The following is a 50,299-nucleotide window of genomic DNA, read 5'->3' as shown; positions in this document are numbered from 1 at the left end:
GCTCGCGATGCGCCGCGCGGGCGGCGCTCGATCTCATGAACAACACCAACCCAAGCCAGTGCTATGATGCCCTGCCCCGCCCCGATGGATCGCCGCCGCCCCACATGAACTACCGCCAACCCACCTCGCGCAAGAGCATGCACGCCACCCTGGTCCAGGGCCTGGGCCTGCAGATCGTTTCCGGCCAACTTGCGCCAGGGCAGAAGCTGCCCGCCGAGGCCAGCCTGTGCGAAGCCTACGCGATCAGCCGGCCGGTGTTCCGTGAAGCCATGCGCGCCCTCACCGCCAAAGGCCTGGTCGAGGCCCGCCCCCGGGTAGGCACCCTGGTGCGCCCGCGCCACGACTGGCACATGCTCGACCCCGATGTGCTGCACTGGTTGATGCAGGCCACCCCGCAGCAGGAGTTCTTCAATACCTTGTCCAGCGTACGCTGGGTCATCGAACCTGCCGCCGCCGCGCTGGCTGCCACCAACGCCACCCCCGACGACGTCGCCTCGATCAGCGAGGCCTACCAGCGCATGGAAGCCGCACGCAACCACGAAGAACGCCTGCAGCCTGACCTCGACTTCCATTCGCGCATCGCCGACGCGACCCACAACGACCTGTTGGCCTACCTGTGCAACATGCTGTCCATGGCGTTGCGCGAATCGGTGCGTTACTCCAACCAGCGCGCCAACTTCGACGAGCTGGCCCTGCCACGGCACAAGGCAATCCTCACCGCCATCCAGAACGGCGACGCCCTCGGCGCACGGCATGCCTCACTGGTGCAACTGGAAGATGCACGGGTGGCCTTGAGCAAGGTGCTTGGGCAAGACCCGATCGGCTGACGCAGCGCCAGCCGCTACCCGCACTGCAACACGAAGTACCGGACACGGTCCGCCCCGTGTTTTTCCGCTACCGGCAAGCACCCGGGCAGGCCAACCCGCCTTGATGTTTTCATCCTGCAACTGGTCGCTTTTGATCAATCCTCTCCTGCACTGGCCCCCTAGATTAGGTCCTACAAAACCAGCCGTGCCGTGCAGCGGCAGACAGAGGAGATCGTCCCCATGCAAACCATCCATGACCAGAAGGCACACAGTCCGATCGACGGTTGGGATCGCCAGGACCCTGAAGAAGCTTTTACCCTGCCCTCGCGTTACTTCTACGACGAGACGTTGTTCAAGGCCGAGCGCGACAACATTTTCATGCACGCCTGGCATGTGGCCGGGCATGTCAGTGAATTCGCGGAGCCCGGTCAGTATGTGGTGACAGACCTGTTCGACCAGAGTGTGGTGGTAGCGAAAAACCGGCAGGGACAGATTCATGCGTTCCATAACGTCTGCCAGCACCGCGGCAATCGCCTGCTCGAAGACCGTCGCGGCACCACCAGCGGCGTGGTGCGCTGTGCCTATCACTCCTGGTGCTACGAGATGGACGGCAGCCTGCGCAGCGCGCCCCGCTGCGAGAAGATGAAGAACTTCGAGCTGCAGCAGTTCAACATTCCGCAGATCCGCACCGAGGAAATGGGCGGCTTCATCTATTTCAACCTCGACCCGAACGCGCCTTCGCTGCGGGACCTGTTCCCCGGGGCCGACGAAGAGATACGCCGGGTATTCCCGGACCTGGCCAACATGCGCCTGATCGAAGAACAGGATGTGATCGTGCCGGCCAACTGGAAGGTGATCATGGACAACTCCATCGAGGGTTATCACTTCAAGCTGTCGGGCCCGTGCCATATCGACCTGGCCAGGCTGATCGACTTCAAGGGCTACCAACTGACCAAGCGCGACAACTGGTGGACTTACATCGCCCCCGCCAACCTCACCGTGACCGAAGCCTACGGTGTACCGCTGCGCAAGGACCTCAACCCGGACGAACGCTTCTTCAATATCGGCATGTGGCCGAACAATACCTTCTATACCTTCCCGTTCTCGGAGTTCCTGGGCTCGTTCATCATGATTCCGCTGGACGCCGAACGCTCGCTGCTGCGCTTCGGCTACTACTCCAGCAATGCCCAGACTGCCAAGGTCAGCGAGCAATGCATGAAGTGGATGAACGAAGACCTGGGGCCGGAGGACATCGCCCTGAACATTTCGGTGCAGAAAGGCTTGCGCTCGCTAGGCTATGACCAGGGTCGCTACATGATCGATGCCCAGCGCAGCAACGAAAGCGAGCATCTGGTGCATCACTTCCATCGGTTGGTGTTCAACGGGATTCACGGCGCCTCGTCGATCTGACCGGTGGGCGCGAGCCGGCCCGGCATGAGCGTTGCCAACCGACTCGCGCCCCCTCTTCCATGTCATCTTTTCAGGGAGCACCCCAGACCATGGCCAACCATGAGTTTGATTACCTGATTGTGGGCGCAGGGTCGGCGGGCTGCGTGCTCGCCAACCGCCTGGGCGAAGACCCGGCGGTGAACATTCTGGTGCTCGAAGCCGGGCCGATGGACAAGAGCTGGGCGATCGACATGCCGTCCGCCGTGGGCTTGGTGGTCGGTGGTACGCGCTATAACTGGAGCTACAGCTCGGAACCCGAGCCTTACCTTGACGGGCGCCGGATCGGTACGCCGCGCGGCCGCACGCTGGGCGGCTCGTCATCGATCAATGGCATGGTCTACATCCGTGGCCACGCCCGTGACTACGACGGCTGGGCCGAACAGGGCTGCGACGGCTGGAGCTACCAGGACGTGCTGCCGTACTTCAAGCGCGCCCAGACCCATGCCGACGGCGCGGATGACTACCGTGGCGCGACCGGGCATCTGCACGTTACCCCCGGCGATACGACGACGCCTCTGTGCGCGGCATTTCTGGCAGCAGGCGCGCAGGCCGGCTATGGCCTGTCCGAGGATTTGAACGGTTATCGCCAGGAAGCCTTCGGCCCGGTGGATCGCACCACCCGTGACGGACGACGCTGGAGCACTTCTCGCGGTTATCTGCGTGAAGCGCTGGCCCGGGGTAACGTTCAGGTACTCACGGACGCGCTGGCACTGCGCATCCTGTTCGATGGCAAACGCGCCGTCGGCATCGAGTACGAGCATGACGGCCAGACCCGGCAGGCCCTGGTCCGGCGTGAAGTGGCGCTGACCGCCGGGGCCATCAACTCACCGCAGTTGCTGCTGCTGTCCGGCATCGGTCCGGCGGCGGAGCTGCAAGCGCTGGGGATCGCGGTCAAGCTAGACCTGCCCGGCGTCGGCCGACGCCTCAACGACCATCCGGACACGGTGGTGCAATACCTGTGCAAGCGACCCGTATCGCTCTACCCCTGGACCTCGGCGCCAGGCAAATGGTGGATCGGCGCACGCTGGTTCGTCAGCCATGACGGGCTGGCGGCGAGCAACCATTTCGAGGCCGGGGCATTCATCCGTTCCCGGGCCGGGGTCGAGTTTCCCGACCTGCAACTGACGTTCATGCCTCTGGCGGTCAAGCCCGGCAGTGTCGACCTGGTGCAAGGCCACGCGTTCCAGGTGCACATCGACCTGATGCGCCCGACCAGCCTGGGCAGTGTCACGCTCAACAGTGCCGACCCGCGGCAGGCACCGCGGATCCTGTTCAATTACCTTGAAACCGAGCAGGATCGAGCGGACATGCGTGCAGGCGCCAGGCTGGTACGCGAAATCATCGACCAGCCCGCCATGGCCGCGTTCAGGGGCGAGGAACTGGTGCCCGGAGCCCAGGCGCAAAGCGACGAAGCACTGGACGCCTGGGCCCGGCAAGTCACGGAGACCGGCTACCATGCCAGTGGCACCTGCAAGATGGGGCCCGCGAGCGACGCCGAGGCGGTGGTCGACCCGCAACTGCGGGTGCATGGCCTGGACGGCTTGCGGGTGGTGGATGCCTCGATCATGCCTATGATTGTCAGCGGCAACACCAACGCACCGACGGTGATGATCGCCGAAAAGGCCAGCGATATGATGCGTGGCAGGCCACCGCTGCCGCGCAGCCGGGCAGCGGTATGGACCCATCCGCAATGGCAGACACGGCAACGATAGAGACCCGCCATGAACAATCAGTCGTTCGACACTGCACAATCCCGTTTCACCTGGAGGCGCGACAATGTCGCGCCGTTGCGCCTGGCGGTGTTGCTGTTGCCGTCGTTCTCCAACTTCGGCCTGGCGGCGGTACTGGAGCCGTTGGCGATCGCCAACTGGCTGACCCAGCGCCAGGTGTTCCAGTGGTCGCTGCTGTCGCTGGACGGCGCGCCGGTGCAGGCCAGCAACGGCCTGACCACGGTGGTCGATGACGGCTTGAAGGCCGATCAGGGTTTCGATGCGTGCCTGGTGATTGCCAGTTTCGATGTGCACAAGCACAGCCGCAACCACGCGCTCAAGAGCTGGCTGCGCAAACAGGCGCTGTTCGGTGCCGTGCTGATGGGCGTGGAAACCGGCACCGAGCTGCTGGCCGCCGCCGGCGTGCTCGACGGTTTCGAGGCCGCCGTGCACTGGGACAATCTGCAGGGCTTCCAGGAAAGCTACCCGCGCGTCTACGCCAAGGCGCAGCTCTACACCCTGGAACGTCAGCGCCTGACCTGTGCCGGCGCGACGACCACACTGGACATGCTGCTGGGCTGGATCGACCAGAGCATCGACAGCGAGCTGGCCCGGGAGATCGGCATGCACCTGTTGATGGGCCAGGTGCGGGCACCGGCGGACAATCAGCTCGACGGCGACCTGACCAACACCGGACTGTACGGCGACAAGATCCGCCGGGCGGTGCAGTTGATGGAGCAGGCACTGGAGGACCCGCTGGACTGCGATGCAATTGCCAGCCAGGTCGGGTTTTCACGTCGCCAGCTGGAGCGACAGTTCAAGCATCAGACCGGCCTGACGCCGCTCAAGTACTACCTCACCCTGCGCCTGGCCCGGGCCCACAGCCTGCTTCAGCAAACCCGGTTGAGCGTGGCGCAGGTGGCAGCCTGTTCAGGCTTCGGTTCGCTCGAGCATTTTTCCCGCACCTACCGCGCACGCTTCGGCTGTGCGCCCAGCGAAGACCGAAGCCAGGTCTGGACCGCCCCGGTGATGCGCCAGACGCCGCGCAAGGAGCAACGGTCGGTCGCGTCAGAGTGATCCGAGGCACTGCGAGTAGCAGCGGGCTTGGCCCGCTGCTACAGGCGTTCAATGGCGATAGTCGGGTTCTTCCTCATCGAGCATGCCCATCAGCGCATTGAAATGCTTGTCGGCAAAGCCCGGATAATCGAGCCACTGCCGGCAGGTCTTGCGCGCGATGGCATCACTGGCGATACGCAACTCGCGCCCCGTCGAGAGCGCGGTGATATAGGTTTCGCACGCCCGCTCGAAGTAATACAGATCATCGAACGCCTGGGCGATGCTCGGCGCCGCTACCAGCACGCCGTGGTTGCCCATCAGCAGAATCGGCTTGGCCCCGAGCAGGCGGCTGACCCGCTCGGCCTCATCACCCAGCCCCATGCCATCGAAACCCTCATCGATCACCACACGTTCGAAAAAGCGCATGCTGTTCTGTTCGATGGGCGGCAGCTGCGAGTCTGCCAGGCATGCCAGCGCCGTCGCATATTTCGAGTGGGTATGCAGGATGCAGCGAGCATGGGGCTGGTTGCGATGCAGCGCACTGTGCAGGGCCCAGGCAGTGATGTCGGGCGCGTCAGGGCGGTCGAGGCTGGCCGGGTCGTCGGCATCGACCAGCAGCAGGTCGCTGGCCCTGATCCGTGAAAAATGCCGACCATAGGGGTTGATGAGAAATTCCCGACCGTCCCCGGACACCGCCACGCTGAAGTGGTTGGCGATCGATTCGTGCAGGTTCAACCGCGCGGCCCAGCGAAACGCGCAGGCCAGACGGACTCTGAGTTGTTCAACGGAATGATGCATACCGTACTCCACACAGGTTGATGGGCTGCCTGGCAGTGTAGAGAGCAGCGCTGCGGCTGCTTGACGGGAAACGGCACTGGCTGCCGTTATCGAGCAGCATCCTCAGCGAGAGAAAACGGCGCGCTTATGCCGCGATTGATCAAGAACCGCCTCGCGCCCACCGCCATAGTGACGTCACGACCCACTCGGCTGGAGACGCCCATGCTGCAGATTCACTTGTTCATCGCGGGGAGTTGGCAAACACCACGGGTGCCGCAGTTTCGCGATGTGATCAATCCCGCAACCGAAGACGTGCTGGCGCAGGTGGCCATCGCTGATGCCAGTGATGCACAACGGGCGATCAGCGCCGCACGGCAGTGTTTCGACGACGGCCCCTGGCCGACGATGGCGGTGACCGAGCGTGCGCAACTGCTGCAGAAGATTGCCCGGATGATCGAACAGGACGCTGAACATCTGGCGCGCCTGGAAACCAGCAACGCCGGCAAGACCCTGGGCGAAAGTCGCGCGGATATCAGCACCGTGGTCGCCACCTTCCGCTATTACGCCGCGCTGCTGGAGAGCGAGTGCGCCAGCGTCAACAGCCACGCCCCGGCCCATGTGATCAGCTTCAACCAGCGCGAGCCCGTGGGCGTGTGCGCCTTGATCGCACCCTGGAACTACCCGCTGCTGCAGGCGGTGTGGAAAATTGCCCCGGCCCTGGCCGCCGGCAACACCGTGGTGTTCAAACCCAGCAGCCTGACGCCGATGACCGCCTATCGCCTGACCGAACTGCTGGCGCAAGCCGGTCTGCCCGACGGCGTGTTCAACCTGCTGTGCGGCGACGGAGAAGTCGGTGAAGTGCTCGCGGCCAGCCATGCAGTGGACTTGGTATCGCTGACCGGCGGCGCCACTGCCGGGGGCAAGGTGATGCGCGCCGCCAGCGGCAATTTCAAGCGCGTTGCCCTGGAGCTCGGCGGCAAGAATCCGAACATCGTGTTTGCCGACGCCGACTTCGAGGTCGCGCTGGACCAGGCACTCAATGCCGTGTTTTTCAATGCCGGGCAAATCTGCTCGGCGGGCTCGCGACTGTTGCTCGAAGACAGCATTCACGACCGCTTCGTCGAAGCCTTGCAGCAGCGGATCGTGAACATACGCCTGGGCAATGGCCTCGATCAGTCGACGCAGATGGGCCCGCTGATCAGTGCAGGTCATCGCGACCAGGTCCTGAGCATGATTGCCGGGGCCATCGAACAAGGCGCGACCTTGCTCGCGGGCGGCGTTGTGCCCGCGCAGCTCGATCGCGGCTTCTGGCTGGCTCCCACGCTGCTCTGCAACGTCACCGCAGACATGCGGGTTGCCAGGGAGGAAGTCTTCGGGCCGGTGATCACCGTCGAACGCTTCAGCGGCGAAGCCCAGGCCCTGCAACTGGCCAACGACACGCCCTTCGGCCTGGCGGCCGGTGTGTGGACCCGGGATGTTGGCAAAGCGCATCGCTTGGCCCGTCGCCTGCGGGTCGGCACCGTGTGGATCAACGACTACAACGCCGCGTTCCCCCAGGCGCCCTGGGGTGGCTACAAGTCCAGCGGCATAGGCCGCGAACTGTCGCGAGCCGGACTCGATGAGTTCACCGAGCTCAAGCACATCTACTTCAATACCGAACCAGCGGCGCTGAACTGGTTTGGTGTCGACCCGCGATGAACCTTTCCTGCTGCACCTAAAACAACAAGATCCACCAAAAGCAACCACTGCCTACGCTTGCCTTGAGGAGTTGAACCATGAAAGCCTTGCTCTTGCTTGCATCCCTCAGTATCCCGTTGCTCACCCATGCCGCAGAACCTGCATCCTGCGCCACCGTGCGCTTCTCCGATGTCGGCTGGACCGACATCACCGTGACCACCGCCGTGGCCAGCGAAGTGCTGGAGTCGCTAGGCTACAAGACCAAGACCACCCTGCTGTCGATCCCGGTGACCTACCGCGCCCTGTCGTCCGGCAAGGAACTGGACGTGTTCCTCGGCAACTGGATGCCCACCACCGAAAACGACATCAAGCCCTACCGCGACGCAGGCACCGTGGAGACCGTGCGCGCCAACCTGCATGGCGCCAAATACACCCTGGCGGTGCCCGACTACGTGTACGACGCCGGGCTGCATGATTTTGCCGATATCGCAAGGTTCAAGGACAAGCTCAACGGCCAGCTCTACGGAATCGAACCCGGCAACGACGGCAACCGGCTGATCCAGACGATGATCGACAAGAACGCCTTTGGCCTGAAGGATTTCAAGATCGTCGAATCCAGCGAAGCGGCGATGCTCTCGCAACTCAAACGCGCCACGCGCAAGAATGGATGGATGGTGTTCCTGGCCTGGGAGCCGCATCCGATGAACACCCGCAACAAGATGAAGTACCTCAGTGGCGGTGACGATTATTTCGGCCCGAACTACGGCCAGGCCACGGTCTACACCAACGTGCGCAAAGGCTACCTCAGCGAATGCAGCAACGTCGGCAAGCTACTGCAGAACATCGAGTTCAGCCTGGCCATGGAGAACCAGCTGATGGACGCGGTGCTGAACCAGAACCAGAAACCGCGGGCAGCGGCCAAGGCATGGCTGAAGGCCAACCCGGCGGTGCTCGAGGCGTGGCTCGAAGGGGTCAGCAGCCGCGATGGCAAGGATGGCTTGGCAATGGCCAATGCGTGGTTGGCGAAGCAGTAGCGGGCGGCCACACGGCCTGGCTGCTCTGCGCAAACGGCGCTGAGCAGCCAGGCCCGGTCAATCGCTGTCGTCCTGGTTCACCTCTTTCCAGCTGTCGTCCGGGTCGAAGCGTTTCATGGCCTTGGCCAGCTTGTCGCCCTGCGGGCCCAGGTCCTTCTCGAACACCTGGCCGTCATGGCTGATCATGAAGCTCATCACCCCGGTATCGTTGTACTTGGCCGGCCAGGCGACCAGGGCGAAACCCCGGCTCATCTGGTTGCCGATCAGGTAGCTGTAGGCACCGCCCGGGGCCGAGGGGCCTTGGCCATCGAGGATTCGGAAGTGGTAGCCGTACCAGTCGTCACCCACCACATCCTGACCGAACAGCGGGCCCAACGGGCTGATCTGGCCATCGTCTTCGTCTTCCCAGAACAGGCCGTCGTGCTTGCCGGGAGTGCTGAAGATCTGCTGCGCATACTCCAGCGCACCATTGCCGTTACGGTCCTGGGAGGCGTAGTCCATCTGTGCGTCGTGGTAGGCCAGCACCGATTGCAGGGCACCCAGCTCGTTGCGGCCAATGCGCCTGGCGCGGATCTCGGCACTGCCGGCCTTCATGTCGAAGTGCCAGCCGTCTGCAGCCTTGGCCAGCGGAATGGGCAAGGTCCAGTGTTCGTCGCCCACGGCCAGGACAGCCTTGGCATCGCCTTGATTCTCGATCTGGTGCTGCTTGTGGTACTGCTGCAGGAAAGCATCCACGTCGCTGCGTTGCACGCCTTCGCGAGGGATGTAGGTGCGCCAGTCTGCACCGAACAACTGCGCCAGGCGGGCTTCGTCGGCCTTCTCCGTGCCCAGGGCGGCAACCAGGGATTCAACGGCTTTTTCGGGTGTCGGGAATGCCTGCTGGGTAGCGGCCCAGCATGGCCATGCCGCAGCCATGGCAATCAATAACGGGGCAAGAATGCGCTTGCGGTTCATCGACGGCCTCCTCCACCACCACGGCGCGCGGGCGCACTGGGCCGGGAAATGGTATGCCCTGCCGCGCGGGATGCACTCGGGCGCTGGGCCAGCGTCTGGCTGGTGCGACCACGGTTGGCCTGGGCAGTGGTCCGGGCGGGCGAGCGCACGCCATCGAAGGCATTGTTGCGCGCCCTGCCGGCGGTGCTCCGGGGCCGCTCTTGGAGCTTCTGCCGCGCCTGGCCGTCACCCTGCCGGCGCTGGCTGGCCTGGGAATTCTGATTCCTCGCCTGCAGGTTCTCACGGCTTGCCCGGGCGTCCTGTTGGCGGTCTGCCACACGCGGCCTTTCGGCCTGGGCCTCGCGCACCCGGTCGCGTGCTTCGCGGTTGCTGGTGGCCGGCCGTTCGATGCCGGCCCGGTCCATCGAGGCACGGGCGCGGTCGCGCGCATCGTTGTTGGCCGTGCCCGGACGCTCGATGCCGGCGCGGTCCATCGAGGCGCGGGCGCGGTCGCGCGCTTCGTTGTTGGTGGTGGCCGGACGCTCGATACCGGCCCGGTCCATCGAGGTGCGGGCACGGTCGCGCGCCTGGGCCCGCTGGGGATCGTCGCCGCGGAAGGCTGCACGCTGGCTGGCGCCGTCGAGCTGGCGACCATACTGCTGGCGGCTGCGGCTGTCGCGATAAGGCACGCCATCGCGGTGAACGGCGTTGTGCTGCCACTTGCCCTGATTGTTGCCGATGCGGTTGTTGGCATTGATGTTGTTGTAGCGGTTCACATCGACGTCGATGTCGTGGTCATCCCAGTCGCAGTCGCCCCAGAGCGAATTGACGATCGCAACGCCCGTGCCGAAGGCCAGCCCCGCCATCAGCGCCGTGCCGGCGGTATACCACGGCGACGGCGGGTAGTAGGCCGGCGGCGACGACGGGTAGGACCAGGTGCCGTAGGTGGTGGTGGGGTTGTAGCTGGGCACATACACCACCTGCGGGTTGGCAGGCTCGATGACGATGGTGGACGAACTGCTGGCCGGGGCACTGGTCGAGCCCGTGGTGCCGGATGTGGCGGGCGCGGATGCCGGGGCGGCGACCTGGACCGAAACGTTCTGGTACTGGTTGCTCTGCAGGTTGCCGGCATCCTTCGCCTGGTGCCGCAGGCGCTGCACCGACGCCATCACATCGTCGGGTTGCGCCAGGAGCGCATCACCCATGCGTTGCACCCACACAGGGTCCTTGCCGAGCAGCTCCACCACCTGCGGGAAGGCCACCAATGACTGCACGCTCGGGTCCCAGGTCTGCTGGGCCACCTGCTTGACTGCGTCATCGCCCTGGGCCTTGGGGTTGGCCTTGGACCAGGCCACCGCTTCGGTGACTTCGCCAGGGTAGGTGGAAGCCATCAGCACCTGAGCCAGCAGCGAATCGGGGTACAGGGCAATGGGTGCCATCATCTGGTCCAGTTGTTCCTGATTGAACACCGCCTGCTTGGGCGCCGGTGCCTCGGCAGCCGGCGCCGGGGCTGGGGCCGGCGCTACAGCGGCTACCGGCGCTGCAGCGGGTGCTGCGGTTGTTGCAGGTGCTACAGGTGTCGCAGGGTCTCGCGCCATGAAGTAGCCAGCAACGCCACCCAGGCCAAGCACAGCCGCCACGACGTAGAGCAATGGCTTGCGCATCACAGTTCCCTCAGGGCCACACCGCGTGGAATACAAGGTTAGCAAAGGCTGGGCTTTCCACACGGTCACCTTCACGGTTGTCGAAAGTCTCGCAGCGTACACTATCATGGCCCGGGCCGGACTGAGCCAGATCAGTCCCCCAGCCCTGAGGTTGCCAATGCTCGATCACCTTGACCATCTGGTGCTCACCACCTGCGACGTGGATGCCTGCACCGACTTCTATACCCGGGTACTGGGCATGCAACTGGAAACCTTCGGTGCCGGGCGGCTGGCGCTGCGCTACGGCAACCAGAAGATCAACATCCATCTGCGCGGCCACGAATTCGAACCCAAGGCCCATCTGCCCGTGCCCGGCGCGCTCGACCTGTGCTTCATCGCCAGCATCGGCATCGAGCAGGTGATCGCCCATCTGCAGCACGCACAATGGCCGATCCTGGAGGGCCCGATCCAGAGAACCGGTGCGACCGGGGCGATTCTCTCCGTCTATGTACGCGACCCGGATTTCAACCTGATCGAAATCTCCCAACGGCTGTAAGTCACGCCCCGCGGTTTGCCCTACCGGCCAACCCAGGTATGCTTTGCCGCTCAAGTGCAAGCCTTCCAGGACGGTGACCATGACCAGGCCCCTGCTGTTGCTGGGTGCAGCCCTGCTCTTCAGCCCGGCGCTGCTGGCCCAGCAGATCCAACGTCAACTGGGCGACTTCGATTTCAAGCTCGGCACCAGCGCGTCGCGCACCATGGCCCAGGGGCTGATCTCGCCGAGCGCGGTCGGCGCCTTCCACGGTGGCCTCGACCTCAGCCACCCAAGCGGCTGGTACTTCGGCCAGCCGACCTCGGCCAACTGCCCCTGTTCGACGTCGACCTCACCGTCAAGATGGCCCACCACCGCCTGGGCACGCCCTTCACCATCGGCGACGGCAGCCAGGTGAACGGGTTTTCGGACTGGTCGCTGGAGCTGTCGCGGCCGTGGCTGGGGCTCGACCTCAACCTGATCTACAGCAACTCCGACCTCGATGGCGGTGGCTGCGAAGCCTATGCGGGCATGAATACCTATTGCGAGAGCATGGTGACGCTCAAGGCCCAACGCAGTTTCTTCTGACGGCTCGAAACCGCTTCAGGCCGGTGCGCCTGGCATCAAGGTCGCGATCAACGCCCTCACCGTTCCGGGCAGCGCCTCCAGCTCACGCACCAGGATGCTCCGCTCGCGCACGGCCCACGGCTCATCCAGGCTGATGGTGACCAGGCCCATGGTCTGGCTGTGCCGCAGCGCCGCCGATTCGGGAATGATGCCGATCCCCACCCCCGCCTCCACCAGCCGGCAGATGGCCTCGAAACTCGATAACTGGATGCGCAGCGACAAGGTCAAGCCCATGCGTTCGACGTGATCGCGCAGGAAACTCAGCAAGGTGCTGCCGTCGTGCAGGCCGATGTGCTGGAAGGCCAGGGTCTGCTTCAGCGATACACGCTGGCAAGTCGCCAGCTCATGACCGGCCGGCACGATCAGCACCAGGCGGTCGGTACTGAAATGCATCACCTGCAGGCCGCTGGCCTCCACGGGACCTGCGATGATGCCCATGTCGCTGCTGCCATCGAGCACGCCGCGCACGATATCGCGCGACAGGCGCTCCTGCAGATCGACCGTGACCCCGGGGCGCTTGGCCAGGAACCCGGCCAGCACTTCGGGCAGGAACTCGGTCACCGCCGTGGTATTGGCGAAGATGCGGATATGCCCGGCCGAATCGGTGCCGAACTGGGCGAACTCGGCTTTCAGGTAGTCCACCTGGCGCATGATCAGGCGGGCATGGGTCAGCAGCTTGTGCCCGGCTGGGGTCAGCTCGACACCGCGGCTGTCGCGGTACAGCAGGCGCGTGTCGAGTTGTGCTTCCAGGGCCTTGATCCGCGCACTGGCGGCAGCCGGCGACAGGAACGCCCGGCGAGCGCCTTGGGTCAGGCTGGGGGATTCGCCGATATGAATGAAAAGCCGCAGGTCAGCCAGGTCGAAATGCATGAAGGCTCCGGTTGTGGCCACTGGCCTCATCGCCGGCAAGCCGGCTCCCACAGGGAAATCAGCGCCATCACTGTGGGAGCCGGCTTGCCGGCGATGAGGCCGGTACAGGCAAGAACATGGCGTTAAGCATACATGAACGCTGCTTCACACAAATGCAAATTCACAGAATGCCAAACAGCTCGCATGATCAATGCATAACAACAAATGCAGAGGCCAATGGTTATGACTGCCACGCAATCACCCACGGATTACCGTGCCTGGATCGGCCGCACGGAAGAGGCCGTCGATGAGCTCAGCCGCAACCTGATCACGCGCATTGCCGCCACCTTCGGTGAAACTGCCCCCGCCGTCGGGCAACCGCTGCCCCCGCTGTGGATGTGGTGCTTCTTCCAGGACCCGGTGGCCGAGTCGCAACTGGGCAGCGACGGCCACCCCGCCCGTGGCGGCTTCCTGCCCCCTGCCGACAACCGCAACCGCATGTGGGCCGGGGGCCGGGTCGAATTCATCGCACCACTGACCGTCGGTGCCGAAGCCCATCGCCTGTCAACCATCGTGCACATCGAGGAAAAACACGGCCGCACCGGCGCCTTGCTGTTCGTCACCGTGCGCCACGAATACTCGCAACACGGCCAGCTGTGCGTGCGCGAAGAGCAGGACATCGTCTACCGCGAACCCAATCCGCCCAAGCTGAGCAGCGCCGCAGCCGATGCCTCGGCAGACTGGCGCGAAGCCATCGCACCCACCCCGACCCTGCTGTTCCGATACAGCGCCGTGACCTTCAACGGCCACCGCATCCACTACGACTACCCCTATGTCACCGAAACCGAAGGCTACGCCGGCCTGGTGGTGCATGGCCCGATGATCGCGACCTTCAACCTGCGCGCATTCATCCGCGCCAACCCTGGCAAGCGCGTGCGCCACTTCGCCTATCGCGGCGTGCGACCGCTGACCTTGCCGACCCCCTTCGAAGTGGCCGGGCACATCAGCGCTGCGGGCCAGGCCCGGCTGTGGGCCGGCAATGCCGATGGCGTGGCACAAAGCGCCGAAGTGCTTTTCGACTGATACCTGACAGAGACCCTGTACATGCATACGTACGACAGCGATGACCTCACTGCCATCCGCAAAGGCGTGCGCGCCTTGTGCGCCGAATTCGATGCCAGCTACTGGCGCAGGATCGATGAAGAGAAGGGCTTTCCGGAAGCCTTCGTCAAAGCCATGACCGACGCCGGCTGGCTGTCGGCGATGATCCCCGAGGAATATGGCGGCTCCGGCCTTGGCCTGGCCGAGGCCTCGGTGATCCTTGAAGAAGTCAATGCCTGCGGTGGCAACTCCGGCACCGTGCATGGCCAGATGTACAACATGTTCACCCTGCTGCGCCACGGCAGCGAGGAACAAAAGCGCCATTACTTGCCAAAGCTTGCCAGTGGCGAGCTGCGCCTGCAGTCGATGGGGGTCACCGAGCCCACCACCGGCACCGACACCACCAAGATCAAGACCACCGCCGTGCGCCAGGGCGACAAATACGTGATCAACGGCCAGAAGGTGTGGATCTCGCGCATCCAGCATTCCGACCTGATGATCCTGCTGGCCCGCACCACGCCCTTGGCCGAGGTCAAGAAAAAGTCCGAAGGCATGTCGATCTTCCTGGTCGACCTGCGCGAGGCCATCGGCAACGGCCTCACCGTGCAGCCGATCGCCAACATGGTCAACCACGAGACCAACGAATTGTTCTTCGACAACCTGGAGATCCCCGCCAGCAGCCTGATAGGCGAAGAAGGCAAAGGCTTCAGGTACATCCTCGACGGCCTCAACGCCGAACGCACGCTGATCGCCGCCGAATGCATCGGTGATGGCCGCTGGTTCATCCAAAAGGCCAGCGCCTATGCCCGTGATCGCGTGGTGTTCGGCCGGCCGATCGGGCAGAACCAGGGCGTGCAGTTCCCGATTGCCGAGGCCCATATCGAGATCGAGGCGGCCGACCTCATGCGCTGGCGCGCCTGCGCCGAGTACGACAGCGGGCTGAACGCCGGGGCCAGTGCCAACATGGCCAAGTACCTGGCGGCCAAGGCCTCCTGGGAAGCCGCCAATGCCTGCCTGCAGACCCACGGCGGCTTCGGCTTCGCCTGCGAATACGACGTCGAGCGCAAGTTCCGCGAAACCCGCCTGTACCAGGTGGCGCCGATTTCCACCAACCTGATCCTGTCCTACGTGGCCGAGCACCTGCTCGAACTGCCGCGCAGCTTCTGAGGGCCTGACCATGCAACATACCCAAGCCCTGGCGGGCTTCCTCGCCGACCTGCGCTACGCACAGATCCCGGACCACGTGCTGGACCGAACCGAAGACCTGTTCCTCGACTGGCTGGGCTCGGCCCTGGCCAGCCAGGGCGCCCACCCGATCCCGCTGTTCGAGCGCTATGCCGAGCGCATGGGGCCGGCCCAAGGCAGCGCGCGGGTGCTGACCAGCGGGCGCACTTCATCGCCCTACTTCGCCGCACTGGTCAATGGCGCCGCCTCGCACCTGGTCGAACAGGACGACCTGCACAACAGCTCGGTGCTGCACCCGGCCACCGTGGTGTTCTCCGCCGTGCTGGCGGCGGCCCAGGACCTTGGCAAATCCGGGCAAGACTTGCTGCTGGCCGCGGTGGCCGGCTATGAGGCGGGCATCCGTATCGGTGAGTTCCTCGGCCGCTCGCACTACCGCATCTTCCACACCACCGCCACCGTCGGCACCCTGGCGGCAGCGGTGGGCGTAGGCAAGCTGCTGGACTTCAACCAGGAACAGTTCATCAACCTGCTGGGCAGCGCCGGCACCCAGGCGGCCGGCTTGTGGGAATTCCTGCGCGACGCCGCCGACTCCAAGCAGTTGCACACCGCCAAGGCTGCTGCCGACGGCTTGCTCGCCGCCTACCTGACCGCCGATGGCCTGAGCGGTGCGCGCAATATCCTCGAGGGCGAACAAGGCCTGGCCGCCGGCATGTCCAGCGATGCCGACCCGGCGCGCCTGAGCGATCGCCTGGGCACGCGCTGGGCGCTGGCGGAAACCTCGTTCAAGTTCCACGCCTCGTGCCGCCATACCCACCCCGCCGCCGATGCACTGTTGCAGTTGATGACGCGTGAAGGGCTGGAGCACGCACAGATCGCCAAGGTGGTGACCCGCGTGCACCAGGGTGCGATCGATGTGCTGGGCCGGGTCACGACGCCCACCACCGTGCACCAGGCCAAGTTCTCCATGGGCACGGTGCTCGGCCTGATCGCCGTGCATGGCAGTGCCCAGTTGCTGGAGTTTCGCGACCTGGCGCTGACCAATCCGCAGGTGGCGGCCTTTCGCGACAAGGTGCAGATGCAACTGGACCCGCAAGTCGACGCCGCTTACCCGGCACGCTGGCTGGGCCGGGTCGAGGTCACCTGCAACGACGGTCGCACCTTCGACGCGGCCATCGACGAACCCAAGGGCGACCCTGGCAACACCCTGTCGCGCCCGGAGCTGGAAGCCAAGTTCCAGCGCCTGCTGGCGTATTCCGGCGCGCGCAGCCCGGCCCAGGGCCAGGATCTGATCGAGCGCGTGTGGCAACTGCGCGATGCCCGCTCCCTGGCCGACCTGCACTGAGGTGACTCCATGACTCAAGCATCACCCCGCCCGCTGGACGGCATCACCGTCGTCAGCCTGGAACATGCCATCGCCGCGCCCTTCTGCACCCGCCAGCTGGCCGACCTCGGCGCCCGCGTGATCAAGGTCGAGCGCCCCGGCAGCGGCGACTTCGCCCGTGGCTACGACCAGCGCGTCGACGGCCTGGCCTCGCATTTCGTGTGGACCAACCGCTCCAAGGAAAGCCTCACCCTGGACCTCAAGCAGGACGCCGCCGGTGACATCCTCGACGCCCTGCTGGCCAAGGCCGATGTGCTGGTGCAGAACCTCGCCCCAGGCGCGGCGGCGCGCATGGGCCTGTCGTTCGAAGCCCTTCATGCGCGCTACCCGCGGCTGATCGTGTGCGACATTTCCGGTTATGGCGAAGGCGGCCCGTATGAAAAGAAAAAGGCCTACGACCTGCTGATCCAGAGCGAAGGTGGCTTCCTCTCGGTGACCGGTGGCCCCGGCGACGATGAAATGGCCAAGGCCGGCTGCTCGATCGCCGACATTGCCGCCGGCATGTACGCCTACACCGGCGTGCTCTCGGCCTTGATGCTGCGCGACAAGACCGGGGTTGGCAGCCGCATCGACGTGTCGATGCTGGAAAGCCTGGTGGAGTGGATGGGCTACCCGATGTACTACGCCTACGACGGCGCGCCACCGCCGCCTCGCGCCGGCGCTTCGCACTCGACCATCTACCCCTATGGACCATTCCCCACCGGCGGTGGCGGCACGATCATGCTCGGCCTGCAGAACGAGCGTGAGTGGGCGCTGTTCTGCGAAAAGGTGCTGCTCGACCCGGAGCTGGCCAGCGATGACCGCTTCAGTGCCAACTTCAAGCGCTCGGAAAACCGCGAGGTGCTACGCCAGATCATCATCGATGGCTTCGCCGAGCTGTCACTGGACGAAGTGGTCGCGCGCCTGGAGCAGGCACAGATTGCCAACGCCCGGGTCAACGACATGCACGGCGTCTGGCAGCACCCGCAGTTGCAGGCCCGCGACGCTTGGCGCGAGGTGGACAGCCCGGCCGGGAAGCTGCCGTCACTGCTGCCACCGGGCCGCAACGCAGCCTTCACCCCACGCATGGATGCCGTGCCTGCGCTGGGCCAGCATACCCAAGGCATCCTCGCCGAACTGGGGTTCAGCACCACCGAACGGGCCAACCTGGCTGCCGGGGGCGTGGTATGAACAGCATGCGCTCCGCCCTGTTCGTGCCGGGCAGTCGCCCCGAGCGCTTCACCAAGGCGCTGGCGGCCGGGGCCGACGCTGTCATCGTCGACTTCGAGGATGCAGTCGAGGAGCCGCTGAAGCAGCAAGCCCGCGAGCACCTGGCGGCGTTTCTGCAAGGCACGCCACAGGCCGCCGTGTGGGTGCGGGTCAACGCGCCGCAGCATGCACAGCACAGCGCCGACCTTGCCTTCTGCGCGCAGCACCCGGGCGTCGTCGGGCTGCTGCTGCCCAAGGTCGAGAATGCCACGCAGGTCGCCGTTGCCCGCCATGCCGGCAAACCGATATGGCCGATCATCGAAAGCGCCAAGGGCTTGCTGGCATTGCAACAGATCGCCCATGCCGAGGGTGTCGAGCGCTTGTCGTTCGGCAGCCTGGACCTGGCGCTGGACCTCGAGCTGAACACCGAAAGCGCAGCGGCCCGGCAGTTCCTCGACCAGGCGCGCATGGCCGTGCAACTGCATTCGCGCGGCGCCGACCTGCTGCCTCCGCTGGATGGCGTGTTCCCGGCCATCGACGATGCCCAGGGGTTGCAGCGAGCGATGCGCCATGCCTATGACATGGGCTATGGCGGGGCGCTGTGCATTCATCCCCGGCAGGTGGCAGTGATCCATGGTGCGCTGGCACCGAGTGCCGATGAGCTGGCGTGGGCGCGCAAGGTACTGGCGGCGAGTGAAGCCGCCAATGGCGCCGGGGCGTTCCAGTTGGATGGGCAGATGGTGGATGCGCCGGTGGTGCTGCGGGCGCAGCGGTTGCTGGCTCGACAGGTGGGTTGAAACTGCTGGCCCTATCGCTGGCAAGCCAGCTCCCTCAGGAAACTTCAAAGTTTTCGATACCTGTGGCGTACCTGTGGGACCCGGCTTGCCGGCGATAGGGCCAGTGAAGGCAATGCAGATGCCTGGCGTTCGCCCCAGCCGAACGCTGCCTTACACAAATGCTGATTCTCCACACGCGGTTCATTGGTCCATCGTTACGCCCAATCCTCCTAGAACAATAAATCAGAGGTGACATCGATGTTGAAGCTGACCCACGCGCTGTTCTGCGCCGCTGCAGTATCCATGGCAAGCCTGGCCCAGGCCGCCGATCCGATCATCATCAAGTTCGCCCACGTGGTGGCCGACAGCACCCCCAAGGGCCAGGGCGCGCTGATGTTCCAGAAGCTGGTCGCCGCCGATCCTCAACTCAAGGACAAGGTAAAAGTCGAGGTCTATCCCAACTCGTCGCTGTTCGGCGACGGCAAGGAGATGGAAGCCCTGCTACTGGGTGACGTACAGATGCTGGCGCCGTCGCTGGCCAAGTTCGAGCACTACAACAAGCAGGTGCAGATCTTCGACCTGCCGTTCCTGTTCGACGACCTGGCCGCTGTCGACCGCTTCCAGCAAGGCCCGCAAGGCAAGGCGCTGCTGACTTCGATGGAAGACAAGGGCATCCGTGGCCTGGCCTACTGGCACAACGGCCTCAAGCAGCTGTCGGCAAACAAGAAGGTGCTGCTGCCCAAGGATGCCCGTGGCCTGAAGTTCCGTGTACAGGCCTCCAGCGTGCTTGAGGAGCAGTTCAAGGCCATCCGCGCCAACCCGCGCAAGATGAGCTTCGCCGAGGTCTACCAGGGCCTGCAGACCGGCACCGTCAACGGCACCGAAAACACCTGGTCGAACTACGAAAGCCAGAAGGTCAACGAGGTGCAGCCGTTCTTCACCGAGACCAACCATGGCCTGATCGACTACATGGTGATCACCAACGCCAAGTTCTGGAACAGCCTGCCTGAAGACGTGCGCGGCGAGCTGCAGACGATCATGGACGACGTCACCGTCGAGGTGAACAAGCAGGCCGAAGCCCTCAACCAGACTTCCCGGCAGAAGATCCTCGATGCCAAGACCAGCGAGATCGACCCGCTGACCGCCGAGCAGCGCCAGCAATGGCGCGAATCGATGCGTCCGGTGTGGGACAAGTTCTCCGACCAGATCGGCGCCGACCTGATCAAGGCTGCCGACGACGCCAACAAGGCGTCCTGACCCATCCTGCGCCCTGCCCCGGCCACCCGTTCCTCGGGTGGCCCGCCCTCGCTCTGTCTGGAGAATCCTTATGCAATCGCTCAGGCGTGTCTGGGAGCACTTCGAGGAAGGCATGATCGCCTTCCTCCTGGCGGCCATGACCTTGGTGACCTTCCTCTACGTGGCACTGAACAACCTCTACACCCTCTTCTACACGCTCAGTGACCACTGGGCCTTCGCCAGCGAGCTGCTGCTGGGCATCGGCGATCACCTGATGGGCTACGCCCAGGAAATGACCTGGAGCATCGCCCTGACCAAGGCGCTGTTCGGCTGGCTGATCTTCTTCGGCATTGCCTATGGCGTGCGCACCGCCGGCCACCTGGGCGTCGACGTGCTGGTCCGGCGCACCCGCAAGCCGGTGCAGCGCGTGCTGGCGATGATCGCCTGTGCCTGCTGCCTGGCCTATGCCGGGCTGTTCCTGGTGGCGAGCGTCAAGTGGGTGAGCGCGATACTGGTCGCCGGCATCGGTGCCGAAGACCTCGACCGCTACGGCATCAAGGTCGGCCACATCGCGCTGATCGTGCCATTGGGTCTCGCCCTGGTGATCGTCCGCTACCTGGAGATCTTCTACCGCCTGTTCACCCATCGCCAGTATGGCCTGGGCCTGGCCGACGAGGCCGCCGAAGCCAGCAAGCTGGCCAACCCGGGTGAGGAGCACCACTGATGACGGTAATCTGCCTGTTCCTGCTGCTGTTCGTGTTCATGTTCCTCGGCGTGCCGATCGCCATTTCGCTGGGCTTGTCGGGGGCGCTGTCGATCCTGATGTTCAGCCAGGATTCCCTGAGCTCGCTGGCGATCAAGTTGTTCGAAACCTCGGACAGCTACACCTTCCTGGCCATTCCGTTCTTCCTGCTGTCGGGCGCGTTCATGACCACCGGCGGCGTCGCCCAGCGCCTGATCGACTTCGCCAATGCCTGCGTCGGCCATATCCGTGGCGGCCTGGCGATTGCCGCAGTGCTGGCGTGCATGCTGTTCGCGGCACTGTCGGGCTCGTCACCGGCCACGGTGGCGGCGGTCGGCTCGATCGCGGTGGCCGGCATGGTGCGCTCGGGCTACCCGCGTGAGTTCGGCGCCGGGATCATCTGCAATGCCGGTACCCTGGGCATCCTGATTCCACCGTCGATCGTCATGGTGGTCTACTCGGCTGCCACCGAGACCTCGGTGGGCAAGCTGTTCATGGCCGGTGTGGTACCGGGCATCCTGCTCGGCGTGGCGCTGATGGTGACGATCTACATCGTCGCCCGGATCAAGAAGCTGCCTGCCCAGCCGCGGGTCAGCTTCGCCCAGTGGCTGAGCACCGCGCGGCGCGCGTTTTGGGGGCTGTTGCTGCTGGTGATCATCCTCGGCGGGATCTACAGCGGCATGTTCACCCCCACCGAAGCGGCGGCCGTGGCGGCGGTGTACTCGGCGTTCATCGCGCTGTTCGTGTACAAGGACATGCGCCTGCGCGACTGCCCGAAAGTGCTGCTGGAGTCTGGCCGGCTGACCATCATGCTGTTGTTCATCATCGCCAACGCCATGCTTTTTGCCCATGTGCTGACCACTGAGCAGATCCCCCAGCAGATCACCCAGTGGGTGCTGTCCGAAGGGCTGACGCCGATCGGCTTCCTGATCATGGTCAACGTGGTGCTGCTGGTGGCCGGCAGCTTCATGGAGCCGTCGGCGATCATCCTGATCCTGGCGCCGATCTTCTTCCCGATCGCGATGAAGCTTGGTATCGACCCGATCCACCTGGGCATCGTGATGGTGGTGAACATGGAGATCGGGCTGGTGCACCCGCCGGTGGGGCTGAACCTGTTCGTGACCTCGGCGGTGACCGGGCTGACCCTGGGGCAGACGATTCGCGCGGCGTTGCCGTGGCTGTCGATCCTGCTGCTGTTCCTGATGCTGGTCACCTATGTGCCGTTCATTTCGCTGGCGTTGCCGACCTGGTTGGGGATGCCTTGAGGCCTGCCGGCGATAGGGCCAGTGCAGGCGCTACAATTCTCCACCCGCCAGCAACTCGGTCATCACCTCGGCCAACGCCTTGACCATCACATCCGCCGTCGGCCGATGGACGATGACGATTTCGTAGCTGTCCACCTCCGGCAGCCCCTGCTGCCCCCCCAGCACCCGATGCTCGCCAGTCGCTGCCCGTGGCGGCAGCAGGCTGATGCCCATGCCATCGGCCACCGCCGCCTGGATGCCGCTCAAGCTGGAGCTGGTGAAGCTGATGCGCCAGCGCCGGCCCATGCCTTCGATGGCGCTGATCATGTCCTCGCGGTACAACCCTCGTGGCGGAAAGGTCACCAACGGAATCGGGTCAAGCTCGAAGGACGGCAGGCGGGCACTGTCGATCCACTGCAGACGTTCCGGCCAGCACGCCACGCCCTCACGGGTGTTGCGCCGCTGCTTGAGCAGCACCAGGTCCAGCTCGCCATTGTCGTAGGCCTGGCTGAGGTCACGGCACAACCCGCTGGTGACCTCCAGCTTGACCTGCGGATGCAGGCGGCTGAACGCCGACAACGCATTGGTGGTGCGCCCGCCGACGAAGTCCTCGGGCACCCCCAGACGCACGGTGACACCGACCATGGCCCCGGCCAGGGCTTCGAGCATCTGGTCATTCAGCGCCAGCATGTGCCGGGCATAGCCCAGAAGGGTCTGGCCGGCGTCGGTGGGCAGCACGTCGCGGTTGCCGCGCACCAGCAAGCGGTGGCCGACCATTTCCTCCAGACGGCGCACCTTCTGGCTGATGGTCGACTGGGTCGAGTGCAGGCGCGCGGCGGCGGTGGTGAAACTGCCGCAATCGGCCACCACGACGATGGCACGCAGCAGGTCGAGGTCGAACAGGGCTCTATTCGATTTAACGCTGATGGACATCTTGGTATTCAACTTCTGAATGGCAAGAGTGACTTCTACCACGCCTGATCGCCGAGCGCCACGCCCTCGCGCCGTGGGTCCGCGCCACCCGACCAGCCGCTGGCCGTGCGCTGGATGATCTGCATGCCACTGGTCATGGTCAGCGGCGTGACCTCATGGCCCCAGGCCGCCAGCTGGCGAATCAACGCCTGGCTGGCCAGCCCGGCCTCGACTTCGGTACCGGCATTGCGGCTGCCGAAATTGGGCAGATTGGCGGCCTGTTGCGGGTCGAGCTGCCAGTCCAGCAGGCCTACCAGGGCCTTGTTCACGTAGCCGATGATCTGCGAGCCGCCGGGTGAACCGAGGCTGGCCACCAGCTCGCCGGAATCGCGGGCGAACACCAGGGTCGGGGCCATGGCCGACAGGGGGCGCTTGCCGGGTTCGACCCGGTTCGCGACCGGCTTGCCATCTTCCTGCGCAATGAAGGAGAAATCGGTGAGCTGGTTGTTCAGCAGAAAACCCTCGACCATCAGGTGCGAGCCGAACGCCGCCTCCACCGACGTGGTCATGGCAAGGGCCTGGCCGCTGTCATCGACAGCGGAAAGGTGCGAAGTGGAAATGCGCAGTGGCGACCGGTCCGGGGCCCCCGCAAGGGTGGCGCCCTGGGGCGTGCCGGAGCGGGCGCGTTTCATGCTGTGCTCGCCGACCAGCGTTGCACGCCCGGCCAGGTAGTCGGGGGCGATCAACGCCTTGATCGGCACCGGCACGTAGTCGCTGTCGGCCAGGTACTGGGCCCGGTCGGCGAAGGCCAGGCGTTCGGCTTCGGCGATCAGGTGGACTGCCAGCGCAGTGGGCTCCAGCCCCGCCGGGGATGCGACCTTGCGCGGCGGCTGGGTGGCCAGGTCGCGCTGCGGCGAAGACCGCTGCAGCGCGTCAAGAATGCCCATGGTCTGCAGCACGGCCACGCCACCCGAGGAAGGCGGCGGCATGCCGCAGATCTGCCAAGCCTTGTAAGGACCGCACAGCGGCGTGCGCGCCTTGGCCTGGTACTGGCGCAAGTCCTCCAGCGACAGCGTGCCGGCGTTGGCATGGCTGCGCACCTGAGCCACCATGGCTTCGGCGATCTCGCCGGTGTAGAAGGCATCGACGCCCTGATCTGCCAGGCGTTCGAAGGTGTGCGCAAGCTCAGGATTGCGCAGCAAGGTGCCTACCGCCAGTGGTTTGCCCTGCTCATCGAGGAAATACCGGGCCATGGCGGGGGAGCTTGCGATGAAGGGGTCTTCGGCTATCAGGGCATGAAGGCGTTCGGAAACCGCAAAGCCTTGGCGCGCCAGGGCGATGGCCGGTTTGAACAGTTCGTCCCAAGGCAACTTGCCATGTTGCGCGTGGGCCATCTGCAAAGCCCGCAACACGCCAGGCACGCCCACCGAGCGGCCGCCGATCTGAGCGGCGCGAAACGGCATAGGGGTACCGTCGGGTTGCAGGAACAGCGATTCGGTAACGCCAGCCGGCGCCGTCTCGCGGCCGTCAAAGGCCTGCACCTGCTTGCCATCCCAGTACAGGATGAAGCCCCCGCCGCCAATGCCACTGGATTGCGGCTCGACCAGGGTCAGCACCATCTGCATGGCGATCGCCGCATCGATGGCACTGCCACCGGCCCGCAGCATCGCCCGCCCGGCCTCGCTTGCCAGCGGATTGGCCGCAGCTACCATGTGCCGACTGGCGTGTACCGGTTGAAGGCCGCTGCGATAGCCTGACTGCGCCTCCGGCGGCGCGGGCAGCACCTGGTCGGCAAAGGCCCAGTTGCTTGCGGCGGCCAGGCACAAGGCGGCGATCGCGGGCGTCGGACATTTCATCGGTAGGCTTCCTGCTTCAGCTATTCAGCGGGGCACTGTGGGTCATGCATATTCTTGACTTCAACCCCTGCCGTCGATTTTCTAGGATTGCGGCAGACATTCAGGAGCCTTTGCCATGCGTTTGCCCCTTGCCACCCTCGTCCTATCGCTGTTCAGCTGCCTTGCCCTCGCCGAGACGCCCGCCATGCACGACGCCGCCGCACACAATGACACCAGCACCCTGCAACACCTCCTCGAGCAGGGCGCCGAAGTGGACAAGCGTGATGACCAGGGACGCACCGCCCTGATGGTCGCCACCCACGCCAATCAGGTCGCAGCGGCGAAAGCGCTGATCGAAGCCGGTGCCGATGTGAACGCCAAGGACAACATCGACGACAGTCCCTACCTGTATGCCGGTGCCCGGGGTTTGAACGATATCCTGCGCTTGACCCTCGCCCATGGCGCCGACCTCAAGAGCACCAACCGCTATGGCGGCACGGCGCTGATCCCCGCCGCTGAACGCGGGCATGTGGAAACCGTGCAACTGCTGATCGATGCCGGGGTCGACGTCAACCACCTGAACCGCCTGCACTGGACCGCGTTGCTCGAAGCGGTGATCCTCGGCGATGGCGGGCCGCGGCATGTCGAGATCGTCCGGCGCCTGCTGGCGGCGGGTGCGGATCGGAACATTGCCGACAAGGACGGGGTGACCGCGCTGGAGCATGCACGCCAGCGCGGGTATCGGGAGATGGAAGTGCTATTGGCCCAATAACAGATTGCAACCTTGCCACTGTGCCTGTGGGAGCGCTTTTCGTCAGGTTACTGCTTCGAACGGCAACCCCACATAGTTCTCGGCAATGTTCACCAGCCCCGCGTGGGATGACAGGAAATACTCCCGGTCGGCCTCCTGCATCTTCTGGTCCCAGGCATCCTGGTGCTCGCCGAAATCATGCAGCAATTGGGTCATGAACCAGCTGAAGCGCTCGCCCTTCCATACCCGGCGCAGGGCCAGCGGCGAGTATTGCTGCAGCAAGTCGGTACGCCCCTCGCGGTAGACATTGAGCAAAATCCGATACAGGTAATTCACATCCGAGGCCGCCAGGTTGAGGCCCTTGGCACCGGTCGGCGGCACGATATGCGCGGCATCTCCGACCAGGAACAAGTGGCCGTACTGCATCGGCTCGACGACTTGGCTGCGCAACGGCGCGATGCTTTTTTCCAGGGCCGGGCCAGTCACCAGGCGCGCCGCCACATCGTCCGGCAAGCGGGCCTTGAGCTCGTTCCAGAAGCGCTGGTCGGACCAGTCCTCGACACGCTCTTGCAACGGCACTTGCAGGTAGTAGCGGCTGCGCGTCAGCGAGCGTTGGCTGCACAGCACGAAGCCACGTTCATGGTGGGCGTAGATCAGTTCATGGCTGACCGGCGGCGTATCGGCCAACAGGCCCAGCCAGCCGAACGGATAGACCCGCTCATAGTGCTTGAGCACACCGTCCGGGATGCTTTGCCGGGAAACGCCGTGGAAGCCGTCGCAACCGGCAATGTAGTCGCAGTCCAGGCGTTGCTGCTGGCCATCGTGGTCGAAGGTCACGTAGGGCCGCTGGCCCTTGAGTTCATGGAGCCGGACATTGCTGGCCGAATAGAGGATGGGCGCGCCGCTGACCGAGCGGGCCTCCATCAGGTCGCGGGTGACTTCGGTCTGGCCATAGACCATCACCGTCTTGCCGCCGGTCAGCCCCTTGAGGTCCAGGCGTTGTCGCCGACCACCGACCAGCAGCTCGACGCCGTCATGCACCAGGCCTTCGCGGTCCATGCGCTCGGCCACGCCCGCCTCGCGCAGCAGGTCGACCGTGCCCTGCTCCAGCACACCAGCGCGAATGCGGCCCAGCACGTAGTCGGGGGTCTGCCGTTCGAGAATGACCGTGTCGATGCCTGCCTTGTACAGCAGCTGACCGAGTAACAGGCCGGACGGACCGGCGCCGATGATTGCTACCTGAGTCTTCATTGTTGTTGTCTCGTGCAATTTGGGTATGCACTTGCATTTTTACGGGCAACAGCTGCCAAATAGCTGTGCAATTGCATGTAAAAACTGCACTTTTACTAAAAACGTTCGATTAACGGACAGGCCAGCAGCCTATGCAATCCTCCCTCCCCGGCGTCCCCTTGTTCCAGCTCTATGGCGAAAACCAGGCGTGGCCCGGCACCGACCTGTTGCACTGCGAGTCGATTCCGGCGCGCAGCCGGCTGCACCACTGGGAGATCAAGCCGCACCAGCATGCCGAACTGTTCCAGTTGCTGTATGTGCAGCGCGGCCAGGTGGACGTGGAGATCGAGGGCGTGCACAGCGCCATCGGCGAGGCAGCAATCCAGGTGGTGCCCCCGCTGACGGTGCACGGCTTTCGCTTCAGCGCCGACATCCAGGGGCATGTGCTGACCTTCGGCACGGCGCTGGTGGCTGACCTCGAGCAACGCCTGCGTGCACCGCTGGGGGTGCTGGCCAAGGCGGCGTGCTACCCGCTGGGCAAGGACCGCACGCACCTTCGCAGCCTGATCGATACCTTGCAGCAGGAGTACCAGGGCAACGCACCGGGGCGCTCGGCCCTGCTCGAAGCATTGGTGACGGCGCTGATGGTGTGGATCAGCCGGCGCCAGCAACTGGGCCTGGCGCCGCGCAACCGCGATGAACGCGACCGGCAACTGCTTGGGCAGTACCTGCGCCTGGTCGAGGCGCATTATCGTGAGCATCTGTCGGTGGAAGACCTTGCCGCGCGCTTGAACATCCCGAGCCTGCACCTGAACCAGCTGTGCCGGGCGTTGTGCGGGCAGACTGCACTGCAGGTGCTGCACCAGCGCCTGTTGCTCGAGGCGCGGCGCAACCTGGTCTACACCCGCATGAGTATCGGACAGCTTTCAGATAGCCTGGGCTTCAGCGACCCCACCTATTTCGCGCGTTTCTTCAAGCGCTTGAGCGGGCAGACGCCCAATGGGTACCGGCGCGCGGTGCAGCCTGGTTGATTGGCGGGTGCCTGCAGTGCCCTATCGCCGCTCTGCTTGACGTAAACGTCAACCTGCCTTCAGGATACCGGCATACCCCACGCCGAGCCCAAGCATGAGCAGCCAGACCTACAGTATTTCCGACCTGTCCCGCGAATTGGACATCACCACCCGTGCCATCCGCTTCTACGAGGAACAGGGCCTGCTCAGCCCCGAGCGCCGTGGCCTGGAGCGTATCTATTCGGCGCGCGACAAGGTCAGCCTGAAGCTGATCCTGCGCGGCAAGCGCATCGGCTTTTCGCTGGCCGAATGCCGTGAGCTGATCGAGCTGTACGACCCCGCCAGCGGCAACCTCAAGCAGCTCAACAGCATGCTGGCGAAAATCGCCGAGCGCCGCGCCCAGCTGGAACAGCAGATGCTCGACATCCACCAGATGCAACTGGAACTGGACACCGCCCAGGAGCGCTGCGAACAGGCCCTGGCCGCCACCTTGAACAATAACGACAACCGTTGACCCGCCACAGGAATCCCGCCATGTCCTTGCCCGAAAAAGTCCGCCTGGTCGAAGTCGGCCCCCGCGACGGCCTGCAGAACGAAGCCCAACCCATCAGCGTCGCCGACAAGGTACGCCTGGTCGACGACCTCAGCGCGGCCGGGCTGGGTTACATCGAAGTGGGCAGTTTCGTGTCGCCCAAGTGGGTGCCGCAAATGGCCGGGTCCGCCGAGGTGTTCGCCGCCATCGAGCAACGCCCCGGCGTTACCTACGCGGCACTGGCCCCCAACCTGCGCGGTTTCGAGGATGCCCTGGCGGCCGGGGTGAAGGAAGTGGCGGTGTTCGCGGCGGCCTCCGAGGCGTTCTCCCAGCGCAACATCAATTGCTCGATCAGCGAAAGCCTCACGCGTTTCGAACCGATCATGGAGGCCGCCCGCAGCCACGGCGTGCGGGTGCGCGGTTACGTGTCCTGTGTGCTCGGCTGCCCGTATGAGGGCAAGGTGAGCGCAGAACAGGTCGCCCCTGTCGCCAAGGCCTTGCATGACATGGGCTGCTACGAGGTATCGCTGGGCGACACCATCGGCACCGGCACGGCGGGCGATACCCGCCGCCTGTTCGAAGTGGTCTCGGCCGTGGTGCCACGCACGCAATTGGCCGGACACTTCCATGACACCTACGGCCAGGCGCTGGCCAATGTGTACGCCGGCCTGCTCGAAGGCATCAGCGTGTTCGACAGCTCGGTGGCGGGCCTGGGGGGCTGCCCTTATGCCAAGGGTGCCACGGGCAACATCGCCAGCGAGGATGTGGTGTACCTGTTGCAGGGGCTCGGCATCGAAACCGGGATCGACCTCGACAAGCTGATCGCCGCCGGGCAGCGTATCAGCCAGGTACTGGGCCGGGCCAATGGCTCGCGCGTGGCGCGGGCGCGCAGCGCACAGTGATTCACACGGCTGTCACACAGGTGTGGGCGGGAGTGTTACCGCCCCCACCCGAGCCAGCAGAAAATCGGGTAACAGGGAAACAAATCGACAGAATTTCAGGTCTCCCGGTTTTCGCAATTTCTGCTAAACCATTGATTTATAAGAACTTTAAAAAGTTGGCACGGCATCTGCTATATCTTTGGTACAACAACAACAAAAATGCGATACCCAATAAAAACAACAGATAACGGCTCTGACATAACAAGAACAACACGGCAGAGGCGTAGCAAGCAGATCTTTTTGAAGTCGACACGCTTTTCAGGGGTTCGCCCCGCGATCTGACACAGAACAATAAAACTACCTCAAGGTAGCGGCAGTCAGGATCGGATCTTCGATGAAAGCAGGTCAGCGCTCAAAAAAATACGTTTGCTCTTGACCCCGCATGGGGGTCGCCCGCGACATCAAGGCAGGCTTACAAAAACAACAAATGGCCGGTCTTCAATAATAAAAAGAGCAGGCAACAACGCTTTGAGGGGAGCTTCGGCTCCCCTCAGTGCTTCTCGCCCCCCTCCTCTTCCTCCTTCCGTTTCCCCTGGTCTTCCCCCTCGACCTTATCCACCACTATCGGCATCGTGGCCAGTACCAACAGCGCCAGCAGCGTGCTGATCAGCGCCGTGGCTTCCCGCCCCATGCCTGCAGCCGTGCCGATGGCCGCCGTCATCCACAAACCGGCAGCCGTGGTCAGGCCTTTGACATGGCTGGTGTTCTGGCCATTGCCCTTGAGAATGGTACCGGCACCGAGAAAACCGATACCGGCGACGATACCCTGGATCACCCGGCTCAAGGCTTGCTCATCGGCACCGGCCATGCTCGGCGCCAGCACGAACAGCGCAGCGCCCATCGATACCAGCATGTGGGTGCGCACCCCGGCGGATTTGCCCTTGTGCTCGCGCTCGAAGCCCAGCACGGCACCAAGCACCGCCGCCATCAGCAGGCGCAGGAGGATGCGGGTGACTTCGGTTGCGTCGGTGATATCGGCGAATTCTGCTTGCAGGGTTTGCCAGACAACGTCCATCGAAAATGTCCTCATGGGGGCCTGCGCGTCGCCTGTAGGAGCCGGCTTGCCGGCGATAGGGCCCAGGAAAATTTTTGCCTGCCCTGGCCTCATCGCCGGCAGCCGGCTCCCACAGAGAGTGTACGGGCCTCTGAAGGTTGACCTGGATTTGGCAAACAAAGTGCCCCGCCCAGCGCATCGATGCAGCAACCTGCCACCTCTGGCGGTCACACCTGTAACTGCAACCGGAGGACCACCCCATGCCCGTCGAAATCGAAGAAAGCACCCGCCGCTGCACCCTCATCGGCGAAGACCTGCGCATCGAAGGCGAAGGCCCGGACATCGAGATCGTTACCGACGAGCAGTTGCACATGTCGGTGGCACTTCTGGCCGGCCAGCGCGTGCCCATTACAGAGGCCGAGGCCGATGCGTTGACCGTCGCAGGTGCGGTGGATAGCCGCAGGCACCTGAAGGCCAGCGTTCCAGGCTCGGTGATATGAGGCCCGGGCGGGTTTCCATAGCCATCTGATACGGTTTTTATCGCGCCACCTGAGTCTGTGCTGAAAACAGACAGGGGGTCATAGTGCTCACGCCTGATCGAGGCCTGATGAGCACCCTAGCCATGCACGAAAAAATCGAAGTCATCCAGATCGATGCCAAACGCAGTACCGCCAGCGGCATCCATACGCGCAGCTTCACAGGGATGTACCGCAACCTGCGCATCGGGTTCGCCGGCCTGCTGTTCGTGCTGTTCTTCGGTACCGCCTGGCTCGACTGGGACGGCCGACAGGCGGTACTGTGGGACTTGGCCAACAGCAAGTTCCACATCCTCGGCACCACCTTCTGGCCGCAGGACTTCATTCTGCTTTCAGCCCTGCTGATCATTGCCGCCTTCGGCCTGTTCGCCATCACTGTGTACGCAGGCAGGGTCTGGTGCGGCTATAGCTGCCCACAAAGCGTCTGGACCTGGCTGTTCATGTGGTGCGAGAAGATCAGCGAGGGCGATCGCAACCAGCGCATCAAGCTCGCCGCCGCGCCCTGGTCCCTCGGCAAACTCGGCCGCCGAACCCTCAAGCACGGCCTGTGGATTGCCATCGGCGTGCTGACCGGGCTGACCTTCGTCGGCTACTTCACCCCGATCCGTCCCTTGGCCCAGGAACTGTACACACTGCAACTGGATGGCGTTGCGCTGTTCTGGGTGCTGTTCTTCACCGCCGCTACCTACCTCAATGCTGGCTGGCTGCGCGAAGCGGTGTGCTTGCACATGTGCCCTTACGCACGCTTCCAGAGCGTGATGTTCGACAAGGACACCCTGGCCGTGGCCTACGACCCGCGCCGAGGCGAAGCACGCGGCCCGCGCAAGAAAGGCAGCGATGCCCGCGCCCAGGGCCTGGGCGATTGCATCGACTGCACCCTGTGCGTGCAGGTCTGCCCTACCGGCATCGACATCCGCGACGGCCTGCAGATGGCCTGCATCGGTTGCGCGGCCTGCATCGATGCCTGCGACAACGTCATGACGAAAATGAACTACCCCCGCGGCCTGATCGGTTACAAGTCCGAGCACAGTCTGCAAGGCGGCACCACTCACTGGCTGCGCCCGCGCCTGCTGGGTTACGCCACAGCCCTGCTGGTGATGATCGCGGCGCTGGTGGTGGCCTTGCAGATGCGGCCGATGGTATCGCTGGACGTGATCAAGGACCGTGGCCTGTTCCGCGAAAATGCCCAGGGCCAGATCGAGAACATCTACCTGCTGAAGATCATCAACAAGACCGAGCACGCCCAGCGTTATCACCTGCGTCTGCTGGATGCCGAAGGCTTCTCCCTGCAGGGGCGCAGCGAACTGGTCATTGCGGCCGGCGAGATGAGCGAGCTTCCGGTTTCGGTGGCCATGCGGGCCGGGCGCCCCTCCAGCAGCTCGCGAGAACTGACGTTCGAGATCCAGGACAGCGACCAGCCGGCAGTACGCAGCGTGGCGCGCAGCCGCTTCGTGGCGCCGCTCAACCGCTGATCCCTTACACTCAACCCTTGACCTTGCCTGCCGAGCCCTCATGAAACGTTACGAACGCTTCGCCGACGACATTGCCGAACTGATCCGCTCCGGGGTACTCGGCCCCGGCCAGCGCGTGCCGTCGGTGCGTTACGCCAGCCAGACCCACGGCGTGAGCCCGTCCACGGTGTTCCAGGCCTACTACCTGCTCGAGCGCCGCGGGCTGATCCGCGCCCGGCCGCGTTCGGGTTACTTCGTCAACGCCCACGCGCCACGCCCGTTCAATGAACCCCTGGCGTTGGAGCCGCAGGGGGAGTCGACCCATGTCGACGTCAGCGACCTGGTGTTCTCCATCCTCGAGTCGATCAAGGACCCGGGCACGGTGCCGTTCGGCTCAGCCTTCCCCAGCCCGGAACTGTTCCCGCTGCAGCGCCTGTCGCGCTCGCTGGCCAGTGCCAGCCGGGCCATGGACCCGCGCATGGTGGTCACCGACCTGTCGCCGGGCAACCCGCAGCTGCGCCGGCAGATCGCCCTGCGCTACATGGTCGGCGGGTTGATGTTGCCCATGGAGGAGCTGCTGATCACCAACGGCGCGCTGGAAGCCTTGAACCTGTGCCTGCAGGCCGTCACCGAGCCGGGCGACCTGGTGGCCATCGAGGCACCGGCGTTCTATGCCTGCCTGCAGGTACTGGAGCGGCTCAAGCTGAAAGCCGTGGAAATCCCGGTGCAGCCGCGCGAAGGCATGGATCTGGCGGTGTTGGCCCAGACCCTGGACAAACACCCGGTCAAGGCCGTGTGGTGCATGACCAATTTCCAGAACCCGGTTGGCGCCAGCATGCCCGAGGCAAAGAAGCAGGCACTGGTCGAACTGCTGCGCCGCCACCAGGTACCGCTGATCGAAGACGACGTCTACGCCGAACTGTACTACGCGCAACAGGCGCCCAAGCCTGCCAAGGCCTTCGACACCCAGGGCCTGGTGATGCACTGCGGCTCGTTCGCCAAGAGCCTGGCACCGGGCTACCGTATCGGCTGGGTGGCTGCAGGGCGCTTCGCACAGAAGATCGAGCGGCTCAAGCTGATGACGTCGCTGTGCGCCTCGATGCCGGCCCAGGCGGCCATCGCCGACTACCTGCAGCACGGGGGCTACGACCGCCACCTGCGCAAGCTGCGTTATGCACTGGAAGGCCAGCAGGCCAACATGCTCGCGGCAATCGCCCGGCACTTTCCGGCGCAGACGCGGGTCAGCCAACCCGCTGGCGGCTATTTCCTGTGGCTGGAACTGCCCGAACAGATGGATGCCCTGAAGCTGTTTCACATGGCGCTGGCACAGGGCATCAGCATCGCCCCGGGGCCGATCTTCTCGCCCACCCGACGCTTCGGCAACTGCATTCGCCTGAACTACGGCAGCCCCTGGAGTGACACCGCGCAAGGCGCCATGGAAACGCTCGGACGGATCATTCGTTCGTTCTGAAAGCAGACGGCCATCGGCGCGTCTATAGTGATCACCATCGTCGACGAAACCCAGGCAGACCAGTGGACGAAGTAGCGGTGCTTTTCATCACTGGCTACGGCGAAGGCACCGCCAAGGCCTGGCAAGGCAGCCGAACCCACATCCTCTACAAACCTTTCGCGCTTGATGACCTCAAGCAACAAGTCGAACGCCTGTTGTCACGCCAGCGGGTAGCTCCCTGAGTCGCTATGCACCCGCTGCAAGGACAGGCTAAAGTCACGCCAGTCATTTCTGTCGGAAGTCGGCATGCCATCGCCCGATCCAAACACCCTGCATCAGCAAATCCAAGCGCTCCAGCAGCAAAATGCCCTGCTGGAGTCGCGCCTGACCCGCTACCAGGAGCAGGACCAGAACATCTACCGCTTTCTGTTCGACACCATGGACGAAGGCTTCTGCATCATCGAGTTCTTCGACGGCCCGCACGGCCCGCTGAGCGACTACGTGCATGTGCTGGCCAACGCAGCCTATGCCAAGCACGCCGGGATCCCCAATGTAGTCGGGCAGAAATTGCGCGAGATGGTGCCCGATGAAGCGAATGACTGGGTGGCCCGCTACGGTGAGGTATTGCGCACTGGCGAGCCGCTTCAGTTCGAACAGGAACTGGTTGCCACCGGCCATGTACTGTCGGTGAGCACCTTCCGCATCGAGCCGCCGGAACGGCGCCAGGTAGCCGTGCTGTTCAAGGACGTGACCGCACGACGCAAGGCAGAACTGGCCCTGCAGCAGCTCAATGAAGAGCTCGAACAGCGGGTCAACACCGCCCTCGCCGAGCGGCGCCTGTTTGCCGAACTGGTCGAGCACGCCGTGGTCAACGTCCATGTGGTCGATGCCAACATGCGTTGGCTGGCCGTCAACCGCCAGGCCAAGGCGGATTTCCACACCCTGCACGGCCGCACGCCGGAGGTGGGCGATCACTTGCCGACCCTGATGGCCGGTGCGGGTGCCGATCTCCAGCAGACCCTGGCCATGTGGCGCCGGGCACTGGCTGGCGAGCAGTTCACCGAAATTGCCGCCTTCGGCGAAGCGAGCAACCTGCGCCACTATGAACTGCGCTTCAATGCCCTGCGTGACCAGGAGGGCGCCTTGCAAGGCGCCTACCTGTTCGCCTACGAGATCAGTGAACGGGTCAAGGAACAGCAGCGCCTGGCCCAGGCCGAACAAGCGCTACGCCAAGCACAGAAAATGGAAGCCGTGGGCCAGCTCAGCGGCGGTATCGCCCACGATTTCAACAACCTGCTGGGCAGCATCCTCAATGCCCAGGAGCTGATGCAGCAACGCCTTGATCAAGCCCGTTACGATGAACTGCCACCCTTGCTGGAATTGTCCAGCAGCTCGGCACAGCGGGCCTCTTCGCTGGTGCACCGATTGATGGCCTTCTCGCGCCAGCAGACCCTGCAGCCCACCGCCACCCAGCTCACGGTGCTAGTGAGCGGCATGGAAGACCTGCTGCGCCGCACCATTGGCACGGCCATCACGCTGCGCAGCCACTTCGACGAGCCGCTGTGGCCGACCTTCATCGACCCGCCGCAACTGGAAAGCGCCCTGCTCAACCTGTGCATCAATGCCCGTGACGCCATGCAGGGCGCAGGGGCGATCGATATCCACGCAGAGAACATCGTGCTCGACGGCGAACAGGCACGGTTGCTGGAGCTGCCCTGCGGCGACTACGTGCGCCTGAGCGTGGTCGACAACGGTCGCGGCATGAGCGCGGAGGTGGCGGCCCGTGCCCTGGACCCGTTCTACTCGACCAAGCCCATGGGCCAAGGCACCGGCCTTGGCTTGTCGATGACCTATGGTTTCGTGCGCCAGTCGGGCGGCCAACTGCACTTGCTGTCGAGCGCTGGCACGGGTACTCGGGTCGAGCTGTATCTGCCGCGCCACCTGCAACAACCCTCAGCATCGGCCCGCAAATCCGAACCCCTGCAGCTGAACCGCCAGGGCGCCACTGGCCAACGCATCCTGTTGGTGGAAGACCAGGCGGCCCTGCGCCTGGTGATAGGCGAGGTGCTGGAAGAACTGGGTTACCAGGTCGAAGCCTTCGATAACGCCCCTACCGCCCTGGCTCACCTGCAACACGCCGAACGCCCGGACCTGCTGCTGAGCGACATCGGCCTGCCCGATGGCCTGAACGGCCGCCAGCTGGCCGAACATTGCCGCCAGCAGTATCCCGACCTCAAGGTGCTGTTCATCACCGGCTACGATGAAAGCGCGGCGCTGAGCGATGGCCAATTGCTCAAAGGCACCAGCGTGCTGACCAAACCCTTCGATCTGCAAGCCCTGGCAGAACGCGTTCGCCAACTGCTCGCGAATGAGCTGCCCTGACGGGCAGCCTCAGCGCCCGCCACCCAGGTCGATGAAGCTGCCGGTGGAATAGGATGCCTTCTCCGACAACAGCCAGAGAATCGCCTCGGCCACTTCTTCCGGCTGGCCACCACGCCCCATGGGCAGGCCGGCTTCCAGCTTGCTCACCCGATCCGGGTCACCGGACAGGGCATGGAAACCGGTATGTATGTAGCCAGGGCGCACACCATTGACCCGCACGCCCTCGCCCGCGACTTCCTTGGCAAGGCCCAGGGTGAAGGTGTCCAGCGCCCCCTTCGAGGCGGCGTAATCGACATACTCGTTGGGTGAACCCAGGCGCGCGGCGACCGACGACACGTTGACGATCGCACCGCCCTGGCCGCCATGCCGGCGGGCCATGCGCAGCAAGGCGTGCTTGGCGCACAGCATCGGGCCGACCACGTTGGTCTTCATCACCTTGAGCAGGCGGAACTCGGACATTTCCTCGACCCGACTCTGCTGGCCGATGGTGCCCGCGTTGTTGACCAGCGCGGTGACCGGGCCAAGCTGCTGGTCGACGCGGTGGAACAGTTGGATCACCTCGTCCTCGACGCTGGCGTCGGCGCGCACGCTGATGGCCTCGGCGCCCAGTGCGCGCACCTGGGCCAGCAGGCTTTCGGCAGCCTGGTCATCGGCGAGGTAGTTGATGCAGATGCGGTAACCCTGATGGGCGGCCAGCAAGGCGGTGGCGGCGCCTATGCCGCGGCTGGCGCCGGTGATGACGATGACTTTCTCCATGGAACTGCCGATCGCTTGGGAAGGGAGCATCGACAATAGGGGAAAAGTTGATGCAGGGAAATAGATCGGATCGGGGCGGATGGTGGCCTGGTTTGGGAGCTAGGGTGGAGCGCAGAACGAGCGCCGCCCGCGCGGCGCTCGTTTTCTGCACCACCCCAACTCCCCAGGCGAACCCTCAATGCCCCGCCGACGCCGGCCCCGCCTTGGCGGTGAATGGTGGCCGAGCGAACCAGACCAACAGGATCAGCCCTGCGAACAGCCAGGTCATCAGGGTGAAATACTCCACCGTCGACATCATGTAGGCCTGCCGGTTGAGCATCTGCTCCAGCTGCGCGTAGCTCTGCAGGCTGGCGCCGCCCAATTGCTCCAGGGTGTGCCGGGTCGCCGGCTCGTATTCACTGATGTGTTCGCTCAGGTAGGCATGGTGCTGGTCGGCCCGGCGAATCCAGATCCACGTGGTCAGCGACGCGGCAAAACTCCCGCCCAGGGTGCGCAGGAACGTCGCCAGCCCGGAACCGTCGGCGATCTGCTGCGGCGGCAGGTCCGACAGCAGAATGCTCAAGGTCGGCATGAAGAACAGCGCCACGCCAATGCCCATGAACAACTGCACCAGGGCGATGTGCTGGAAATCCACCTCAGTGGTGAAACCGGCCCGCAGGTAGCAGCTACCACCGATCGCCAAAAACGCCAGCCCTGCGAGCACTCGCAAGTCGAAGCGGTGTGCGTACTTGCCCACGAATGGCGACATCAGCACGGGCAGCAGGCCGATCGGTGCGACCGCCAGCCCTGCCCAGGTCGCGGTGTAGCCCATCTGCGTCTGCAGCCATTGCGGCAGCATCAGGTTGATACCGAAGAACCCCGCGTAGCCGCCCACCAGCACCAAGGTGCCGATGCGGAAATTGCGGTGTACGAACAATCTCAGGTTGACCACCGGGTGACGGTCGGTGAGTTCCCAGATGATGAAGATGGCCAGGAACACCACCGAGACCAGGCTGCCGACGATGATGAACGACGACTCGAACCAGTCCAGGTCATTGCCCTTGTCGAGCACCACCTGCAACGCGCCGACGCCGACGATCAAGGTCAGAAGGCCGATGTAGTCCATCGGCTGGCGGCTGGTGACCACTGGCCGGCTGCGCATCTGCTGGCGAACCACGGCGGCGGCGAACAGGCCGATGGGCACGTTGATGAAGAAAATCCACGGCCAGCTGTAGCTGTCAGTTATCCAGCCGCCGAGGATCGGCCCGGCAATCGGCGCCACCACCGTGACCATCGCCAGCAACGCCAGGGCCATGCCCCGCTTGGCCGGCGGATAGACGGCAATCAGCAAGGTCTGGGTCATCGGGTACAGCGGCCCGGCCACTACCCCCTGCAGCACCCGAAAGCCCACCAGCTCCGGCATCGACTGGGCGATCCCGCAGAGAAACGACGCCAGCACGAACAGCAAGGTGGCCCAGATGAACAGCTTGACCTCACCGAAGCGGCGGCTGAGCCAGCCGGTCAGTGGCAAGGCGATGGCGTTGCTCACCGCGAACGAGGTGATGACCCAGGTACCTTGCTCGTAGCTCACCCCCAGGTTGCCGGAAATGGTCGGCAGCGCCACGTTGGCGATGGTGGTGTCGAGCACCTGCATGAAGGTCGCCAGCGACAGGCCGATGGTGGTCAGCACCAGGCTCGGCGGGGTGAACTGGGCCGAGGCGTTGCCGCTCATCGCTGGGCCGTCTTGCCGGAGGCACTGTTCTCGTGGATCAACCGGCTGATCAGGTCGTCGGCCTCGACCAGCTGGCGGTCATACACCTGGGTGGTGTAGCTGGCCTGCTGCGGCGGTTGCTGGGCCAGGGTCGGGCCGCTCTGGTCATGCAGGTCGACCTCGACCACCGTCGACAGGCCGATACGCAACGGATGATCCTTCAGCTGGTCGGGGCTCAGGTGAATGCGCACCGGCACGCGCTGGACGATCTTGATCCAGTTGCCGGTGGCATTCTGTGCAGGCAGCAGGGCGAAGGCGCTGCCGGTACCGGCACCCAGGCTGTCGACCGTGCCGCTGTACTTGATTTCGCCGCCATACAGGTCAGCGCTGATGTCCACCGGCTGGCCGATGCGCATGTTGCGCAGCTGGGTTTCCTTGAAGTTGGCATCGATCCACACTTCGTCCAGCGGGATCACCGCCATGGTCGCGGTGCCCGGCTGCAGGCGCTGGCCGAGTTGCACGGTGCGCTTGGCGACGTAGCCGGTCACGGGCGCCACCAGGGTGGTGCGGGCATGATCGAGGTAGGCCTGGCGCAGGTCGGCGGCAGCGGCCATGACCTCGGGGTGCGAGGAAACTACGGTGTCGTCCACCAGCGCGGTGCTGGTGTTGAGCTGCTGGCGGGCGCTGTTGACGGCGGCCTGGGCCACGGTCAGGTCATCGCGGGAATGAGCGATTTCTTCGGCGGCGATGGCGCCGCTGTCGGCCAGCACCTTGCGCCGGTTGTAGTTCTGCTGGGCTTTCTGCAGTTCGGCCTGGCGGGTCTGCAACTGAGCCTTGAGCGAATCGACGTTGCTGTACAGGCCACGCACCTGGCGCACGCTGCGTGCCAGCTTGGCTTCGGCGGACTGTAGGGCGACTTCGCTGTCGGCCGGATCGAATTGAAGCAGTACCTGGCCTGCGTGCACCAGGTCGCCGTCATCGGCGCCGATGCTGGTGACGGTGCCGGTGACCTGCGGGGTGATCTCCACCACGTTGCCGTTGACATAGGCATCGTCGGTGCTCTCGTGCCAACGCCCGATCAGGCTGTACCAGGCCCAGGTGCCCAGGCCTGCGAGCAGCACCAGCAGCAGCAAGCCGAGCAGCCAGACCTTGCGTTTGCGCGACGGTTGCGGCGCGTCGGGGGGAGTTGAAGTGTCTGCGGGAGTGGCCATGGGCATTACCTTGGGAAGAGCGTAACGGGATTCAACGATCGCCGAAGCGGCGTATCGTCAGGGGGTCGCCGACACCGATCAGGACCTTGGCCAACAAACCTTCGAGGGTCTTCAGTTCATCGGGTTGGAGCACGCCGACCAGTTCGTTCATCGCCGCCGCGCCGATCTCCGGCAAACGGTCGGCCAGGCGCTGGCCGTCGGCGGTCAGTGCCAGGCGCACCTGGCGGCGGTCATCGGCGCAGCGGTTGCGCAGGATCAGGCCCTTCTGCTCGAGGCGGTCGAGCATGCGGGTCATCGAACCGCTGTCCAGGCCCAGGTAGCGGCACAACTCGGCCGGGGTATCGACCTGGTACTGGGTGGCGATGATCAGCACCTTGAACTGCGCGGCGGTAACGCCCTCTGACTCGAGGTGCCAGTCGAGAATGCGGTCCTTGAGGATCGCCGCGCGGCCCAACAGCATGCCGATGGCGCAGGTCTGGAAGTTTTCCGGGGTGAAGTGGGACATCGGCATGCTCTCGGCAATTGTTTAAAAATATTACTGCCTAGGCAGTGAATGTCAAAGCTTTGATTAGGTAGCTATGTAAAATTTCATGGATCGGGGTATTTCGCGGCCTATCGAGACTCCTGTGGGAGAACTAACGTTTCAGCGCCTCGATCACACCACAGGCAATCGCCATACCCACCAGCTCCGCCAGACTTTCCGCCTGCAGCCGCTTCATCACGCGCTTCATCCTCCATGACGTGCTCCAGGGCCCTGCCATGTGGGCACGTCTGGCTGCCCTGGCCGAGCGTGTGGATGCACAAACCGCCGACGCCATCCTCGAAGAGGCCGCCAAGGTCACCGCCCAACTGATCGCCCCGCTCAGCCGCAACGGCGATGAACAGGGCGTGCACTTCGACGCAAGCGCTGTCACGACCCCGGACGGCTTCCGCGAAGCCTGGCGCACCTACCGCGAAGGCGGCTGGGTGGGCCTGGGTGGGCAACCCCGCGTTTGGCGGCATGGGCATGCCGAAGATGCTCGGCGTGCTGTTCGAGGAGATGCTCTACGCCGCCGACTGCAGCTTCAGCCTCTATTCGGCGCTGAGCGCCGGCCGCTGCCTGGCGATCGATGCCCATGCCAGCGAATCGCTCAAGGCCACCTACCTGCCCGCCCTGTACGAGGGCCGCTGGGCCGGCACCATGTGCCTGACCGAACCCCACGCCGGAACTGACCTGGGCCTGATCCGCACCCGCGCCGAACCTCAGGCCGATGGCAGCTTCCACATCAGCGGCAGCAAGATCTTCATCACTGGCGGCGAGCAGGACCTGACCGAGAACATCGTTCATCTGGTCCTCGCCAAGCTGCCCGATGCACCCGCCGGTGCCAAGGGCATCTCGCTGTTCCTGGTACCCAAGTTCAGGGTGGCTGCCGACGGCAGCCTGGGGCCGCGCAACGCCGTGCACTGTGGTTCGATCGAGCACAAGATGGGCATCAAGGCCTCGGCCACCTGCGTGATGAACTTCGACGGCGCCACCGGTTACCTGGTGGGTGAAGGCAACAAGGGCCTGGCGGCGATGTTCACCATGATGAACTACGAGCGTCTGTCCATCGGCATCCAGGGCATCGGCTGCGCCGAGGCCTCGTACCAGAGCGCCGCACGTTATGCCAACGAACGCCTGCAGAGCCGCGCGGCGGTGGGCCCACAGGCGCAGGACAAGGGCGCCGACCCGATCATCCACCACGGTGACGTGCGCCGCATGCTGCTGACCATGCGCGCCCTCACCGAGGGCGGCCGCGCCTTTGCCGCCTACGTCGGCCAGCAACTGGACCTGTCGCGCTATGCCGAGGATACCGGTGAGCGCGAGCATGCCCAGCGGCTGGTGGCGCTGCTCACCCCGGTGGCCAAGGCGTTCTTCACCGACAATGGCCTGGAAAGCTGCGTGCTCGGCCAGCAAGTGTTCGGCGGCCATGGCTACATCCGCGAATGGGGCCAGGAGCAGCGCGTGCGTGATGTGCGCATTGCGCAGATCTACGAAGGCACCAATGGCATCCAGGCCCTCGACCTGCTGGGCCGCAAGGTGCTGGCCGACGGCGGCCAGGGCCTGGCCAGCTTCGCGGCCGAAGTGCGCCCCTTCTGCGTCAGCGCACCGCTGCACCGTGACGCCTTGCAGGCCAGCCTGGTGCGCCTGGTAGCCACCAGTGAGTGGCTGAGTGCGCAGGTGCGCGAGGATGCGAACCTGATCAGCAGCGTGGCAGTGGAGTACCTGCACCTGTTTCGGCCTGACGGCGTACGCCTACATGTGGGCACGCATGGCGGCGGCGGCCCTGGCCAGGCACGACGAAGATCCGACGTTCCACGGCGCCAAGCTGGCCACAACCGAGTTCTACTTCCAGCGTGTGCTGCCTCGCGGCCTGGCACTGGAAGCGAGCATTCGCGCTGGCAGTGCGAGCCTCTATCGCATGGCGCCCGAACAGTTCTGATACCCTCATCGCCGGCAAGCCGGCGCCCACAAGGGCGTTTTGCATCTGGGCCTTTTGTGGGAGCCGGCTTGCCGGCGATGAGGCCAGTGCATCCACCGCGAAAAGTTCTCAAACGCAGGCGTTCCATTGCGCACCGACGAAATATCTACATAACTGATAGTCATTCGCCATTAGCTCGGTTCTCGGGAGCCCCTCGGCGGGGGTAGAATGCGCAAAACCCGGAGCCGCAATGAACCAAGACCGCCTCGATCCCAGCCCAGACGATGCCATTACCGACGCCGCCGCGCACTGGTGCATGCGTCTGCACGCCGACGATTGCACGGCGGTCGAGCGCGAAGCGTTCACCCGCTGGCTGGCCGCCGACCCGCGCCACGCCGACGAGTACCAGGCCATGCTGGAGATCTGGCAGACCGCCGAGCTGCTGCCGCGCTCCGCCACGGTCATCGACCTTGATCCGCCTGCACGGCGCGCACCTGAGCGACGCAACTGGCGCCCGCTGGCGTCGGCCGCGGCGCTTGCCCTGCTCGCCTTGCCCCTGGCGGGTTGGACAGGTTGGGAGCAAGGCTGGCTTCCCAACCGTTACCAGCACTTCAGCGCCACCGACCGCACCCGCAACGTGCAGCTGAGTGACGGCAGCACGGTCGAGCTCAACCTCAACAGCGAACTGACGTACTTCAATTACAAGGATCGGCGCCAGGTCACCCTCAAGCGTGGCGAGGCCTTCTTCAAGGTTCAGCACGACAGTGCTCACCCCTTCATCGTGCGTGCCGGACATGGCCAGACGCGCGTGACGGGCACCCAGTTCAACGTGTGGAAGTACCAGGACCAGGTCAAGGTCACCCTGGTGCAGGGCTCGGTGCTGGTCAGCAGCAATGGCAGCCCTGACGGCTACCGTCTCGGCCCCGGCATGCAGGCCAGTTACCGCACCGGCGACTTCGAGCCGCACCTGGCCCAGAGCGAGGACTATGGCAACAGCCTGGCCTGGCGCAGCGGCAAGCTGATGCTAGACAACCTCAGCCTGGAGCAGGCGCTGCCGGTCATCAACCGCTACCTCGAGACACCGCTGCTGCTGGCCGATGCCAGGACCGGGCAGATTCGCATCAGCGGCATCTACAACACCCGCGAGGTCGGGCGGCTGGTGGACAACCTGCCCAAGGTCCTGCCGGTCTACCTGACCCGCAGCAAGGACGGCAGCACCGTGCTCAACGGTATCTCGCCGCCGCCCCACAAGGGCTGAAGCCCTACAGCGTCATCGCCGCCAACCAGCCAAAGGCCAGCAATGGCAGGTTGTAGTGCAGGAAGGTCGGCACCACGGTATCCCAGATGTGGTGGTGCTGGCCGTCCACGTTCAGCCCCGAGGTCGGCCCCAGGGTCGAGTCCGATGCTGGCGAACCCGCATCGCCCAGGGCGCCGGCCGTACCGACGATGCACACGGTGGCCAGCGGGTCGAAGCCCAGCTGCACGCACAAGGGCACGAAGATCGCCGCCAGGATCGGCACCGTCGAGAACGACGAACCGATACCCATGGTCACCAGCAGCCCCACCAGCAACATCAGCAAGGCGCCGATGCCCTTGCTGTGGTCGATCCACTGCGCCGACGCCTCCACCAGGCTATTGACCTCCCCCGTCGCTTTCATCACGTCAGCGAAGCCGGACGCGGCGATCATGATGAAGCCGATCATGGCCATCATCTTCATGCCTTCGGTGAACAGATCGTCGGTGTCTTTCCAGCGCACGATGCCCGACAGCGAGAAGATCAGGAAGCCGACCATGGCGCCGATGATCATCGAGTCGAGCCATAGCTGGACGATGAACGCCGAGGCGATCGCCAGCCCCGCCACCAGCAGGGTCAACGGGTTGTACTGGACGCTGACCTGTTCGACCTGCTCGATGCGCGCCAGGTCGTAGTCGCGCTTCTTGCGGTAGCTGACGAACACCGCCAGCAGCAGGCCGACCAGCATGCCCGCTGCCGGAATGGCCATGGCATGGGTGACGTTGACCCCGCTCACGTCGACCCCGGCGCGGGCGACGTTGGCCAGCAGGATCTCGTTGAGGAAGATGTTGCCGAAGCCCACCGGCAGGAACATGTACGGGGTGATCAGGCCGAAGGTGATCACGCAGGCGATCAGCCGTCGATCGATGCGCAGGCGGGTCAGCACGTACAAGAGCGGCGGCACCAGCAGCGGGATGAAGGCGATGTGGATGGGCAGGATATTCTGCGACGACACCGCCACCACCAGCATCAGGCCGATCAACAGCCATTTGACCCGGCCGCCATTGGCGTGGCCCTGGCGGTCGATCATGCTCAGGGCACGGTCGGCCAGGGCATGGGCCAGGCCGGACTTGGCGATGGCCACGGCAAAGGCGCCGAGCAAGGCATACGACAACGCCACCGTGGCACCGCCGCCCAGGCCGCCGTTGAAGGCCTTGAGCGTGCCTTCGATACCCAGGCCGCCGACCAGGCCGCCGACCAGCGCGCCGATGATCAGCGCGATCACCACATGCACCCGGGACAGACTGAGTATCAGCATGATGCCGACAGCGGCAATCACAGCATTCATGGTTTGGTTTACCTCGTGGCCACAGACAAAAACCGCGCACTCTGCAGCAGTGGGGGGCGGATGTCAAAAGTGCCATGGTACGGCGTGTTACGCCGTGCGGCGAATTTAAATTGAACGTTTGAATAAAGAAAATCGGAGGGGGGTCGATATAGCGGGAGTGCGCGGGCCTTTGCGACAACTGTCCATCCAATGGAAGATCACCCTGCTCGCCGGTCTCTGCCTGGCCAGCATCGTCACCCTGCTCGTCGGCCTCTCCCTTTACCGCATGAGCCACAGCTCGGCGCTGGTCAAGGCCAGCAGCATGCAGATGCTGGGCGAGGCGGCTCAGGCGCGCATCGAATCGCAAGGTGAAGTCCAGGCCCTGAACATCCGTCGCCAGTTCATGGATGCCTACCAGTACGGCGCCGGCTTCGCCCGCCAGGTGCTGTTCCTGCGCGAGCAGGCGGACAAACGCTTCCTCGACGCCTTCGACCTGCGCGAGGACATGACCCGCCAGGTGCGCGCCGCACTTCAGGCCAACCCTGATCTGCTCGGCCTGTCGCTGGTGTTCGAAGCCAATGCCCTGGACAACAAGGACAGCCTGTTCGCCGGCAAGCCAGAGCTTGGCAGCAACGAGACCGGGCGTTTCGCGCTGTACTGGTCGCAACCGCGCGCCGGCCGGCTGACCGCCATGGCCCTGCCCGAGCACGACCTGGCCAACACCGAGACCGGCCCCAGCGGCCAGCCCGCCAACCAGTGCAGGCCGCCCGCGGCACTGCCGACCAGAGCTCGGCGATCGCCAGCGAAACCAGCGCCGGCATGGAACAGCAGTACCGCCAGGTCGACCAGGTGGCCACCGCCTCGCACGAAATGAGCGCCACTGCCCAGGATGTCGCCCGCAGTGCTGCACAAGCCGCACAGGCGGCGCGCGAGGCTGACCAAGCCACCCGCGAAGGGTTGACGGTAATCGACCACACCACCCAGCGCATCGACGCCCTGGCCGCCAACATGAGCCAGGCCATGACCGAAGTCGAGGGCCTGGCGCAGAACAGCGAGAAGATCGGCTCGGCGCTGGAAGTGATCCGTTCGATCGCGGAACAGACCAACCTGCTGGCGCTCAACGCTGCCATCGAAGCGGCGCGCGCCGGTGAAGCCGGCCGTGGTTTTGCCGTGGTCGCCGATGAAGTGCGCAACCTGGCCCGACGCACCCAGGAGTCGGTGGAAGAGACCCGTCAGGTGATCGAAGCCTTGCAGGCGGGTACCCGAGAGGTGGTCGGCGCCATGGACAACAGCCACCGCCAGGCCCAGGGCGGTGTGCAACAGGTCGGTCAGGCGGTTACCGCACTGCAACGCATCGGCCAGGCTGTCAGCGTGATCACCGACATGAACCTGCAGATCGCCTCGGCCGCCGAGGAGCAGAGCGCGGTGGCCGAGGAGATCAACAGCAACGTCGCTACCATCCGCGATGTCACCGAGTCGCTGTCAGGCCAGACCAACGAGTCGGCGCGGGTCAGCCAGTCGTTGAACAGCCTGGCCAACCAGCAACAGGCCTTGATGGATCAGTTCCGGGTCTAGCCCTGCAGGGCGCATTGGTCGCCGCAGAAGCCGTCGTCTGGCAAGTGGAAGCGCCCCGCCTGCAGGATGCGATCAAGCAGCATCAGGGCGCCTAGCACATTGGGCCGGGCGCCCATGGGCAGGCGGTCGTCATGGGGCAGCGTGGCATCCTGGTAGCCCGACTGCATCACCAGCAGGTGCATCTGGTTGGCGTTCAGGTACAGGTGGTGCTGCTCCATGGCATAGGACTGGATCAAGGCCAGTGCCCCGGTCACCATGGGCGTGGCGCTGGAGGTGCCGCCATAGTTGTTGGTGTAGTCGCGGTCATGGCCATCTTTGCCCTGAAGCGCGCCATAGCCCAAGGTGGCGACACTGTCCCCCCAGGCGTTGAGCATGCGGTAGCGATAGTTGTAGTTGGAGTACTGGTGAGGCTTGCCGTCCCAGGAATGGCAGGCACCCACCAGGATCGCATCAGCATCGCCATGGTCGTCGAAGTAGCGCCACTGTGAAAGGTGGCGAGTACCTGCAAGTGCTCATCGTCGCGCTCTTGCGCCTCCAGGAACGGCTGAGGCTCGATGGCTGCATCGAAGTCATGCCGTTCGGCCATGAACCGTGCATGGCCACCCGCCTTGAACACCAGAATCAGCGCGGGGTAACGCTGGGCCTCTGGCAACAGCGGAACCACGACTGAATTGTCCACGGCGCGCCTGTCGCGGAGGTGTCCGATGACAAGGGCACGCTGTCGAGGATACGCCGGGTCAGTTCAGCCTCGCTCACCTCGACCACCAGTGGGCCTTCGCGCAACACCCTATCAGCATCGTGCTCCAGGTCCAGCGTCATGATGTGGCTGTCGAGCAGGCTGACCTGGGGCGTGATCACGTACGTGCCCGCCTCTACCGTGCAGCTCAATGTGGCCGGACAACCATGGTCAGATACCTGGCCGCTCTGGGCTTGCGAAAGCACGGTGGCACCATCGAGGTGAATCACGGCGTCGGCTGATTGGCGCTCCAGCAGGTAATGGATCGACTTGACCTTGTGCAGATCGTCACCGATGCAGCGAATGTGGAATTTTCCGTCGAAGGTGAAGTTGCGGTAATACACGAATTGCAGATTCAGGCTCATCTCGTACTCCTGCCATCTCGGCTTGTGGAGGGCTGAGCCTTGCAGCCCGCCTCCACTACAACCAGACAGAAGCCGTTCCTGCCCGCCCAGGCGGGCGCCCTGAAGCCGTCGTCTACACTTGCCCGACACTTGCAACGACAACCCATGAGGTGCAGATGAAGAAAATTCCAACGCTGCTGGCCAGCCTGCTGCTCGCCGTGGGCCTGGCCAGTACCGACAGCGCCGCGTGCGCCGAGCAGCGGGCGCCTATCCACTTTGGCGCCATTAGTTGGGAAAGCGGCGCCCTGACCACTGAAATCCTGCGCCTGATCGTCGAGCGTGGTTACGGCTACCCCACCGACACCCTGCCCGGCAGCACCGTCAGCATGGAAGTGGCGTTGGCCCGCAATGATTTGCAAGTGATCGCCGAAGAATGGGCCGGGCGCAGCCCCGCCTGGGTCAAGGCCGAAGCGGCCGGCCAGGTGTTCGCGTTGGGCGACACCGTCAAGAATGCAGAAGAAGGCTGGTGGGTGCCGGCCTACGTGATCAATGGCGACCCTGCACGCGGCATCAAGGCATCAGCGCCCGAACTGAGCAGTGTCGACGACCTCAAGCGTTACCCCGAGGTTTTCAACGACCCCGAAGCCCCCGGCAAGGGACGCTTCCTCAACAGCCCGAGCGGCTGGACCTCGGAAATCGTCAATACCCAGAAACTCAAGGCCTACGGGCTGGATGGCCTGTACAACAACTTCCGCAGTGGCACAGGGGCGGCGCTGGATGCCGAAGTCGACTCGTCCATTCGCCGCGGCAAACCGGTGTTGTTCTATTACTGGAGCCCGACCCCGCTGATCGGCCGCCATGACCTGGTGCGGCTGCAGGAGCCGCCGTTCAATGCCGAGAACTGGGCCACCCTGCTCGATCCGAAGAACCCTGAACCAAAGGGCAGCCAGTCATTGCCAGCGAAATTGTCGATCGGGGTGTCCAAGGCGTTTCGCGACAGCTACCCGGACCTCGTGGCCGTGTTCGAGAAAGTCGACTTGCCTATCGGCCTGCTCAACAAGACCCTGGCACAGATGAGCGAGAAACGCCTGGCGCCCGACAAGGCCGCGCAAGCGTTCCTGCGCGACCATCCTGAAGTGTGGAAGGCTTGGCTGCCGGCCAATGTGGCCAGCAAAGTCGAGGCGAGCCTGTGATCGAGCTTTTTAAGTCGCCTTTTCCTACATCCTTTTCGGAAATTTAGAACTGCTTCGGGAACCACGTCCTCGTTAGTGTTCAGGCTTCAGTGTCCCCATGCCTGATCACAGATTCTACTCGCTGGCCAAGTGCCAACAGCCGGTAGACGAGGACCTCCCATGCATAACCGATCTTTTCCTCCCTTGTCGACAATGCGCAGGTCTGCTCGCGCACCGCTGCTCTGCTACGAGCCCCGCTTCCCGCGCGAGATCGAGGAGGCAGGCCGCGGATGAACAGTTGGCAAGCCATCTTCGACCAATGCGCGGAAAACCGCCGGCTGCTGGACACGGTGCTGAAGCCCGGTGCCGAAGTCACCTGCACCCGCACCTTCTCCTTCCTGCCCCTGCGCTACGGCGCCATGGGCGGCAGCGAGGCTCAGCGCCGGCTGCTGCCTCAGTTGCCCGCGCATCTGCGCAGGCCTTTTCAGGTCGGCCCGCTCGGCACGTCCGAATTCGCCTTGCGCCCCCTGCGCGAGGGCTTTCTGTACCTCCTTATCAAGCGCAAGGGCAGCGCCTATGCCTGGCATAGTCAGTACCGCGTCTCCGAACTCGGCACCCTCAACCTCATCGACGCCGACCAACCCTGGACGCCGCCTCCACCGCTCAGGATCGAGGCCGATGGCATCCAGGGGCTGACCTGGATGCTCAAGGTCAATGATGTGGACGGCATCGACGACCTGCGCTTTCTCTACAGCCCGGCACCGCTGACCCAGGGCAGCCGGGACAACTACCGGGGGCTGGCGCGCTACCGCGACAGCATGACCGCGGTGAATGTGGCGCTACTGGCCTCGGCGACACCCGCCCCCACGCCCAATGTGCTCACCCACGATGAGCTCGAGCTCATCGCCGACTTTGCCGCCGCCCGCCAGCCCGAGCTCGAACGCCAGCTCAAGGCCCAGGCATTTTCCACCTACCTGCCGCCCCAACAAGCGGTGTTTGCCGAAATGATGCCAGCGGCCGGACGCCAGACCCCACGCGGCGCCGCCATCGTCCTCGACGACGCGCTCGGCCTGGTCCAGGAACTCAATGCCTGGCGTAACGCCAGCAGCGCGCCGCTCGAGGCCTTCATGGCCCAGGAGGACGGTGAAAAGCTCAGCAATCAGCGCAAGTTCACCATCGCCTTCGCTATCGACAACATCCGCCAGCTGGTCGAGGATGAAGCCGAGCAAACCTACTACAAGCACCAGCAAGGCCTCGGGGTGCGCTACACCGATCCCGAGTACCAGGCGAGCAACCGCCACGTAGTCGCGCAGTCTTACCGCGGCTACCAGACCTTCCGCAATCCGGCGCACCAGCGCCAGGTGCAGGAAGCGGCCGCCAAGGCCAGCCGCGCCCAGAGCTGGGACAAATACGCCCCGTACCTCGACGAAGGCCTGCGTCAGGCCTTTCTCAGGCGCTATCGCGAGCATGTCGACAAGGCCGACGCCGCCAAGCAGGCACGGGCACCGGACCACCTGCGCTGGCTGCAGAGCGAGGCGCTGCTGGTCGCGCTCGAGGCGTTCGACCCCAACGACACCGAGCAGGCCCTGCTGTTCGAAGACCAGATGGGCAAGGCCCTCGTCGGCATGAATGCCACGGCGGCCGGCGAACAGTGGCTGGAACGCTGGCGTCAGGCGGTGGTCTCGCGGGAGAACCTGGTCTGGCGGTCACTGGCGCAAAACCAGCAGGACATCCAGGACGAAGTGGCCAGTCTGTTCAGTGATCAAGGTGCTTTGGCGTTTCTCGACCCCGAGGCCCTGCAGGGCCGGTTGAAGAAGTTGGCCGATCTGTACGACAAGAGCCAT

General features: G+C 64.5%; 42 protein-coding genes and 4 pseudogenes. 30 read left to right on the top strand and 16 right to left on the bottom strand.

What is annotated here, in order from left to right; genetic code table 11:
• Positions 1–104 precede the first annotated feature (104 nt).
• The 4 genes from PPL01S_RS20280 to PPL01S_RS20265 all read left to right on the top strand — a co-directional run bounded on the left by PPL01S_RS20280 (position 105) and on the right by PPL01S_RS20265 (position 5,041).
• On the top strand, positions 105–827 hold the full coding sequence (locus PPL01S_RS20280; RefSeq protein WP_016394856.1) for a FadR/GntR family transcriptional regulator: 723 nt from the start codon (positions 105–107) through the stop codon (positions 825–827).
• A 219-nt stretch (positions 828–1,046) separates the two neighbouring features.
• Complete coding sequence (locus PPL01S_RS20275) at positions 1,047–2,216, top strand: aromatic ring-hydroxylating oxygenase subunit alpha (protein WP_016394857.1); 1,170 nt, start codon at positions 1,047–1,049, stop codon at positions 2,214–2,216.
• Between the two features lie 89 nt (positions 2,217–2,305).
• Positions 2,306–3,967: a choline dehydrogenase gene (locus tag PPL01S_RS20270; RefSeq protein ID WP_016394858.1), complete on the top strand. Its 1,662-nt coding sequence runs from the start codon at positions 2,306–2,308 to the stop codon at positions 3,965–3,967.
• A 9-nt stretch (positions 3,968–3,976) separates the two neighbouring features.
• Positions 3,977–5,041 carry a GlxA family transcriptional regulator gene (locus PPL01S_RS20265; RefSeq protein ID WP_016394859.1) on the top strand — a complete coding sequence of 355 codons (1,065 nt, stop codon included), beginning with the start codon at positions 3,977–3,979 and terminating at the stop codon, positions 5,039–5,041.
• A 48-nt stretch (positions 5,042–5,089) separates the two neighbouring features.
• Here PPL01S_RS20265 and PPL01S_RS20260 read toward each other — a convergent pair whose 3' ends face one another.
• A complete protein-coding gene (locus PPL01S_RS20260; RefSeq protein ID WP_016394860.1) occupies positions 5,090–5,818 on the bottom strand; it encodes a class II aldolase and adducin N-terminal domain-containing protein in 729 nt (242 codons plus the stop codon).
• A 201-nt stretch (positions 5,819–6,019) separates the two neighbouring features.
• Between PPL01S_RS20260 and PPL01S_RS20255 the strand changes: the two genes are divergently transcribed.
• Both PPL01S_RS20255 and PPL01S_RS20250 read left to right on the top strand, forming a co-directional pair.
• A complete protein-coding gene (locus tag PPL01S_RS20255; protein WP_016394861.1) occupies positions 6,020–7,495 on the top strand; it encodes an aldehyde dehydrogenase family protein in 1,476 nt (491 codons plus the stop codon).
• A gap of 77 nt (positions 7,496–7,572) precedes the next feature.
• Complete coding sequence (locus PPL01S_RS20250) at positions 7,573–8,508, top strand: choline ABC transporter substrate-binding protein (protein ID WP_016394862.1); 936 nt, start codon at positions 7,573–7,575, stop codon at positions 8,506–8,508.
• Positions 8,509–8,565: 57 nt separating this feature from the next.
• Here PPL01S_RS20250 and PPL01S_RS20245 read toward each other — a convergent pair whose 3' ends face one another.
• Both PPL01S_RS20245 and PPL01S_RS20240 read right to left on the bottom strand, forming a co-directional pair.
• Positions 8,566–9,462: a DUF2950 domain-containing protein gene (locus PPL01S_RS20245; RefSeq protein WP_016394863.1), complete on the bottom strand. Its 897-nt coding sequence runs from the start codon at positions 9,460–9,462 to the stop codon at positions 8,566–8,568.
• A complete protein-coding gene (locus tag PPL01S_RS20240; protein ID WP_028625954.1) occupies positions 9,459–11,105 on the bottom strand; it encodes a DUF3300 domain-containing protein in 1,647 nt (548 codons plus the stop codon). Before PPL01S_RS20240 ends, PPL01S_RS20245 begins: the two co-directional genes overlap by 4 nt.
• 157 nt (positions 11,106–11,262) lie before the next feature.
• Here PPL01S_RS20240 and PPL01S_RS20235 point away from each other — a divergent pair, with 157 nt between their 5' ends.
• The gene (locus PPL01S_RS20235) at positions 11,263–11,640 is read left to right on the top strand and encodes a VOC family protein (protein ID WP_028625955.1); all 378 of its coding nucleotides are present in this window, start codon (positions 11,263–11,265) and stop codon (positions 11,638–11,640) included.
• A gap of 79 nt (positions 11,641–11,719) precedes the next feature.
• Positions 11,720–12,204 (top strand): annotated as a pseudogene (locus PPL01S_RS20230) (TorF family putative porin).
• Between the two features lie 15 nt (positions 12,205–12,219).
• On the opposite strand, the gene PPL01S_RS20225 reads toward PPL01S_RS20230, so the two are convergent.
• Complete coding sequence (locus tag PPL01S_RS20225) at positions 12,220–13,113, bottom strand: LysR family transcriptional regulator (RefSeq protein WP_028625956.1); 894 nt, start codon at positions 13,111–13,113, stop codon at positions 12,220–12,222.
• A gap of 222 nt (positions 13,114–13,335) precedes the next feature.
• On the opposite strand from PPL01S_RS20225, the gene PPL01S_RS20220 reads away from it, so the two are divergent.
• The 8 genes from PPL01S_RS20220 (at position 13,336) to dctM (ending at position 21,966) form a co-directional block, all read left to right on the top strand.
• Positions 13,336–14,175, top strand: a complete 840-nt coding sequence (locus PPL01S_RS20220; protein ID WP_016394867.1) for an HTD2 family dehydratase — start codon at positions 13,336–13,338, stop codon at positions 14,173–14,175.
• A gap of 21 nt (positions 14,176–14,196) precedes the next feature.
• Positions 14,197–15,360, top strand: a complete 1,164-nt coding sequence (locus tag PPL01S_RS20215; protein WP_016394868.1) for an acyl-CoA dehydrogenase family protein — start codon at positions 14,197–14,199, stop codon at positions 15,358–15,360.
• Between the two features lie 10 nt (positions 15,361–15,370).
• Positions 15,371–16,720, top strand: coding sequence for an MmgE/PrpD family protein (locus PPL01S_RS20210; protein WP_028625957.1), 1,350 nt, complete (start codon positions 15,371–15,373; stop codon positions 16,718–16,720).
• 9 nt (positions 16,721–16,729) lie between these two features.
• Positions 16,730–17,929 carry a CaiB/BaiF CoA transferase family protein gene (locus PPL01S_RS20205; protein ID WP_028625958.1) on the top strand — a complete coding sequence of 400 codons (1,200 nt, stop codon included), beginning with the start codon at positions 16,730–16,732 and terminating at the stop codon, positions 17,927–17,929.
• Positions 17,926–18,744 carry an HpcH/HpaI aldolase/citrate lyase family protein gene (locus tag PPL01S_RS20200; RefSeq protein ID WP_016394871.1) on the top strand — a complete coding sequence of 273 codons (819 nt, stop codon included), beginning with the start codon at positions 17,926–17,928 and terminating at the stop codon, positions 18,742–18,744. Before PPL01S_RS20205 ends, PPL01S_RS20200 begins: the two co-directional genes overlap by 4 nt.
• A gap of 237 nt (positions 18,745–18,981) precedes the next feature.
• Entirely contained in the window at positions 18,982–19,980 is a 999-nt protein-coding gene (locus PPL01S_RS20195) for a TRAP transporter substrate-binding protein (protein ID WP_016394872.1), read from the top strand.
• 70 nt (positions 19,981–20,050) lie between these two features.
• Positions 20,051–20,683 carry a TRAP transporter small permease gene (locus tag PPL01S_RS20190; RefSeq protein ID WP_016394873.1) on the top strand — a complete coding sequence of 211 codons (633 nt, stop codon included), beginning with the start codon at positions 20,051–20,053 and terminating at the stop codon, positions 20,681–20,683.
• Entirely contained in the window at positions 20,683–21,966 is a 1,284-nt protein-coding gene (dctM, locus tag PPL01S_RS20185; RefSeq protein ID WP_016394874.1) for a C4-dicarboxylate TRAP transporter large permease protein DctM, read from the top strand. The genes PPL01S_RS20190 and dctM overlap by 1 nt, the downstream gene beginning before the upstream one ends.
• Before the next feature lie 30 nt (positions 21,967–21,996).
• Here the strand turns inward: dctM and PPL01S_RS20180 are convergent, their stop codons facing one another.
• Together PPL01S_RS20180 and ggt are read right to left on the bottom strand one after the other, a co-directional pair.
• Complete coding sequence (locus PPL01S_RS20180; protein ID WP_016394875.1) at positions 21,997–22,878, bottom strand: LysR substrate-binding domain-containing protein; 882 nt, start codon at positions 22,876–22,878, stop codon at positions 21,997–21,999.
• Between the two features lie 35 nt (positions 22,879–22,913).
• Complete coding sequence (gene ggt, locus PPL01S_RS20175) at positions 22,914–24,713, bottom strand: gamma-glutamyltransferase (RefSeq protein ID WP_028625959.1); 1,800 nt, start codon at positions 24,711–24,713, stop codon at positions 22,914–22,916.
• A 115-nt stretch (positions 24,714–24,828) separates the two neighbouring features.
• Between ggt and PPL01S_RS20170 the strand changes: the two genes are divergently transcribed.
• Positions 24,829–25,464: an ankyrin repeat domain-containing protein gene (locus tag PPL01S_RS20170; RefSeq protein WP_016394877.1), complete on the top strand. Its 636-nt coding sequence runs from the start codon at positions 24,829–24,831 to the stop codon at positions 25,462–25,464.
• Between the two features lie 42 nt (positions 25,465–25,506).
• Here the strand turns inward: PPL01S_RS20170 and pobA are convergent, their stop codons facing one another.
• Entirely contained in the window at positions 25,507–26,694 is a 1,188-nt protein-coding gene (gene pobA / locus PPL01S_RS20165) for a 4-hydroxybenzoate 3-monooxygenase (protein WP_016394878.1), read from the bottom strand.
• Positions 26,695–26,825: 131 nt separating this feature from the next.
• Here pobA and PPL01S_RS20160 point away from each other — a divergent pair, with 131 nt between their 5' ends.
• The 3 genes from PPL01S_RS20160 (at position 26,826) to PPL01S_RS20150 (ending at position 29,117) form a co-directional block, all read left to right on the top strand.
• The gene (locus tag PPL01S_RS20160) at positions 26,826–27,704 is read left to right on the top strand and encodes a helix-turn-helix domain-containing protein (protein ID WP_016394879.1); all 879 of its coding nucleotides are present in this window, start codon (positions 26,826–26,828) and stop codon (positions 27,702–27,704) included.
• Between the two features lie 94 nt (positions 27,705–27,798).
• A complete protein-coding gene (locus PPL01S_RS20155) occupies positions 27,799–28,197 on the top strand; it encodes a MerR family transcriptional regulator (RefSeq protein WP_028625960.1) in 399 nt (132 codons plus the stop codon).
• A gap of 20 nt (positions 28,198–28,217) precedes the next feature.
• The gene (locus PPL01S_RS20150; RefSeq protein ID WP_016394881.1) at positions 28,218–29,117 is read left to right on the top strand and encodes a hydroxymethylglutaryl-CoA lyase; all 900 of its coding nucleotides are present in this window, start codon (positions 28,218–28,220) and stop codon (positions 29,115–29,117) included.
• Positions 29,118–29,646: 529 nt separating this feature from the next.
• Here the strand turns inward: PPL01S_RS20150 and PPL01S_RS20145 are convergent.
• A complete protein-coding gene (locus PPL01S_RS20145) occupies positions 29,647–30,171 on the bottom strand; it encodes an MgtC/SapB family protein (RefSeq protein ID WP_016394882.1) in 525 nt (174 codons plus the stop codon).
• Between the two features lie 239 nt (positions 30,172–30,410).
• Between PPL01S_RS20145 and PPL01S_RS20140 the strand changes: the two genes are divergently transcribed.
• From PPL01S_RS20140 to PPL01S_RS20125, 5 genes are all read left to right on the top strand, one after another.
• The gene (locus PPL01S_RS20140; protein ID WP_016394883.1) at positions 30,411–30,650 is read left to right on the top strand and encodes a DUF3203 family protein; all 240 of its coding nucleotides are present in this window, start codon (positions 30,411–30,413) and stop codon (positions 30,648–30,650) included.
• 107 nt (positions 30,651–30,757) lie between these two features.
• A complete protein-coding gene (ccoG, locus tag PPL01S_RS20135) occupies positions 30,758–32,158 on the top strand; it encodes a cytochrome c oxidase accessory protein CcoG (protein WP_373271161.1) in 1,401 nt (466 codons plus the stop codon).
• A gap of 40 nt (positions 32,159–32,198) precedes the next feature.
• The gene (gene mapR / locus PPL01S_RS20130) at positions 32,199–33,608 is read left to right on the top strand and encodes a GntR family transcriptional regulator MpaR (RefSeq protein WP_016394885.1); all 1,410 of its coding nucleotides are present in this window, start codon (positions 32,199–32,201) and stop codon (positions 33,606–33,608) included.
• Between the two features lie 62 nt (positions 33,609–33,670).
• A complete protein-coding gene (locus PPL01S_RS25235) occupies positions 33,671–33,829 on the top strand; it encodes a hypothetical protein (RefSeq protein ID WP_016394886.1) in 159 nt (52 codons plus the stop codon).
• A gap of 64 nt (positions 33,830–33,893) precedes the next feature.
• Positions 33,894–35,969: a hybrid sensor histidine kinase/response regulator gene (locus tag PPL01S_RS20125; RefSeq protein ID WP_028625961.1), complete on the top strand. Its 2,076-nt coding sequence runs from the start codon at positions 33,894–33,896 to the stop codon at positions 35,967–35,969.
• 9 nt (positions 35,970–35,978) lie between these two features.
• Here PPL01S_RS20125 and PPL01S_RS20120 read toward each other — a convergent pair whose 3' ends face one another.
• The 5 genes and pseudogenes from PPL01S_RS20120 to PPL01S_RS25875 form a co-directional block, all read right to left on the bottom strand.
• On the bottom strand, positions 35,979–36,725 hold the full coding sequence (locus PPL01S_RS20120) for an SDR family oxidoreductase (RefSeq protein ID WP_016394888.1): 747 nt from the start codon (positions 36,723–36,725) through the stop codon (positions 35,979–35,981).
• A gap of 175 nt (positions 36,726–36,900) precedes the next feature.
• Positions 36,901–38,436: a DHA2 family efflux MFS transporter permease subunit gene (locus tag PPL01S_RS20115; protein WP_016394889.1), complete on the bottom strand. Its 1,536-nt coding sequence runs from the start codon at positions 38,434–38,436 to the stop codon at positions 36,901–36,903.
• On the bottom strand, positions 38,433–39,626 hold the full coding sequence (locus PPL01S_RS20110; protein ID WP_016394890.1) for an HlyD family secretion protein: 1,194 nt from the start codon (positions 39,624–39,626) through the stop codon (positions 38,433–38,435). The genes PPL01S_RS20115 and PPL01S_RS20110 overlap by 4 nt, the downstream gene beginning before the upstream one ends.
• Before the next feature lie 31 nt (positions 39,627–39,657).
• Positions 39,658–40,131 (bottom strand): MarR family winged helix-turn-helix transcriptional regulator, encoded by a 474-nt coding sequence (locus PPL01S_RS20105; protein WP_016394891.1) that lies wholly within the window; start codon positions 40,129–40,131, stop codon positions 39,658–39,660.
• A 130-nt stretch (positions 40,132–40,261) separates the two neighbouring features.
• Positions 40,262–40,351 (bottom strand): annotated as a pseudogene (locus tag PPL01S_RS25875) (DNA-binding response regulator); the annotation flags it as partial.
• Here PPL01S_RS25875 and PPL01S_RS20100 point away from each other — a divergent pair.
• Positions 40,344–42,088: pseudogene (locus PPL01S_RS20100) on the top strand (acyl-CoA dehydrogenase C-terminal domain-containing protein). The pseudogenes PPL01S_RS25875 and PPL01S_RS20100 overlap by 8 nt on opposite strands.
• A gap of 229 nt (positions 42,089–42,317) precedes the next feature.
• Positions 42,318–43,325: a FecR family protein gene (locus PPL01S_RS20095; protein WP_028625962.1), complete on the top strand. Its 1,008-nt coding sequence runs from the start codon at positions 42,318–42,320 to the stop codon at positions 43,323–43,325.
• Between the two features lie 4 nt (positions 43,326–43,329).
• Here the strand turns inward: PPL01S_RS20095 and PPL01S_RS20090 are convergent, their stop codons facing one another.
• Positions 43,330–44,649, bottom strand: coding sequence for a Na+/H+ antiporter family protein (locus tag PPL01S_RS20090; RefSeq protein WP_016391076.1), 1,320 nt, complete (start codon positions 44,647–44,649; stop codon positions 43,330–43,332).
• A gap of 220 nt (positions 44,650–44,869) precedes the next feature.
• Here PPL01S_RS20090 and PPL01S_RS26075 point away from each other — a divergent pair.
• A pseudogene (locus PPL01S_RS26075) lies at positions 44,870–46,203 on the top strand (methyl-accepting chemotaxis protein).
• Here PPL01S_RS26075 and PPL01S_RS25225 read toward each other — a convergent pair.
• Together PPL01S_RS25225 and PPL01S_RS25220 are read right to left on the bottom strand one after the other, a co-directional pair.
• Positions 46,200–46,643 carry a S8 family serine peptidase gene (locus PPL01S_RS25225; RefSeq protein ID WP_016391075.1) on the bottom strand — a complete coding sequence of 148 codons (444 nt, stop codon included), beginning with the start codon at positions 46,641–46,643 and terminating at the stop codon, positions 46,200–46,202. The pseudogene PPL01S_RS26075 and the gene PPL01S_RS25225 sit on opposite strands and share 4 nt — an antisense overlap.
• Positions 46,644–46,824: 181 nt before the next feature.
• The gene (locus PPL01S_RS25220; protein ID WP_016391074.1) at positions 46,825–47,304 is read right to left on the bottom strand and encodes a hypothetical protein; all 480 of its coding nucleotides are present in this window, start codon (positions 47,302–47,304) and stop codon (positions 46,825–46,827) included.
• Positions 47,305–47,459: 155 nt separating this feature from the next.
• On the opposite strand from PPL01S_RS25220, the gene PPL01S_RS20070 reads away from it, so the two are divergent.
• Together PPL01S_RS20070 and PPL01S_RS20065 are read left to right on the top strand one after the other, a co-directional pair.
• Positions 47,460–48,476 (top strand): ABC transporter substrate-binding protein, encoded by a 1,017-nt coding sequence (locus tag PPL01S_RS20070; protein WP_016391073.1) that lies wholly within the window; start codon positions 47,460–47,462, stop codon positions 48,474–48,476.
• 269 nt (positions 48,477–48,745) lie between these two features.
• Positions 48,746–50,299: T6SS effector BTH_I2691 family protein (locus tag PPL01S_RS20065; RefSeq protein ID WP_042156549.1), on the top strand; the 1,554-nt coding region annotated here is incomplete at its 3' end.

The organism is Pseudomonas plecoglossicida NBRC 103162 = DSM 15088 (assembly GCF_000730665.1).
GTDB lineage: Bacteria > Pseudomonadota > Gammaproteobacteria > Pseudomonadales > Pseudomonadaceae > Aquipseudomonas > Aquipseudomonas plecoglossicida.
The sequence above is the reverse complement of the archived record's forward strand: the minus strand, read 5'-3'. Positions and strand labels throughout refer to the sequence as shown.

What these genes read in the sequence shown, in the direction of transcription:
- dctM (WP_016394874.1), top strand. Translation starts at nt 20,683, where the DNA reads ATGACGGTAATCTGCCTGTTCCTGCTGCTGTTCGTGTTCATGTTCCTC.
- PPL01S_RS20110 (WP_016394890.1), bottom strand. Translation starts at nt 39,626, where the DNA reads ATGGCCACTCCCGCAGACACTTCAACTCCCCCCGACGCGCCGCAACCG.
- PPL01S_RS20145 (WP_016394882.1), bottom strand. Translation starts at nt 30,171, where the DNA reads ATGGACGTTGTCTGGCAAACCCTGCAAGCAGAATTCGCCGATATCACC.
- PPL01S_RS20150 (WP_016394881.1), top strand. Translation starts at nt 28,218, where the DNA reads ATGTCCTTGCCCGAAAAAGTCCGCCTGGTCGAAGTCGGCCCCCGCGAC.
- PPL01S_RS20210 (WP_028625957.1), top strand. Translation starts at nt 15,371, where the DNA reads ATGCAACATACCCAAGCCCTGGCGGGCTTCCTCGCCGACCTGCGCTAC.
- PPL01S_RS20120 (WP_016394888.1), bottom strand. Translation starts at nt 36,725, where the DNA reads ATGGAGAAAGTCATCGTCATCACCGGCGCCAGCCGCGGCATAGGCGCC.
- mapR (WP_016394885.1), top strand. Translation starts at nt 32,199, where the DNA reads ATGAAACGTTACGAACGCTTCGCCGACGACATTGCCGAACTGATCCGC.
- PPL01S_RS20250 (WP_016394862.1), top strand. Translation starts at nt 7,573, where the DNA reads ATGAAAGCCTTGCTCTTGCTTGCATCCCTCAGTATCCCGTTGCTCACC.
- pobA (WP_016394878.1), bottom strand. Translation starts at nt 26,694, where the DNA reads ATGAAGACTCAGGTAGCAATCATCGGCGCCGGTCCGTCCGGCCTGTTA.
- PPL01S_RS20200 (WP_016394871.1), top strand. Translation starts at nt 17,926, where the DNA reads ATGAACAGCATGCGCTCCGCCCTGTTCGTGCCGGGCAGTCGCCCCGAG.
- PPL01S_RS20275 (WP_016394857.1), top strand. Translation starts at nt 1,047, where the DNA reads ATGCAAACCATCCATGACCAGAAGGCACACAGTCCGATCGACGGTTGG.
- PPL01S_RS20105 (WP_016394891.1), bottom strand. Translation starts at nt 40,131, where the DNA reads ATGTCCCACTTCACCCCGGAAAACTTCCAGACCTGCGCCATCGGCATG.
- PPL01S_RS20235 (WP_028625955.1), top strand. Translation starts at nt 11,263, where the DNA reads ATGCTCGATCACCTTGACCATCTGGTGCTCACCACCTGCGACGTGGAT.
- PPL01S_RS20170 (WP_016394877.1), top strand. Translation starts at nt 24,829, where the DNA reads ATGCGTTTGCCCCTTGCCACCCTCGTCCTATCGCTGTTCAGCTGCCTT.
- PPL01S_RS20125 (WP_028625961.1), top strand. Translation starts at nt 33,894, where the DNA reads ATGCCATCGCCCGATCCAAACACCCTGCATCAGCAAATCCAAGCGCTC.
- PPL01S_RS20245 (WP_016394863.1), bottom strand. Translation starts at nt 9,462, where the DNA reads ATGAACCGCAAGCGCATTCTTGCCCCGTTATTGATTGCCATGGCTGCG.
- PPL01S_RS20215 (WP_016394868.1), top strand. Translation starts at nt 14,197, where the DNA reads ATGCATACGTACGACAGCGATGACCTCACTGCCATCCGCAAAGGCGTG.
- PPL01S_RS20265 (WP_016394859.1), top strand. Translation starts at nt 3,977, where the DNA reads ATGAACAATCAGTCGTTCGACACTGCACAATCCCGTTTCACCTGGAGG.
- PPL01S_RS20270 (WP_016394858.1), top strand. Translation starts at nt 2,306, where the DNA reads ATGGCCAACCATGAGTTTGATTACCTGATTGTGGGCGCAGGGTCGGCG.
- PPL01S_RS25220 (WP_016391074.1), bottom strand. Translation starts at nt 47,304, where the DNA reads ATGAGCCTGAATCTGCAATTCGTGTATTACCGCAACTTCACCTTCGAC.
- PPL01S_RS20255 (WP_016394861.1), top strand. Translation starts at nt 6,020, where the DNA reads ATGCTGCAGATTCACTTGTTCATCGCGGGGAGTTGGCAAACACCACGG.
- PPL01S_RS20115 (WP_016394889.1), bottom strand. Translation starts at nt 38,436, where the DNA reads ATGAGCGGCAACGCCTCGGCCCAGTTCACCCCGCCGAGCCTGGTGCTG.
- PPL01S_RS20225 (WP_028625956.1), bottom strand. Translation starts at nt 13,113, where the DNA reads ATGCATTTCGACCTGGCTGACCTGCGGCTTTTCATTCATATCGGCGAA.
- PPL01S_RS20240 (WP_028625954.1), bottom strand. Translation starts at nt 11,105, where the DNA reads ATGCGCAAGCCATTGCTCTACGTCGTGGCGGCTGTGCTTGGCCTGGGT.
- PPL01S_RS20205 (WP_028625958.1), top strand. Translation starts at nt 16,730, where the DNA reads ATGACTCAAGCATCACCCCGCCCGCTGGACGGCATCACCGTCGTCAGC.
- PPL01S_RS20095 (WP_028625962.1), top strand. Translation starts at nt 42,318, where the DNA reads ATGAACCAAGACCGCCTCGATCCCAGCCCAGACGATGCCATTACCGAC.
- PPL01S_RS20190 (WP_016394873.1), top strand. Translation starts at nt 20,051, where the DNA reads ATGCAATCGCTCAGGCGTGTCTGGGAGCACTTCGAGGAAGGCATGATC.
- PPL01S_RS20155 (WP_028625960.1), top strand. Translation starts at nt 27,799, where the DNA reads ATGAGCAGCCAGACCTACAGTATTTCCGACCTGTCCCGCGAATTGGAC.
- PPL01S_RS20140 (WP_016394883.1), top strand. Translation starts at nt 30,411, where the DNA reads ATGCCCGTCGAAATCGAAGAAAGCACCCGCCGCTGCACCCTCATCGGC.
- PPL01S_RS20195 (WP_016394872.1), top strand. Translation starts at nt 18,982, where the DNA reads ATGTTGAAGCTGACCCACGCGCTGTTCTGCGCCGCTGCAGTATCCATG.
- ggt (WP_028625959.1), bottom strand. Translation starts at nt 24,713, where the DNA reads ATGAAATGTCCGACGCCCGCGATCGCCGCCTTGTGCCTGGCCGCCGCA.
- PPL01S_RS20090 (WP_016391076.1), bottom strand. Translation starts at nt 44,649, where the DNA reads ATGAATGCTGTGATTGCCGCTGTCGGCATCATGCTGATACTCAGTCTG.
- PPL01S_RS20260 (WP_016394860.1), bottom strand. Translation starts at nt 5,818, where the DNA reads ATGCATCATTCCGTTGAACAACTCAGAGTCCGTCTGGCCTGCGCGTTT.
- PPL01S_RS20160 (WP_016394879.1), top strand. Translation starts at nt 26,826, where the DNA reads ATGCAATCCTCCCTCCCCGGCGTCCCCTTGTTCCAGCTCTATGGCGAA.
- PPL01S_RS20220 (WP_016394867.1), top strand. Translation starts at nt 13,336, where the DNA reads ATGACTGCCACGCAATCACCCACGGATTACCGTGCCTGGATCGGCCGC.
- PPL01S_RS20070 (WP_016391073.1), top strand. Translation starts at nt 47,460, where the DNA reads ATGAAGAAAATTCCAACGCTGCTGGCCAGCCTGCTGCTCGCCGTGGGC.
- PPL01S_RS20180 (WP_016394875.1), bottom strand. Translation starts at nt 22,878, where the DNA reads ATGTCCATCAGCGTTAAATCGAATAGAGCCCTGTTCGACCTCGACCTG.
- PPL01S_RS20280 (WP_016394856.1), top strand. Translation starts at nt 105, where the DNA reads ATGAACTACCGCCAACCCACCTCGCGCAAGAGCATGCACGCCACCCTG.
- ccoG (WP_373271161.1), top strand. Translation starts at nt 30,758, where the DNA reads ATGAGCACCCTAGCCATGCACGAAAAAATCGAAGTCATCCAGATCGAT.